Origin of the sequence: Aminobacterium sp. EBM-42, from assembly GCF_001896635.1 — a bacterium.
GTDB lineage: Bacteria > Synergistota > Synergistia > Synergistales > Aminobacteriaceae > Aminobacterium > Aminobacterium colombiense.
This window is the reverse complement of record NZ_MPPC01000023.1, coordinates 1-57,671: the sequence shown is the minus strand read 5'-3', so window position 1 is coordinate 57,671 and position 57,671 is coordinate 1. Positions and strand designations below refer to the sequence as shown.

The window sequence follows — 57,671 nt, the reverse complement described above, 5'->3', positions numbered from 1 at the left end:
TATAGGAAATATGACACAATAATAGCATAGACAACAGCGACCGCTCCGGCTTCTGTGGCTGTAAAAATACCGCCGAGAATGCCTCCCAAGATAATAACGGGGAGAATTAATGCCCAAACTGTTTTTCTGAAAATCCCTAAAAACTCTCCAAAACCTACCCGATCACCCACAGGGTAATTATTTTTGCGAGCTACGAAATAAGAAACGGCTAGAAGGGCAATTCCTATAAGAATTCCTGGAATCGCGCCGCCAAGAAAAAGCTTAGCAATAGAAATCTGAGCAATAGACCCAAGAATGATCATGGGGACGCTGGGTGGAATAATTGGGCCAATAACAGAAGAAGCAGCAGTGATAGCCGCAGAGAACTCTTTGTCATACCCGCCTTTTTCCATCATGGGAATCTCTAGAGAGCCCAATGCGGCGGCGTCAGCAACCGCAGAACCACTAATTCCCGCAAAAAGCATGCTGGCAACTACATTAACATAGGCAAGCCCGCCTTTTACCCGACCAACGAGAGCGTTGGCAAAGAGCAAAATATCGTTGACAAGTCCCGCTTTGTTCATTATTTCGCCGGCCAGCATGAAAAATGGGATGGCCAAAAGTGTATAGACATCAACACCGGTAATCATACGTCGAGCGAGAACCATAGGCTCAAAAGTTCCCGTCACAAACATAAGGGCCAATGCGGAAAGGCCTATTCCAAATCCGATGGGAACGCCAAGAATAGTCAACCCCAACAAAGAACCAAGAAATGCTAACAAAACTACCATATCAGGCTTCCTCCACTTCAGAACACCAAATACGTGCTATCTGACGAGCCATTTCAAGAAGCATCATCATTGTGGCAAAGGGAACGGCCGAATACTGCCATGCCACCGAAATAACGAGAATAGATGTTTTCTGCACATATATCCTGGAGATGTAATCAATTCCTCCCTTAAGAAGGATGAACAGAAAAGTCGTAATCAGAAGGGCTATGGCTATTTTCAACCCCTTCCCTGTCGAGCCCTTGGTGCGCTCAATAAGAACATCAAAAGCCGGGTGCAGACCAATTTTTAATCCGGAAGCGATAGCCATAAAAGACATCCATACAAAAGCAAAACGGCTTACCTCATCGACCCAGGGGAAGGCCATATGGAAAAAACGGAAAATAACGTTTGTAAAAACCGAAAACACCATAACCCCGAGCATAACAATCGCTATACCGTCAGCCAAACGATACATATAACGATACAGGGCATTCATAAAACTCTTCATAATACGAACGAACTCCTCTCGCCATGTTCTTCCTTAAAATTAAAATCCCGGCAGAAAGGAGCCTGCTTTCTAAAAACAGCTCCTTTCTGCCGGAAAAGTTACCTACTGCTTATTTTTCAAACTTTTTGCCAATCTCTCTGATCTGCTCAACAAATGGGGCCGCTTCGGGGCAGCTTTTTATATAATCTGCAATGATTGGTTCTGTACTTTCAATGAAAGGTTTTAGATCAGGATAGGTGACTTCAAGACCTTTATCAATGGTTTTCTGCAACACCAGTTCATCTTCTTCTCTTGTCCGCTTGTCAATCTCCGCGATGGAAGCCATAGTTGCGTCATAAACAATGGTCTGTTCTTCTGCTGTAAGTTTGTCCCATACCTTCTGATTGATGACAAAGTACTGGAATCCAAAAATATGGTTTGTCATGGCTACATACTTCTAAACATCGTACCATCCAGAGTAATATGAAGTCATAAGGGGGTTATCCTGGCCATGAACAACACCCTGCTGCAACGCTGTAAAGACTTCGCTCATGGGCATGACAACTGTGCTGAAGCCAAATCCCTGCATTAGTTTAATGATAACTTCGCCCTGCCATACGCGCATTTTTATACCCTTACAATCTTCAAAAGAGTTAATGGGCTTCTTATTGTTTGAAATAACCCTGAAACCTCTCGGGAAAGCTCCAAGAATTTTAACGCCGAGAGGCTCAAGGCTTTTATAGATCTCTTCCCCGATAGGACCGTTAAAAACGGCGTCTGCATGTTCATAGCTATTGAACATATAGGGAAGCTGAAGCAATTTGAACAAATCTACGGTGTTTTCCCAAAGATTTCCTGTAAGAGCCATTTCAATGGTTCCCAACTGCACTCCCTCTACGAACTCCTGCTCGGCACCAAGCTGGTTATTTGGGAATATCTGTACCTTTAAGGAACCATTGCTTTTAGACTCGACATTCGCTTTAAAAATATCATTAAGCACAACGTTGGCGGGGTGATCCGCTGGAAAATAATTAGCGATCTTCAATGTCGTAGCCGCAAAAGCCATGGATGAAAAAGCTACAATAAAAAGAGCTGTCAAAGCTACTGTACGAACAACACGTTTCATCTTCACAACAAACAGCCTCCTCAAAAAAAGTTTTAAGTGTACCGTTCTTACTGCCCGATCAAGCCAATGCGTGATTCTACTCTTTACACAATCCCCCGGGAAGCAGCTCCTCCTTTCGTTTTTATAAAATCACTCCATGTTTAAATAAGCCGATCTCCCCTATATTTAAATGTTCGTTAGAGGTTTCCCGGCCATTGGCCACTTCAAATACAAGATCAATGAGATCGCCAAGAAGAGCGTCCCGCTCCTCACCTTCTAAAAGACGCCCCCCATTAAAATCCATCCAGCTTTTCTTCCTTTTATAAAGGGATGAATTGGTTGCTATTTTTATTGATGGAACTACTGAACTATAGGGAGTCCCTCGGCCGGTGGTAAAAAGGGTCAAAACAGCTCCGCTTGCCGCGAGAGAAGTTACAGAAACGGGGTCATTTCCAGGGCTGAAAACAATATTCACACCTGAACGGCCGTAGCACTCTCCGTATTGCAAAACATCCGCAACTAAACCGGAACCAGTTTTTTGCACAGCACCCAGGGATTTTTCCTCAAGAGTTGTAATACCTCCCTCTTTGTTTCCAGGAGAAGGGTTTTCATATACAGGCTGGTGGTAAGAAGTGTAGTATTCCTTGAACCAATTGATCATTTCCACAAACTTTTTGAAAACATCTTCTTCTTCAATTCGGGAGGTCAGAGTATCCTCCGCCCCGAACATTTCAGGGATTTCTGTAGCGAGCAGAGTTCCCCCCCAGAGGGTCAGATAGTCTGAAAAAAGACCAACCAGAGGGTTGGCGGTAATACTTGAAAAGGCATCGCTGCCGCCGCACTTTACCCCAACGACCAAATCAGATAAAGGACATTCCTCTCTTTCTGAACGTCCCCTCTCCGCCAACTTGTCAAGACGGGAAAAAAGAGCTTTTTCGTCATCTGATTCTTCTTGAAGCACTGTATATTCAACATTAAAATGATGGGAAAGGCATTCTTTCATATAGGATATCTGTAAATTTTCACACCCCATTCCCACTACCAGCACCCCTGCCGCATTGCCGTTAAAGGCCAGCCCCGAGAGAGCCCGTAAAGTAAATTCGAAATCGTCGCCTAACTGAGAACAGCCGTAGGGATGCGCTAATACCCGTACTCTGTCTATCCAATCCGGTGCTTCATATCGTGGGATGAGATTTCTCAAAATATCGTTAATGCAGCTTACTGTGGGAATGACCCAGAGCTCGTTACGGATGCCAACTCGACCGGTAGGGCGGCGATATCCCATAAAGCTTCTGGTTTGAAAGGGAGTTTTTACTTGAGGTGAAACGTAGTTCCATTCAGCTGGCCAATCAACTCCGAGGGCTGTTTTCAGGTTATGGGTATGAACCCAGTCACCAGCCCGTATATTGCACAATGTCACCCCTATGGGATGGCCGTATTTTATAACCTTCTCTTGAGCTGCTATATCTTTCAACGCAACCTTGTGGCCCGCGGGGATCCTTTCATTCACAGGAATAGAGAAACCTTCATCCAGTACAAGAATGTCACCTTTACTTAGTTCGTGAACTGTCACAGCAATGGTGTCCTCTGTCCTCAATTTTACTCTCTGAAAAGACCACATCTTCATTGCCTCCTTACCATTTTCCGCAATACGGACTAATTGGCCGTAATGCGAAACGCTACGTCTATTAAGCCATGGTTGGAGATAAAAAGCAAGACCTCCCAGAGCCATTTATAACGGTTTTGATTCTTGCTTTGTATACCAATGCACAAATTCAAGACCTGGCACGATTTTCTTAACGTTACTGTTACAAAGACGAAACATGGGCGTTACAAAGGGCCTTTATACTGTGAAATAACATCGCTGATATGTTAAATACAAGGAGGTTTTCAGGAAATGAAGAATTTTATAGCAGGAGCAATTCTCGTTGCAACTCTCGCCGTGAGCGGAACCGCATTTGCAGCAGAGCTCGTCATCAAAGGATCCACTACAGTTCTTCCCATCGCACAATCGGCCGCTGAGAAATACATGACGGCCCATCCTGAAGTAGCCATTACAGTTTCTGGCGGCGGCAGCGGCAACGGTATTAAGGCCATTATCGACGGAACCACCGATATTGCTGATTCTTCAAGGTTCATAAAAAATGAAGAAGTGAAGGCTGCCGTAGAAAAAGGAACCTACCCTGTTCCTTTCGGTATCGCCATGGATGCCCTGATCCCTGTGGTTCACCCTTCTAACCCTGTCCAGGACCTTTCTATTGAACAGCTGAAAAAGATCTACATGGGTGAAATAAAGAACTGGAAAGATGTGGGCGGTTCAAACAAGCCCATTGCTATAGTGAGCCGTGACACAAGTTCCGGAACCTACGAAACCTGGGAAAGCAAAATTCTTCAGGGTGAGCGGGTAGACAAACGGGCGCTTATTGTTGCCTCTAACGGAGCCATGGTGCAAACGGTGGCAAAAAATGAGAACGCTGTAGGTTATATAGGTCTTGGCTACCTCAATGACTCTGTAAAGGCCCTTAAAGTTGAAGGAATCTCTGGAAACAAAGAAAATGCGCTTAATGGGACATTCCCTGTATCCCGCTACCTTTACATGTTTACAAAGGAATGGCCCTCTGGGGATATCCTCAACTTTATCAACTTCGTTCTGAGTGACGAAGGGCAGAAATTAGTTGGAGAAGCAGGCTTCGTGCCTATTCGATAAATATAGATAGACCCGACCCTCCTCCTATATGGCACTGTCAGCTATAGTAGCACCTCAGGAATTCGCCCGTCCCCCCGGTGGGCGAATTCCTGCCTGGCATAGAAAGAACTAAGGAAAGGGAATAGTGATATCCATGAAAAAAGAACAAGCACCTGGCATAATCATTATGTCCATATCATCTATGGGCATTTTTATCATATTGTTTATTCTTTTTTTCTTGATTAAGGAAGGACTTCCAGTTCTGAAAGAAGCCTCTCTTTTATCAATAGTGACAGGCTCTGACTGGTATCCCACAGAAACACCTCCAGCCCTGGGCATGCTGCCTCTTATAGTGGGATCGGTAGCCGTTACAATTCTTTCGTCCTTGCTCGCCCTTCCCATAAGTCTTTTTATAGCTATTTTTATTTCTGAAATCGCCTCTGAGAAAATGCGTAACATTTTAAAGCCCATTCTGGAGCTGCTTGGATTTCTCCCGTCCATTATTCTTGGTTTTCTTGGCATGGTTCTTATCGCCCCGTGGCTTCAGGCCAATTTCACCATTCTTTCTGGCCTGAATCTGCTGAACGCGTCTATACTCTTAGGTTTTCTCATCATTCCCATTGTGGGGTCCCTTGCAGAAGAAGCCCTTTCAGCCGTTCCGTTGGAACTTCGCAACGCTTCCTATGCTCTGGGCGCTACGCGGTGGGAAACTATCAGCAAAGTTGTTTTCCCGGCAGCCCTTCCCGGCATTCTCTCCGCCTGCCTTCTTGGGATAATGAGAGGGATGGGAGAAACCATGGTGGTACTTATGGCGGCAGGGGGAGCTGCCATTATTCCAGCTTCTCTTTTCGATCCGGTACGCCCACTCACATCAACCATCGCGGCCGAAATGGGAGAAACCCCCGTGGGCTCCCCCCACTACCACGCTCTCTTTTTTGCGGGGCTTATTCTTCTCATTATTACCCTGGCCATCAATCTTCTATCGAGCTGGATCGAGAGCAAAAGGAGAGTGAGACCCTCATGACAAGACGAAGAATTGTTGATCGCCTTATGACCTTTATGCTCTGGGGAGCCGCGGCTCTCTTGGTCTTTCTGCTGCTGGCCATAATCCTCTATATTTTTATCAACGGCTATGAGGTCCTTTCATGGAGCTTCTTGACAGAACCGCCACGGGATAATATGACCCGAGGTGGAATCAGCACCCCCCTCATGGGAACCTTGCAGCTCGTTGTAGTTTCTATGCTTTTCTCCCTTCCCGTAGGCATCGCCACGGGCCTCTACCTCGCCGAATACTCCCGGAAAGGACGGTTTACCGCCCTTCTTCGCCTGGCTATCCGCTCCCTTGCCGGTGTTCCTTCGGTGGTCTTTGGCCTTTTTGGCCTATCCCTTTTTGTCATCCTGTTAAAGTTTGGCTCATCGCTGCTCTCAGCGGGACTGACATTGGGGTGTCTGGCATTGCCCCTTATCGTAACGGCATCAGAACAAGCATTTCTTGCGGTTCCCCAGGATTATCGCGCCGCCTCCTACGCCCTTGGCGCATCAAAGTGGCAAACCATCTGGAAGGTCGTTTTTCCTGCCGCCTCCTCTACCATCATTACCGGTGGAATTCTAAGCATCGGACGGGTTGCTGGGGAAACCGCTCCCATAATCTTTACAGGCGCCGCCTACTTTACCCCCGGAGTGGCAAAAAGTGTTTTTGATGAAGTCATGGCCCTGCCATACCATATTATGGTTCTTGCTACTGAAGGTACCAATATTACTCTCACAAGGCCCATACAATATGGAACCGTTCTGGTGCTTTTAGCTTTTGTACTCGGCATCAGCGCCATTGGTGTGATTATGCGAACCCGCCTGAAACAGAGCGGGCGATAAATTGCGAGCAAGGAGTCGGTAACAATGGAAAAATCCCAGCTTATCGTTTCAAATCTAAACCTTTTCTATGGCAAAAATCAGGTGCTGCACAATATCAATATGGATATTTTCAGGAAGACCGTAACAGCTCTTATCGGCCCCTCAGGATGCGGGAAAAGCAGTTTTATCCGCTGCCTCAACCGGATGAACGACTTTATACCAAACGTCAAAGTTGAGGGGGATATTTTCCTCGAGGGAAAAAACATCTACTCTGGCGCAACGGATGTCATCGCGTTACGCCGGCAAGTGGGCATGGTCTTTCAGAAACCTAACCCGTTCCCCATGGCCATTTACGATAATGTAGCCTATGGCCCTCGCCTTCAGGGCATCAAGTCTAGAGAAAAACTTGATGAAATAGTGGAACGAAGTCTCATTGGAGCCGCTCTCTGGTCGGAAGTAAAGGATAATTTGAAATCATCGGGACTTGGCCTTTCTGGAGGACAACAGCAGCGTTTATGCATTGCCAGGGCAATTGCGACAGAACCGGAAGTTTTGCTCATGGATGAGCCTACAAGCGCTCTTGACCCCATGGCAACAGCCCGTATTGAAGAACTTGTGAGAACCCTCAAAGAAAGATACACTGTAATTATCGTCACCCACAACATGCAACAGGCTGCCCGCATTTCAGACTATACAGCCTTTTTTCTTATGGGGGAACTTATAGAATATGGTAAAACACCAAAGCTCTTCACATCTCCTGGCGATAAACGGACAGAGGATTATATTACGGGTCGATTCGGTTAAACTTAAGAGGATCCCTTTGGGAAGGAAGTGACTGTTTATGAATCAGATTAACGCTCGAAGACAAATAGAAACAGAATTGACAGAACTTATCCGAATGGCCATACGACTTGGTAAAATGTCCGAAGAATCCCTTACCAGGGCAGTTTGGGCCCTTAAAAATCAAAACGCCGATGTGGCCCGGGAAATCATTAAAAGAGATGACGCCATAGATGATCTGGCTTCAGAGATCGATATGGCTTGCATGCAGTTTACCGCCCGTTTTCAGCCATTGGGAGAAGACTTGCGCACCGTTTCCTCCCTCATGCATATAGCCGTAGACCTCGAGCGATTAGGGGACTACGCCAGCAATATTTCAAAAGCTGCCATAGAAGTCGCCGATAAAGAACTTATGAAGCCTCTTATAGATATTCCACGCATGGTAGATATCCTTTCTGAAATGCTTGAAAAATCCCTAGAGGCTCTTGAAAGTAAAAATGATGCCTTGGCTTACAGAGTCTTTCCCCTTGATGACATTGTGGATGACCTTGAAAAACAGATTATGCGAGAACTTCTGCTTCTTATGATGGAACGTCCGCAAAGAATAGAACAGGCTACTCTCCTCCTCAACGTAGCGAGAACCCTGGAACGGGCTGGGGACCATATTACAAACGTGGCAGAACGGGCAATCTACATTATCACCGGCAAAACTATAAAGGCTTCGGCTTATAGACGACCGAAGGAGCATTGAAGTGAGCGGCGATCGAATTCTTATTGTAGATGATGAAAAGGGAATACAGGATATTGTTTCGCAGGCGCTGAAAAGACGGGGATACGAAACAATATGCGCCAGCGATGGAGACTCTGCTCTTGATCTTGCCTTCGTCGCCCATCCAGATCTTATTATCCTCGACCTTATGCTCCCCCGTATGGATGGCTGGGAAGTCTGCCGCCGTCTAAAAAGCAACAAAGAGACAGCCCTGATCCCCATTATTATGCTCACCGCCCGCCGGGATGAGATGGATGTAGTAGAGGGGCTGGAACTTGGCGCGGATGATTATATGAAAAAACCTTTTTCCCTGGCAGAACTTGTAGCCCGCGTGGGCGTATTGCTGCGCCGAACCAGAATGACTGAAGAAATAAGGCAGATCACTAACGGCGATCTTGTTATGGACATCGAAAGCCAATGGGTCATGCTGCGAGGCAACAGCCTCGATCTCAGCCCCACTGAATTTCGTCTTCTTGAACTTCTCGCCCACCGTTTCGGACGAACTGTAAGCAGAGACGAGCTGCTGGGAAAAATCTGGAACCTCTATGGAGGGGACACTCGCACTGTGGATGTGCATATTTCACGGCTTCGAAAAAAACTGGACGACAATAAACACCCGGCGCTCCTCATTCAAACGCTCAGGGGCAGAGGGTACAGGGTCACATGGGAGGATAAACCATGAAAACACTGAAAGGGAAGGTCACAGCCGTATTAACGTTTGTTACCGTCATCGCCTTTGCTGTCAGCTGGTTCCTCGTATCGGGAATAATGAAACATCACCTTGTTGACAGCGCTTTCGACCAGCTTAAAAACAATACAGCCGCACTCTCAGAAGTGATCCGGAATGAGGGATATAGCTCTTTTCAAAAGAACTTTAGCCAATGGCAGGAGATATTTGAAAGCCGAATTACCATTATAAATGCCAAAGGAAGGGTTATCCTTGATAGTGCCACTGACGCAGAAACCCTCGACAATCATCTGAACCGTCCAGAAGTCAGGCAGGCTGCGAAGGATGGGGTTGGAACCACCTCAAGATACAGCCAGACCCTTGGAGCCCAGCTTGTCTATGTTGTTCGAAAAGTAGAAGGCGGGGAGGAAGATCTGTTCATTCGCATGGCCCAACCCCTCAACGCTCTTCAAAAAGCCCTTTCCGATGTGCGCTATCGTTTTCTTTCATACATCATTATGGCGGCTTTTCTTATCCTGGGCTTTGAACTATGGATTGTACGCCGGTTCTTTGCACCTCTCGAAAAGATCGTGACGGCAGCTCAGGCTATATCGGAAGGCAATGAAGCCCGATTCCCCCTTATGGGCGACATGGAATTGCAAAGACTTTCCGACTCCCTTCAATACATGTCCTCTCGCCTGAAAGGGACCCTTGAAGAGTTGAAAATAGAAAGAACGACCCTTTCAACAATCCTATCCTCACTGCCGGTAGGAGTGATCCTTCTCGACAAGGACAACAGGTTCCGGTTCGTGAATGACGAGGCACGAAACCTGCTTGGAATGAAGGTGCCAGTGGAAGAGGGACAACCTATAGAACGGTTTCTAACCTGCGGCGAGATCTACCCTTTGCTTAAAGAAGCAAAGGGGGGAGTGGAACAGGCAATAAAAGTAGAAATGCCGGAGCTCGGCAAGGGGGGGCGCCACCTCAGTCTTTATGGTCGACAGACAGAAAGCGGCCCACTGCTTGTGATTACCGATCTTACAGAAGAATTTCGTCAGGAACAGGCGCGGCGTGACTTTATCGCTGATGCCGGACATGAATTCCAGACACCGCTAACAACAATTCGCCTCACGGCGGAATACCTGCAGGACGAATTGCGGGGCAATGAAGACATGGCAGGACACTTACAATCTATCATCCAGCAACAGGAAAGAATGACGCAGCTTGTAGATGATCTGCTTCTTCTCTCCCGTCTCGAAAGCCAGCCGCCCCAGGAAGCGGAAGAAGAACTGGATCTGGCCTTTCTTGTGGACACCATAACAGGTGAAAGCCTCCACCACCCCCTAGCCGAGGCTATTGACATAGAAAAGGTGTTGCCAGAAGAAGCTTTAATGATAGGCCAGAGCAGAGACCTTGCACGGGCTATACGAAATATCATTGATAACTCTATAAAATACGTTCACGAAAAATTTGGGGGAAGTGGCGGAGGCAAGGTAAGAATCGAACTTTTCAGCAGAGATTCTTGGTGGGTCATTCAAGTGCAAGACAACGGGGTAGGCATTTCAGAAGAAGCCGCCGCTACTATTTTTGACCGTTTCAGCCGCGGCGACAGCCATCGCGCACGGGGACAATGGGGATCAGGCGGTTACGGATTGGGCCTCGCCATAGCAAGAAGAATATTTATGGCCCATGGCGGCGACATCACCCTCATTGCCGCCAATGGAGGCCAAACAATCTTTGAAATCACCCTGCCGATGGAAAACTCGAAAGTGTAACCTGTAAACTTTTTGAAGCCGCGCAATAAAACAAGGGGCGGGTTCTTATTAAACCTGCCCCTGTTTGTATTTACATATCACTACCCTGCCATAACCAGAAGCCTTTTAGCTATTCCACGCAGTAATATAGCATACAGAGGAACCTGTATGAGTTGTGTCTGCAGTTGGGCTGGAACTGTTGTTACGAGGGGTATTCCAAACAACATCTGCAAAAAATAGGGAACGAGAAGCACAGATGTTACCAATTGGCTTATCCCGATAACAACCATAACTTGCCAAAGGGGATGCTGATCTTTTGATTTAAAAACCTTCAGCAGAAGGGCTGGAAGGATCCCCGTTAAAGCGGCTGTTAGTGTGAAATGGGGCATATACGCTCCCATGGGATTGATCCAGAAACCCACCACATCTCCTAGGGCACCCACTACCCCGCCGGCCTTGGCGCCAAAATAGTATCCGGCAAAGATAACCGGCAGCGCTCCAAATCCGATACGAAGAGTTTCGATACCCGCTATTGGAATTCTGATGCTGGCCATACGGGTCAAAACAATGTTCAACGCTATGAGAAGAGAAAAATAGACCAGTTCCTGAACTGAAAAGTGATTCCTTTGCATAAAAAAACCTCCTCTAATATGGGCAGTTCTGCCACATCAAAGGAGATCTATAGTCTTACTGTAAACCATCTTTCGACGTAACAGCGAACGCGGGGCTTTACCGCAAGTCTTTACAGACTTTTCGTCTCAAAGCAACGTCCCATCTCTGAGCACTTTACGTAAAGCTCCTACTCTGCCTAATTCAATTTCCCGCACATTATATCATTTATTCCATGAATATCAATTATTTGAATACAGCAGTCTGAGACACCCTTCCGCAAGGGCTCCCAAACTCGAAACCATGCCCAACTCAGGCAAATCAGAAGCATCGTAAGCCAGGGGTAATTCCGTACAGGCAGCTACAATGGGAACTTCCCGTTCCTTCCAGAGCTTCTCCACAACACCCTGAAGAAGCAACCCAGCCTCTCTCAACCTGTTGGCCTTAACAAGAATAATGGTTTCCTGTACTTTGCCCTGATCTTCCTCTGTAGGCAAAAAAAAGGGATACCCTTTCTTTTCGGCATATCGCTCATACATCCCACTCCGCTTCGTTCCACTTGTGGCAAGAAGCCACGCCCCCTCACGGCTTCTCTCTGCAGCCAGTTCCACTGTGGCCTCGATAATATGCACAAAGGGCACAGGCAACTCCTCTCGAAAAGAGTCGATAAAATAGTGGGCTGTATTACAGGGAACAGCTAAAATATCCGCTCCCCATCGCGCAAGGGTCAGCAATCCTTCTTTCAGCGCTGGAGCCGGGCTTTTCCCCCGCCCAAGAATCGCACTGCTGCGGTCAGGAATTTGAGGGTTGGAAAGAACGTACAATTTAGGATGTTCCTGATCACGTGCAGCCGGAGCCTTCACCGCAAGCAACCTCATAAATTCAGCAGTGGCTGCCGGCCCCATACCGCCAAGAATTCCAAGTATTTTAGAAGGTTCTTTTGTTGCCAAGCTCATCTTGTCACATCCTCATCTTAGAATAAATTGCCGTGGTAAAAAATCCTCATGCCGCCAAATACGTAATTTAGCTGAAAAAAAGCCCCGTAAAAGTGACGGGGTCACCATGGCGCCACTCATGTAATATATACTTAACTTATGCCATAAAAGATATCTCACGATAGTAAAGATGTCGCAATGGCACTCAAGAAAAATATCTCCCTTTTTTTGCGGAGGCCTTCCCCCAAGGCCTCTTATTTTTTTGCTGTTTCACTGCTCACAATATCTATAATAACGACTTCAGGAGCGGCCAAAAAACGCATGGGGGGGCCCCACGTCCCTGCCCCGGAGGTAACATAAAGCATTGCCCCGTTTTTTAGTCTATGAAGGCCTGTTCCCATAGGATACACAGCCCGAGTCACAAAAGTAAAGGGCCACATTTGCCCGCCATGGACATGTCCCGATAATTGCAAATCAAAAAAATCAATGGAGTCTTCCATCACTACGGGCCGGTGCTTTAAAAACAAACGAAACCGGTGAGGGGACAAAGAAGAAAGAAGATTCTGCTCTGATGAGGAAAAGGACTCTGCCATTTTTATATCATCATCCACGCCAGCAAGTAGAAGGGGGGCGAGATCTAGAACCTCATTTCTGATCATCTGAAAACCGCATTCCTCAATAAATGATGCGGCCTGATTGAGCCCCGCGTATACTTCATGGTTCCCGGTTACGGCAAATTTGCCCAAGGGTGCAGAAAGGCTTTGCAACAGATCGATCTCCTTCTGCCGTCCATCCATCTGTCCATCCACCAAATCCCCAGTGGAAACCACAAGGTGGGGACTAGAGGCTTCAATGGCTTCAACGATCTTTTTCAGCCGATCTTCACGAACTATAAGCCCCAAGTGTACATCTGAAATCTGGGCAACGCGCACATATGGCCACTCCGGGGGCAACTTGGCAGTTTCCACCTTGATGTAGTTCACCTTAATATCCCAGGCTTGAGAGTACCCCAAAAGACAACATAGAAAAGCCAGAAAAAGAGCTATTGACGAACAACACCTCAGCCCTAAATCACTCAACGCAACCCTTCGGCACCAAAAAAGAATGCGAAAAACAAAAAAAAGCAACAAAAGGCAAAAGGCAAAAAAGACAAAACCCATCCACACATAAGCAATCCACGCCGCGATATGGCGAAGTTCGCTGTGTCCCAGCCCATCCCATCGACGGAGCAAAAGGGGAGAAGCCACCATGAGAGCTCCCCATATATTGCATACCCACACTGCTATCCCTCGCAAGGCCAGAACTCGAACAAGGGAAGTCAATACCATCCACGTCATTCCGCCATAAATAGCTATATATAGAGTAATAACAAGTACAAAACGCCCCATACCCAACCTCCCTTAATGGTGCCAGGTCTTGAAAATGTGCATTTGTATGCATCTGCACATTTTCAAGACCTGGCACTGCCCTTTCATTCTATCAGAATATTTAAAATCTATTTTATTGACACAGTTGTGAATCTAATATAATATCCTTTCTATAATAAATCTTGTTTACTAATGTAAAACTTCTTTTTGCACACCAGAACAAGGAGGGGATTTATTGGAACAAGCTAAAAAAAACCCACCAGTACTCTCCGTAATAAAAGCCTTGAAAATTCTGGAACTCCTTAATGAAAAGGGCACACTTACTATATCGGAGATCAGTGCCTCCTTAAAGATAAATAAAAGCACTGTTTCCAGGCTTCTATCTACTCTTTCCGAGGGGGGATATACAAAAAGGATTTCTCGCAATACCGGCTACGTTAACACCTTGAAATTATTCGAAATGGGAAACAGAGAAGTTGAACGCCTTGGCATATGGCAAATGGCTCAACCTTATCTTAAGCATTTAGCATGTGAAACCAGGGAGACCATAAACCTGGCTATTTTATCAGGAGCCTCACTAATATATATTGATAAGATCGAAAGCCCTGATGCAGTGCGAGTAGGGCTCGGCTCCAGCAAAAGGGTTCCCGCATACTGCACTGGCCTTGGCAAAGCCATGCTCGCATTTATGGAAAAAGAAAAGGTTAAGAAAATATTGAGCACGGTGGATTTTGTGCATTTTACACCTACAACCATCACTTCACCCGAGCTCCTTTTCAAGAATTTTGAAGAGATAAGAGAACGAGGTGTTGCCTACGACGACTGCGAGTATGAAGAAGGACTAGCCTGTGTCGCTGCTCCCATAATCAACGCAAGAAACGAAGTGGTTGCATCCATGAGCATAGCGTACCCTCGCTCTCGCTATGGAAAAAACAGCTCAGAAGAGAGGGCTTTTTCTAATCTTATTCGTAATGTAACACATTCTTTTTCTCTGGATCTCAGATATATGGGGGATAATCTGATCTTTTAAGAAGGAGGCACAGTTTTTATGAAAAAAGCGTTTCTTCTCTTATGGTTCACTCTTGGGAAAATACAGCGCTACATTATGGTTATAACATCTGTTATTCTTGTAAGCCTTGTTATAGCACAGGTTTTATTACGGTATGTTTTGAAGCTTCCTATTATGGGCATTGAGGAACTGGCATGTCTCGTAGGATTCTGGATGTATATGACCGGTGCCGCAACTGGCTCGCGAGAAAGAAGCCACATCCAGGCTGATTTGCTTCATGTACTTATTAAGGATGCCCGATTCTTTGCCTGGGCAAAAACAGTTACGTCTATTATGACCACTCTTCTCACTTTTATCATGACACAATGGGCATGGAATTATGTCGTATGGTCTTTTAAAAGCTGGGAACGTTCACCTGCCCTTATGATCCCCATGATTTTTGCCCAAACGAGCCTCCTGGTAAGCTCTTTCCTCATGAGTTTCTATTCTTTTGTTATGACAGTGGATTATGCACGCTCAGCATTAGGGTATCCAAAACTTAATCTGCCCTACAACAGTAAAAACTGGCAGGGTTTTTGCAATGAAATTTCAAGGAAGGAGGAGGGCTTTTAATGCATATCATTATTGACCTTCTTATACTTGTTACAACTATCATCCTGGGTATACCCGTTCCCTTCTGCTTTATGGCTGCCGCTCTGTATATGGGACTGGTATTTTTCCCAGACTTCTCATTCCTTATGACAGTCGGGTTCCGCGGCCTTAACTCTCTTACTTTGCTGTCGATCCCTTTCTTCATTATGGCCGGGGCCCTTATGGGTTCAGCTGGTATCGCTGAGAAGCTTACAAACTTTGCCAACTCCATGCTCGGACGAATCCGGGGCGGTATGGGGGCGGCCACCATTGTAGCCTGTGCCATTTTTGGTGCCATTTCTGGAACAGCTTCATCTGCGGTAGCCTGTATAGGAACCATCATGATACCCCGTCTCGAAGAGCTGGGATATCCACGAAATTACAGCACAGCTATGGTAAGCTGCGCGGCGGTGCTTGGCCAGCTTATTCCTCCAAGCGTTCCCATGATCCTCTATGGATGGGTAACGCAGCAATCAGTAGCCGCCTGCTTCCTCTCGACAGTTGTACCAGGTGTCCTTACCATGACCCTTTTCTGCGTCATCAACTATTTTATGTGTAAAAAGTTCCCTAATTTGCAGGTGGGGAAAAAGATCTCCAAAAAAGAACGCAACCAAGAAATCTTCGTGGCAACAAAAAAAGGCTTCTGGAGCTTGCTTATGCCCTTCATCATTCTCGGCGGTATCTATGGAGGTATAACAACTCCTACCGAATCAGCTGCCGTTGCCGTTCTTTATGCAACCTTAGTAGGATTTTTCATTCATAAGGAACTCAAAATGGACATTTTAGGCGAAGCCTTTCACAATTCGGCAACAACGAGTGGGGTTATCGTCCTTATGCTCTTCTTCGTCACCATACTTGGGCGCCTATATACTATGCAGCGAGTTCCCATGATGGTCGCCGACTTCCTTCTCGGGGTGTCTGACAACAAATTCGTTATTCTGTTCATGGTCAACATTTTCCTTATCATCATTGGAATGTTGATGGACGACTTGAGCGGAACCATGCTCGTCGCTCCCCTCCTCATGCCCCTTATGCTCAAGATCGGCGTGCACCCCATACACTTTGCGGCAATTCTTGGAACGAACCTAGGACTTGGAAATGTCACCCCTCCGACAGCACCGATCCTCTATTTGGGGGGACGCATTGGCGGCGTCAACATAGACGAGTACATCAAGCCGGCTCTTATATTCATGATCTTTGGCTCTATACCAATCGTTCTTTTAACAACGTATGTCCCAGGGCTCTCACTGTTCCTTCCCAGACTTATCATGGGAATCAAATAAATAAGGGAGGTGGTTGCTTTACAGGGTAGATTAAAGGTTTCTTATCAAGGTGGGGCAAGTTGTCGTTTAAATTCTGCTTGATTCTACAACACGAAACGGAGGTGCGATATGAACGATAGAAAACGTTGGGCCTTTACACTACTTGTATTATTTGCACTCGCATTGACCCTTGGCACTTTTGTCCAGCAAGCTGAAGCAGCGAAACCCAAATACCAGTGGCGTATGGCACAAGTCCACCCGGTAGACAGTGACTTTGACATTCGCGCGAAAGAATTTGCGAGAAAAGTTTTCGAGAGAACAGATGGACAGATCAAAATTGATGTCTTCTCTGGCGGAGTTCTTGGAGACTGGACAGAAACCTTTGAAATGCTCATGCGAGGCACGATCGAGCTCAATGTGGCCCAGGCAAACTCTAACTTTGATCCCAAACTGAATTTGGCATACTACTTCCCTTACGTCGTAAAAGACATTGAAGAAGCCAAAAAGGCTTATGGTCCTGACGGATGGGCTTTTGACATCATTAAAGACCTTTGGGCAACCCATAACATCAAAGCCCTGGCCGTTCTGCCCATAGGGATGTCTGGTGTTTCTCTAAGCAAGAAACCCGACAACTATGCAGATCCAACAGTAAACAAAGGGATGAAAGTACGCGTTATGCCCATTAAACCCTGCGAAGCCACATATGAAGCGCTAGGATATATTCCTACGCCCATTCCATACGCAGAGGCATACAGTGCCATTCAGACCGGTATTGCTGATGGCCAGATGGGCGGACCCCCTTTCCAGGCCTGGCAGTTCAAAGACGTCAATAAGGTCTGGATCCAGTATAATGATTATTTTGAATCATGGTGGTTCTCCATCAACATGGATGTCTGGAACAAGCTGACTCCAGAAGAGCAGGAAATTATACAGCAGGCTGCTAATGAAGAATCCCTTATTCGTTGGGATAATGTTGCAAAGGAAGACGAAGAATATCGTCAGAAGCTGCACAACGAATATGACTGGGAAATCGTTATACTGACTCCGGAAGAATTGGAAAACTGCGCAAAAGTCGTAAGGCAAAAAGTTTGGCCGAAAATGGAAGAGCTCGTTGGCAAGGATATTATGGAACGAGTTTATGAGGGATCAGGCGTTCCTCGTCAATAAGATATAATCTGCTACAATTAAAGAGCTTTTCAGCGATCCTTTGCTGAAAAGCTCTTTAAATCATGTAAAGGGGATGAATGTTATGGCTTTGCATATTCCTAAGTGTTTAGAGCTCGTTGACCTTGATCAGCAAATGACCTCTCCCGCAGCAAAAGTTCCCTATTACCCGCTGGTTGTCGATAAAGGAAAAGGAGCTACAGTTACAGATGTGGACGGAAATCAGTATATTGACCTTCTTGCCAGCGCAGGCGCTATAAATACTGGACACTGCCACCCAAAAGTCGTTGAAGCCATAAAAAAACAGACAGAGCAGCTTATTCTTTACACGCCAGTATATATGTATCACCGCCCTCTTATCGATCTTTCCCAAAAACTTATTGAAATCACACCAGGAAATTACAGGAAGAGAGTCTTCTATGGCTTATGCGGATCCGACGCAAACGATGGTGCCATAAAAATGGCCCGTACCGCCACAAAAAGAAAGAAGATCCTTTCATTCCTCAGGGCCTATCATGGAAGCACCTACGGGGCTATTTCTCTAAGTGCCGTCAGCCTGCCCATGCGCCGGGGACTCGGCCCGCTACTTCCGGAAATACACCATATCCCCTACCCAGACACTTATAGGACCCCATTTGCGGGAATGAGTGAAGAAGACGTCACTGCCTATTCCATAGAGAGAATAAAGGAACTCTTCACAACATGCGTACCGGCAGAAGAAGTTGCAGCAATATTTTTTGAGCCTATCCAGGGAGACGCTGGACTTATAGTTCCCCCTACAGGTTACGTTAAAGCTTTACGAGAACTCTGTGACACATACGGAATACTTCTGATTTCTGAAGAAGTGCAACAAGGCTTCGGCCGTACAGGCAAATGGTTCGGCATAGAAAACTTCGACGTTATACCCGATGCCATTGTCATGGGTAAGGCCATAGCTTCCGGCATGCCTCTTGGCGGCGTGGTGGCAAAAGCAGAATTAATGGAACAGTGGGAGGCTCCTGCCCATCTCTTCACCGCCGCAGGAAATCCTGTATGTTGCGCTGCTGCCTCTGCTACAATCGATGTCATTAAAGAAGAAAATTTAAGAGAAAACGCCACAGAAATAGGTGCCTACACCCTTTCCCGCTTCAAAGAAATGCAAAAACGGTTTGAATTCATCGGAGATGTGAGAGGCATTGGCCTCTCCATAGGCGTTGATCTTGTAAAAGACAGAACCACTAAAGAAAGAAACACCGAAGCGGCAGCCAAGGTCTGCTATCAAGCATGGCAAAAGGGACTTCTTCTCTCTTTCTTCAGCGGTTCCGTATTGAGAATACAGCCTCCACTTGTCATTTCAAAACAGCAGATCGACACGGCTCTTGCCAAAATAGAAGAAGCCTTTGAAGAGTACGAAGCGGGAGCAATTCCTGACAGTGTATTGGAAACTGTGAAAGGCTGGTAGATATATCATGGCAGAAGAAATAATCAAAAAAGGAAGCTGGGTTCAAATCCACTATATCGTTCTTCAGCCGTCAGAACGGGCAGATAATGTTCCTGAAGATACAAAACAGGTTCCCCTGGAGCTCTGGGTAAAAGGGTATTTGGACCATGACGCTTCTATCGGAAGTTCCGTCACAATAACAACCGTGACCGACAGAAAAGTACAGGGAACTCTGGTGGCTCAGAATCCTCCCTACATACACACCTTTGGTCGTCAGATTCCTGAACTCCTATCTGTTGGCAAAGAGTTTCATGCCCTTATTTCCAAGGCAGGTGAACAAGCATGAACCCCGTATTTGACGCTGTAGCCAACCGAAAAAACGAAATTCTAAAAAAAGCGTTAGGCATTGATTACTCGGAGTTTGAACTGCCTGGCATCGCTTTCGACTACGAAGGAATGATGGGCAAGACAGGGTACACCCTTGAAGAAATCCGTGCCATACAGGCCGAAACCAACATAGGAAACACTCCCATGCTTGAACTGCGGAACCTTACCGCCGCGGCCAGGGCCCTCGCTGGACCAGGAAAAGGCGCTCGCATTTTCCTTAAAGACGAAGCGACAAATCCTTCTGGAAGCTTTAAAGCGAGAAGGGCTGCCATGTCATGCTATTATGCCCAGCAAAAGGGATACGCCGGTGTCATCGCCGCTTCAAGCGGAAACTACGGGGCGGCTGTAGCTTCTCAGGCAAACATGAGAAATCTGAAAGCTATCATCGTTCAAGAACTCTTCGATAGCAGACATGTGGGGCAACCTGAAATTCTGGAAAAAGGCCGCATCAGCGAAGCCTTTGGGGCAGAAGTGGTTCAGTTGACGGTAGGACCGGAGCTCTTTATCGAGTTTTTGAGACTCTTGGACGAAACAGGGTACTGCAGCGCCTCCCTCTATTCCCCCTTCGCCATTGCCGGAATAGAAACACTGGGAGATGAAATAGCAACTCAGATCAGGCAAAAATGCGGCAGAGATCCTGACGCTGTCGTTATAACAAACGCAGGAGGCGGAAACCTGACCGGTACTGCAAGAGGCCTTATCAAAGCCGGCTGTTCCAATACCCAGATCGTAGCAGCCAGCGTGGATATCACAGGGCTTCATATGGCCAGCGACAAAGCCTTCAACCGAAAATCCTTTACCACGGGGCATACGGGATTTGGAATGCCCTTCTCAACGTGGCCCGACAGAACAGACGTCCCCCGCAACGCAGCAAGGAGCTTGCGGTATACGGATCGTTACGTCCTCGTAAGCCAGGGGGAAGTCTTCTATATGACCGAAGCCCTTGCCCAGCTTGAAGGGCTGGAACGAGGGCCTGCGGGCAATACCTCCCTCACAGCGGCCTTTGCTCTTGCCCAGGAAATGGATAGGGACCAGGTTGTCGTTATTCAGGAAACGGAGTACACAGGGGCGGGGAAACACGTTACAGCGCAACTCTCTTTTGCCCGGGAACAGCTGGGTATCGAAGTCCGAAGAGGAAACCCAGAAGAGCAGATCCCTGGCAAAAACATTATCATCCCGGAAAATCCAGGCCAGGTGAAAGCTCGGGACATAAGCCTTGATGACCTGAGACGGTCCTATTGCAAAAACGTTCTCAAAATGAATAACATCACTAAAGAACAGCTTACCAACAATGATATAAAATTCATGGCAGAGGACACAAAAACTACAGAGGACTACATCCGCAGCATCCTGTAACAAATTGGTGCCAGGTCTTGAAATTGTGCATGTGTGAAAAGAAACACAACAAAAGAGGAGGGATTGTTTTCCCTCCTCTTTTTTCTGATCAAATTGTATTCGCTACGTACAATTGCACAATTTCAAGACCTGGCACCTTTTATTGAGCCTTCAAACTTTCAAGTGTGGCACGAAGAGTTTCGTGCTTTACTCGGGTTACATCGAACTTAAGAGCAGAAAAAACTATCTGAACGCAAAAACCAACCCCAAAGGCCGCCAGCACGGTTCCAAAACCTACTGGCCCGCCTAAAAGACAGCCTATTAGCACTGCTGTTCCTTCTACAATGCCCCTGGAAACACCTACAGCCAAACCAGTTTTCCTTTCAACAGCCACCATAAGGCTATCTCTCGGTCCTGCTCCAAAACCAGAGCCGATATAAAAATAAGAAGCAAAAGCAATGGTAAAAAGACCTGCTATCATCATAGCGACACCTGATATAAAACTGCCCATTTCTGGTAATATGTTCAACTCCAGAATTCGATCAATAAAAAATCCCACTAACAACATATTGAGCAACGTTCCCAGCCCTATCTTTTCTCCCATAAGAAAAACAAGGATACAAATGACCAGCCCCATCAGAATAGATACATTGCCTATAGACATACCCACGGTCTTTGCTATCCCCTGATGAAAAACATCCCATGGGGCGAACCCAAGATTTGCTTTCATGGTAATAACGACTCCCAGAGCAAATAAGAATAGGCCAAATAATAAGTTTGTTATCCTTTTTAAGAAGTTATTCATCTTGGAAACTCCCTTTATTCAAGAAAATATAAACCACAAGCTTGAATGATAGCGTACTTTTGTATATAAAGATAGTTGTTTCCAAAAATTTGCGGAGCAACTATTGAAAATACACAGTTCATAGAAACGGCCACAGTCAATACATGCAGTCAAGACCTGGCACCATTACCAAGCTGCGATAGAACCATCCGCACGAGGTTCCGTAGCCCCGACTAACGTTCCATCCGATGTTCTCAAGATCATTTGCCCACGGCCAAATTCGTTTGAGTCTAGTGCGGCCCCCATATGATGGCCCATACGTGCCAGTGCCTGGGCTTCGGCTATAGGAAAGCCTGGTTCCACAGAAACATTCATATCTCCCACCCACTGCCACCGCGGAGCATCGATCGCTTCCTGAGGGTTCATTGCAAAGTCCACCATATTCATAATCACCTGCACATGCCCCTGAGGCTGCATATATCCTCCCATTACTCCGAATGGCCCCACTGGCTCGCCATCTTTCGTTATAAAGCCAGGAATAATCGTATGGTAAGGACGTTTCCCAGGCGCTAGAACGTTAGGGTGATTAGGGTCAAGAGAGAATCCTTTTGCCCTATTATTCAAAGCTATGCCGGTTTTTGGTATTACGATAGCTGAACCAAACCCTGCGTAATTGCTCTGTATAAAAGACACCATATTCCCCTCACTGTCAGCAGCACTCAGATAAACTGTGCCGCTTGCCTCTGGTTCCCCCGCTTTAGGCAAGCAGGCTCTTTCTTTGATGCATGCCCGCCGGACATCACCATAATTATCAGAAAGCATTTCAGCCACGGGCACTTGGCTAAAGCGCTGGTCCGCCACATATCGATGGGCATCGGCAAATGCCAGCTTGATCGCTTCTATCTGTGCATGGAAGGTTTCGGCATTGCGAAAGGTGAAATTGAATCCCTTTAACATGTTGAGAGCCATAAGTACAATAATCCCCTGCCCATTTGGAGGAATCTCCCATATATCGTACCCTTTGTAATTTACGCTTATGGGGTCCACCCACTCAGGATTGTGCTGTTCAAAATCTTCCTGACTGTAAAACCCACCCGTTCTGTTGGAAAAAGCTATGATCTTTTCTGCTATCTCTCCGGCATAAAAAGACTCTGCATTCGTTTTCGCTATAAGCTCAAGTGTATAGGCCTGATCAAGACATCGCCACAATTCTCCAGCTCTGGGGGAACGGCCTTCCGGACAAAAGGTATTAAACCAGACTTCGAATTCCCGACCCTTCAAAATACGGCTGTACTTTTCAAAGGCCAAGCGCCAGTTATGAGCCACAGTCACCCCCACTGCATGGCCGTCACGAGCATAAGAAATGGCTGGCGCAAGGGTTTCTGTAAGAGGCAGATTTCCCATTGTTTCGGCCAGGACAGCCCACGTTTTAGGAGCCGCGGGAACCGTTGCCGATGGCCACCCCTGTTCAGGAACCTTCTCCCATCCTCTGCCCCGAAATTTGTCAAGATCGAAAGACAGAGGAGCCCGTCCACTGCCATTAATCCCATGCAGTTTCCCATCTTTCCATATAATGGCGAAATTATCGCTGCCAAGACCATTGCTTGTGGGTTCCACTACAGTCAAAGCTGCCGCTGCAGCAATTGCGGCATCTATGGCATTCCCACCTTTTTTTAATATTTCAAGTCCCGCCTGAGCCGCTAAAGGATGAGACGTAGCCACCATTCCCTTAGAACCATAGACAACATTTCTTCGTGAAGGGTATTGATAACGATAGGGGTCGAAATTCATAGAGCATCACCTCTATTTCATTATGGTGTCAGGTCTTAAATTGTGCAATAGCAGGGCTACGTCGCTGATGAATACATCATTAAGGGAAACTACTTAAACTCTAATGATACCTTGCATTTTCCCCAAAAAACTCTTGACCCTACTTTTAAGAGGCTCTAAATTGTAAGAATAAATCCATCCGGCAATCACAGCGGTAATAGGGGCAATCAAAACCAAGCCAATACTTCCCGCCACAGTTCTCAATATTTCTGCCGCAACCATTCTATAATTTATAATCCGTACGAAATCTGTATCTTGACTTGCAAACAACATAAGCAGCGTTAGATATCCACCAGAGTAAGCCAGTAATAAAGTAGTTGTCATAGTTCCGATAACAGCACGCCCCACATTAAATCCTGACTGAATGAGTTCTCGGCACATTATTTCAGGTTTCTTGCTCTTTACTTCCGCCATGGCAGAAGCAATATCCATACCTATATCCATAGCTGCTCCAGAAGCACCTATTACAATAGCAGCAAAGAAAATCTGTTTCATATTCAGTCCAATATTTCCGCTAAATAAAAGTGTGGAAGAATAAGGGAGAGTTGTTCCGAGCAACCCAAGTTTGTCGCCAAAAAAAGCTGTAATTCCAATAGTGACAAATAATCCTGCCACTGTTCCCAAGAAAGCAGACAAACCCTTTCGCGTAAACCCTGCAACAGAAAAAATAACAATGGCCGACAGCACAAACAAAATGCCACTCGACAAAAGCAGCGGATTTTCTCCAGCCAAAAGCCCCGGAATAAGATTTTTCCATATAACCCATAAACTAGCTATAAAAGAAAAAATTGCCCTTAACCCTGTATTCCCAGCATAAATAATGAGCAAAAGAACAAAAAAACCAAAAAGAATAAACTCCCAGCTCTGCCTGTAGAGATCAACAGCTTTTGCGTCAACAACTTTTCCATGGTCTTCCCTTAACGCAGCAACTACTGTATCTCCCGGGGCGTAAAAGGCATCTATATCCAAGTTTCCCAGCAAATTGTTATACCCAACAACCTCTTGTCCCTTAAACTTTCCATCAACAACCTTCAAAAGCAATTCCTGGCTCCCTATTCTTGCTATTCCAGACTGCATTACATCGCTGTTATCTGTACTTAGAACCACTGCCCGAACAAAGTTGCTATTTCTGTTGTTTTCATATGCCCAAAACCCCACAAGAGCAAGAAATAAAATGCCCCAAAGTAATGAAGCTTTTATTTTCTTCATTATCTATACACTCCATTCTACTATTAATGAAAACATAGCCGGGGACAAGCCTCGGCTATGTTTTCAAAACCCAATATTTTAATAATTAATGACTTTAGACAAACTGGTTGGATGGGTAAATGCCACTTCAGTAGGTTTGAACTCCAAAATGGAGAATAAGGTTCTTGCTACTTCTGTATTATCTTTAAATCCGCCAAGAGCCTCAGCGCCAACTCCAATGGCTGAAAGGGGCACCGTTGTCCCAGAGTGGGCATAAGTGGTCCAGAACATATTTGCCCGCTCAGACATAATGTGAGTTACTGTAATAGCCGCGGGGTCGTACCCTGCATACGTTGCAATTGCATCTTTCTGAGAGCCGTCTATGAGATCCATTGCCTGTTCAATTTTTATTTTCTCATCAAGGGATAAGTTATCTAAACCAAGGTTGGTAGCAATAAAATCAAAGAACTTCTTCCTGTCTTTATCATATTTCCCCACACCCTCATTTAACACATCCGCCGTCGTGACCTTTGCCTTAAAAAGCTGATCCATTTTCAAAAAATAATTATCACCAAACCCAAGCCCAAAACCGCCTGTTTCATGATCTGCTACAACAACTATCAACGTTTCATCGGGATATTTTTGGTAAAAAGAGTACGCTTCGTCTAGTGCCTTATCGAATGCTAACGTGTCGTGGATAGACCCCGCCGGATCATGGGCGTGACAGGCATGGTCTATTCTGCCGCCCTCTACCATTAGAAAGAAACCTTCTTTATATTTTTCTAACACTTCAATTCCTTTCGCCGTTAGTTCCGCCAAACTTGGAGTGTGATCATTCTCTCTATCAAGCTCATAGGGAAGATGGCTGTACGTGAAGGCCGCAAAGACTTTTTTCTGCCCACTTGGCTTATAGTTTCTAAATTTTTGAGTATCTTTTTCTGTCAGGAAAACATGATACCCTTGGCCTTTAAACTTTTCCGCAATGTTAAGGTCATCTTTTCTCTTTGATTTCCCGCCATCCCAGTTCTGGGGAACAAAATGGCGATATCCTCCGCCAGCAAAAAAATCCACTCCGCTATCAAGATAGTCAAGGGCTATTTCATTTTCAGCATCACGATTTGAGTTATGGGAAGCAAAAACAGCAGGAGTCGCATGAGTTATTCGCGTTGTTGTTACAAGACCTGTTCCCATCCCCTTCTCTTCCGCTGCCTCCACCAAACTTTTTACATTCGTGCCATCTGGAAGCTGAGCAATAATGCCATTATTCGTCTTATATCCCGCCGCTAATGCTGTCCCGGCCGCTGCAGAATCTGTTACCAAGGAATCTGCGGAATAGGTGGTGTTGATACCTGCCACTGGGAACTGATTCATCCTAAGTTTTATATCTTTTACTCCGGTTTCAGCCCTCAAATAATATTCTGCCGCCTGGCGCTGTGCTGCGCCCATTCCATCACCAATAAAATAAAAAACATAGCGCGGAGCGTGGGCACTTGCACTATTCACTCCCCCAATTAGCCCTAAAAACAAAGCCAAAGCAATAACTGCCAGTTTACGAGAAAAAAACTTACGCAACATAATACCCCCTCAATGTAGATATTCTTTGCTTAATACCTTACAGGAAAGGAGTTTACGTATTGTTACAACTTTGTAAACAAAGTGTAAAAAATCCGGGCCTACAAAAAGGGGCAAGAGAAAAACCCCCTGCCCCTCTTCCGCTTATATTCGGTTTTAAATCTATTTCCTCTCACCGTCACTGCATACATTTAATACAACTTGCACAAATTCAAGACCTGGCACCATTAATGGTTCATGGAGAGCACCAAGTTGACCATTTGAAGGAAATTATCATTCATCTCTTTTGTTACATCTTCTCCCTTTTTAACTTTTTCCCTCATGGTATAAATAAATTTTCTCCATTCATCATTGACCCCGGCCTCGTAGAACTCACTATATTTAAAGCTCCCTCTCTGAGTCTCGTAAACCGTTCCATCAACAAGAGCTTTAGGTGTAGCGCTTGCCCCCATCAGGAAAGGAATAGAATAACCATATGCTGGCAATGTTACAAAAATAGTTGTCAAAGTTTCTGGGTTTTCAGGGTCAATCAAAATTGTGGCGCTGGACTGTGCGCGGGCAAAATTCCACAAGGCAGAGTGTTTTGAAACCTTGGGAGAATTAACTAGTTCTATTGTTATCTCACCATGGTGAGATACAAGAGCATCTTCCGGAGAGCCATAATCATTTCTCCTGGAAACGGTGAAATATATACCCTCATATTCATCCCCGGCATTTAAAAGGGGCGGGTTTTCTCTTTCTTCGATAATCTTATAGCAATTATCCGCTATTTGAAGAATCTTCCCTTTTGCATCGACAAACAAATAATTTGTTCCTAACTTTCCGCTGGCAATGTATCCCTTTTCAGCAAAAGAATGGAGAACTTCTTTTGCTTCGTCGACATTTTTACAGTGTTCAGCAATATAACGGGGGACATAATGATTCATAAACCCATCATATTTAGGTGGATCAACGTAGGGCAGCTCTCCCTCGTAAGGCCCAACATAACATTCCTTATGCTGCCATTGGGCTGGAACATCTGCGCCTCCTGCGAGGCCTTTCTCGTTGACAAAAAAGGATACGCCTGTGTCTGCTGTGCCCATTTCTCCGAAAAACTTATAGGGTTTTTTATCACCCGAGGGCACCTCTGTTATCTTTTTAAGATAGGCAGATTGAAGATCCACCGCGGTTTCCCTCGTTTTATGGAAGATGATCTGCCCATCCTTTGTTGCTGGAGGAGCAACTGCAAACGAGGTACATCCCACACCTTCGTAAAGAAGGGCTAAATCACGATATCTTCCAAAAGTGAAAGCGATGTAAAGTTCCCGGTCTATTCCAACCGTATCAGCAATAGCGTTAAGCTCGTCGATCCAATAAGAACAATTAATTTTTTTGGAAAGGTCTATTGAAAGCTTTGCGAATCTCCTTAACGCATCTTCTTTACCCTCAGCTCGTGATATAAATGTATTGTATGCCTTTAAAATAGAATCGCGGTTGACTTCTCCCCACATTGTCCCCACTTCAACTGCTGATCCTTGCAAAAACATAACTTCTTCTGAAGGGGCTGCAGCAAAAGCAGAAGTACTTAAAAGAACCGTTATAGCCATTATTAACACTATTAAACGTTTCATTTTAATGCCTCCTTTTAATAAAAAAGAAGGAGGTGTTTCTCTCCTTCTTTTTTTCAATCATGGAGCGACCCCACTATATTCTTACCTCAACCTATGGTATACATTTAACACAACTTGCACAAATTCAAGACCTGGCACCATTTTTTATTCGATGAATTTGGGGAGATACTGTTTTTCCAGGTCGCGGAACTGTTCGAAACCTACAAGGTCTTTAAACTCTGAGAATGCCGCAACGAGGTCTGTTCTGCCCTCAGCGAGCTTGCCTCCCTGTATCTCATTGAGGTAATTGACCATGCCTTTCACAGCCGCAAAGAGAGGGCCAACAGGAATGCTTATTCTTCCCACGCCTAGTTCTTTAAGCTTTTCGATGGGAACGAGAGGTGTTTTCCCCCCAACAACGGCATCCATGAGATTGATGCTCACTGGCGCTTTGATCTCTTTCACAGCCTGTTCTATCTGGTCTATTGACCGTGGAGCCTCTACGAAGATCAGGTCTGCTCCAGCCTCGGCATATGCGTTTCCTCGTTTTATAGCCTCTTCTATTCCGTGAACCGCAATGGCGTCGGTGCGGGCATTGATGACAAAATCAGGATCAATTTCATCCTTCACAGCCTTGCATGCCTTGATTTTCATGACCATTTCCTCTATAGGAATGATCTGCTTCCCCTCGAGATGGCCGCACCGTTTAGGGAACACCTGGTCTTCGATATTCATTCCAGCGGCGCCTGCCTTGATGAATTCCCTCGTGACATGCATGGCATTAATGCTATTTCCATATCCAGTATCAGCATCGGCCATGACGGGAATTCCAACAGAGTCTATTATATTTTTTGTAAAGTGGACGACATCACTGAATCCGATGAAGGCCATATCCGGCAATCCCAAATAGGTAGCCGACAACCCAAACCCGCTGACCTGAAGGGCTTCAAAACCCGCTCTTTCAATAAGCTTGGCAGAAATCGCATCGTGAGCTCCCGGGCACACTAGGGCCCGCCGTTCAAGGATCATATTTTTAAGCTTCGTTGTTTTTTTCAACACGTACCCCTCCATTGAGACTAGAACGTTCTTGTTTTAAGATATATTTGTTCCATACAAAGGCTATAACCACGCCGACCATACCCGCAGCGGAAAGCTTAACATCAGGAAAAAGCAACAATATGCCGCTCACAAAAAAGAGAACTCTGCTCAGTATAGCCATTACACCTTTGCCGAAGCCAAAAAAACCGTACGCAATAGCAATAGCCCCGACAAAGCCTGTTAACCCATGGCTCAGAATAGCACCTGCAGAACCTCTCCCCACCAGAGAGGGATTGAGAGCGAAGAAATAGGGCAGAATAAAGGCCACAGCCCCGAGCTTCACCGCATTCAGGCCAGTTTTAACCCAGTTCCCCTTCGAAATGCTTGCCGCCGCCACTGCTGCCGTGCAGGTAGGAGGTGTAACCCCTCCAAGAATGGCCCAATAGATAAAGAAAAGATGGGCAGCAACCTGGTCAATTCCTATTTTCATCAAAGGCGGCACAAGGATGGAAACAGAAAGAACGTACGTAGGGACAACAGGAAGAGAGGTTCCCAAAAGGAAGGGAACTATAGTGGCCACAAGAAGAGCGATAAAAATATTGGAACCGCCATATTTCAAGATCAGTCCGCTTATTTTAGGGGCGATCCCCGTGATCCCTATGAGGTTTACAAGCACACTCACCGAGATAAGGATAGGGGCAATTCGCGCCACATCTGCCCCGGCTTCGCTTAAGGCGTCAAGAACCTTACGGGGAGTTTCTTTGATTTTTTTCTTCAGCAAATCACTTAAAACCAACACGACAATGGAAGAAACACTGGCATAAAAACCCGCCTTCAGCAAAGGCTGCCCCGTTCCAATGAGATAAAGAAGAACAACAGTGGGAATAACAAGGCCCGCCATCCGTTCAAAGGTTAATATATCCTTCCATTTTGGAATTTCATCTTCTGGAACTGCAGAAAGCCCTCTTCGTTTTGTCTGAAAATGGACGCCGCTAAACACACCTGTGTAAAACAATATACAAGGCAGCAAGGCATATCCGATGATGTTCATATAGGAAATATTTAAGAATTCCGCCATCATGAAAGCAGTGATACTCATGATGGGGGGCGTAATTCCGCCCCCGGTCGAGGCAATGGCTTCCACAGCTCCGGCAAATTCTGGTTTATACCCAAGACGTTTCATGAGAGGTATGGTGTAGCTTCCCGTCACCATCACATTGGCTACAGAACTTCCAGAGATGCTGCCAAAAAGAGCGCTTGAAATAACAGCTGCTTTGGCAGGGCCTCCAACAAAACGGCCTGTCAGAGCCAGGGCCAGATCTATAAAGGTCTTGCCCCCGCCCGTAGCAGACAGAAGAGACCCAAATATGATGAACATGGCAATAAAGGTTGCCGACATTCCTGTCACACTGCCAAACAATCCAAGGGGAGAATAATACACGGAATTCATAATAAAATTAAAAGATAAACCCCGAATTTTCCAGAGCCCCCCTAAATAGGGCGCCACATAGATATAGACAAAAAGCATTGCGACGAGTATGGGTATGGCCGCTCCAACGGTGCGACGAGCCGCCTCTAATACAATGATCAGAAGAGCAGTTCCCAGAAGCAAATCCAGCGATGTGGCTCCTCCAGGCTTCATGTAAATATCAAGGGCCTTTACCACAACATTAAAACAGGCGAGAACAATGACAGCAATCAGAAAAACATCCCATATGAAAGAACGCTCATGTTCTTGACCTTCCCTTTGACGAAATGGGAAACAGAGCAAAGCTATAGATACGCCCAGGGTCACATGAAGAGCTCGCACCTGAATGTCGAGCAAATTCTGAAAAAACATGGGTACAATCAGCTGGGTTAGAGAAAAGACGATACCGCTCCAGAATAAAAAGTGATTCATATGTTTATTTAAAAAATTTCGCACATTCACCCTTTCTTCCCCCCTCTATTAACTCATGCGCTGCCGACGAGGGTGCGGGAAACAGCGAGGCGTTTAAACCTTCTGTTTCCCGCTCTCATAAAGTCTATTTCTTGTATTCTGGTGGAAGGAAAAACTCTGGAACCTCTATGCCCTTTTCTTTGGCGTAACGAATAAGACCTGGGTGGGCAGGAACAAAGGCATCTTCTGTTGCGAATTTAAAGTAGTCTGCAACAGGATCCCATCCCTTGACGGCCCCGTAGGCCGCTGCAACTTCTTCAAACCCTTCCACATAGGCTTTAACGATGTTATAAGCCACTTCTTCTGACATTCTGGTGCTGGCTACCGCTCCAGCGATAGGGCACTCTTCCCAAATTGGGCCCACATCTGGAAGCTGGGATATAGAGCCTTTTTGAGTTTCAAGGAAGCTCATGCTAGGTATCTTTTCCCGTATTTTCTCAATGTCATCCTTGGAATAGCCAATAACCGTAAGGGGCGTTGTAATATTCACTTCTATGAGGGACGCATCCATAGAAGTTAACCCGCTTGACTTCTGAAGACCAACAATACGGCCTTCCTTAAGGGCATTGACGGCATCCCCATAGGCCATGGGCATAAGGTTGATATTGGCCCCTGTAATGTCGTTGTACTCCATAACGTAAGAAGCTGAAGCAGAGCCGGGAATGCCCGGGCAGAACCGTTTTCCAGCAAGATCTTTAAAGGTGGTAACTTTGGCATCTTCCCTAACATAGAGACGGTCGGCAAATACGTTTCTCAAAAATAGCCAGCGAACATCTTGGTAGGGTTTTTCCCCTTCAAAAGCCCCTGTTCCCTCATAGAGCTGAAGGGTAGACGGCAAGTCGATGCACATAGCAAAGTCAAAAACACCATCGCGAACTTTCTTCAGGTTATCAATACCGGCTCCACTTTCAACAACAGTCACATTAAGCCCAACATTCGCTTTGTTGACCACGTTGGCGGCGGCTACGCACCATGCATAGACACCGGAAGAAGAGGACGTACTGCCCATATTCAAACTCGTTTGGCCATAGCCTGCTCCTGCAACGACGAAAGAGAAGAGCACTAGCAGACACCCAAGAAGCAACATCTTTCTACTTTTCTGCATTGTGTTTCCCCCTTTTTTCCCTTTTAAAAAACATCTCTGTTCCGTGGAAAACCACGGAAAAGCCTCAAGCACCCAAGCTTTTTCAGCCTTCCTGCACTGTGCTTCGTCTTTTGCCTTCCTTATAAGCGTCCCTCCTTCTTCTTCATGGTAGCATAATCATCAATAGCGGCCGTGCCATCAGCGACGGCCCGATATGTCAAAAGACTTATGCTGTTTTAAGTAAGGGGTTAACCCCCCCGCGGAAAGAATTCGGATCATTACATCAGGAAGCGGTTCCATAGGTATTATCTGGTTTGTAGTGAGATTGAAGATTCTTTGAGTAGAGAGATCAATGCGCAATTGATCGAGGTCATGGATATCGTCGGTATTACATACTATAACAGGAACCCCAAGATTTATGGCGTTTCTAAAGAATATGCGTGCAAAGGATTTCGCTAAAACAGCCCCTACTCCGGCATATTTCAATGCTACAGGCGCCTGCTCTCTTGAGGAACCGCACCCGAAATTTCGACCGGCCACAACAAAATCCCCAGGCTGTATCTTCTTGCTGAACCCGGGTGAAATGTCTTCGAAAAGGTGTTCCACCCAAACGGTATGATCAAGGGTTTTGGTGTATTTACCGGCGATGATGTAGTCGGTATTTATATTGTCGCCAAAGATATGGGCCCGTCCCTGAATCATCGTACATCCCCCATTTCAAGAAACTCTCGGGGATCAGTAATGCATCCCTTTAAGGCCGAAGCAGCACAGGTTACAGGTGAAGCCAGATAGACAGAGGCTTTATTGTTCCCCATCCGCCCCTTGAAGTTCCTATTGGCCGTAGAAAGCACCGTTTCGCCATCTCCAGGCACTCCTAAATGGGTTCCGGGACAGGGACCGCAGCCTGGAGGGATAAGAGTAGCTCCCGATTTAAGGAATGTTTCCACAAGACCTTCTTTAACCGCCTCGAGAAAGATTTGCCGCGATGCCGGCCCTATGATCAGGCGACAGTTGGGGTTCACCCTTCCCTTTCGCAAAATAGCCGCAGCTGCCCGTAAATCTTCAAGTCTTCCATTGGTGCATGTTCCGATAAATACCTGCTGAACCGCTCTCCCCGCCACATCCTCCACTGGATGAACGTTGTCAACGGCGTGGGGACAGGCGACTTGCGGCCCAATGGCATTAACGTCTATTTCCATCACATTGTGGTAAACAGCGTCTGCATCGTCAAAAACAGGGGTGTAGCTTTTATGGGTTCTGCCAGTCAGATAGGCGGACGTTTTTTCGTCACACTCCATAATTCCGGCTTTCGCCCCGCACTCAATGGCCATATTGCACATGGTCATACGATCACAGATCTCCATATCGGCAATAGTTTTTCCTGTAAAGCTGATGGCCAGGTAATCGGCCCCATCAAATCCCAGTCTGCCAATGGTGTAGAGCATTACGTCTTTCGCGGTCACTCCTTTGCCCATGGCTCCACTGTAAACTATCTTCAGCGTCTCCGGCACCTTCAGCCAAAGCTGTCCTGTGAGCATCACTCCGCTCATGTCAGTGGAACCAATTCCAAAAGAGAGAGCGTTCATGGCTCCATAGGTACAGGTGTGTGAATCGCATCCCAGCACGATCTCTGAGGGAACCACGAGTCCCTTTTCCACAAGAAGCTGGTGGCAAACCCCTTCCCCAACCTCGAAAAGACGCACATTCTGTTCCTTGGCGAAGTCCCGCATGAGGGAGTGAAGGCGGCTCGCCTGCTCATTAGGGCAGGGAACGGCGTGATCAAGCACAAACACCAGACGGGAAGCATCCCAAATGTGAGGTTCCCCATATTCGCGGAAAGCCTGAATCGCCAGGGAAGCCGTGCTGTCGTGGGCCATGGCAAGATCTACATTGACCACAGCAATATCTCCGGCCCGCACATCCTGACCACAGTGAGATGATATTATTTTTTCAACAATGGTCTTCCCCCGCCCCATACTTACGCCTCTTTTCTAAGAAGATTTGTCAGAACTTTCACGTTATCAAGATCTTCAAGATGCATCACAGCGTCAACAATCTTCTTCCGCCGGTCTGCGCAATCAAAGACCTTCCCCGCCAGAGAATCGAATTTCCAAAGAAGCTCTTCTTCTGTAAAGGGATTCAGCGGGTGTCCCTTGGGATATTCTGTTCTCAGATTGAAGACACGGCCGTCGTTGAGTTCGATCTGGACCTTCACTGTATAACGAAGGTTTCTTGGCAGATTCTCAATTTCTTCGTCGGGATATACCTCGACTTTTTTGGCGTACTCGAGAATCCTCTGATCGCGGATCTTTTCTTCGTTAAACTGATCCACAAAGGCGTTTCCTTCAAGCATGGTCACGGCGCATACGTAGGGGTGGCTCAGCTGGGCCGCTACAACACTGGTAATGGCGTCAGCGTTCACCGAATATTTATGTGTAATGGAAGTGGTTCCAACCCTGATCTTTTTCACGTCGTCGGGATTGATCTCAGGGTGCTCCTGTTTGAATCTCCGCAGCGTATCGATGGTGGAATGTTTGCTTCGGCAAGTGGAGTAGAACTTCAGGCCTATGCCAAGGAGTTCCCACCGCTCTCCCAGTTCTCCAGCTGTGCGCTCTACGTTATAGATATCGTCTGTAAAGCAGTTGTAGAACCCGCCGAATTTATTCTCAAAAACATCCTCGATGCCGGTAAAGCCTTCTTTAGCCAGCAGACATCCAATAATGGCCCCTTCAGAAGACTTGGAGGGAACTATTCGCTTGGCCATGGAAGCGAACTGTACAGCCTGCAATCCGCTCGACCAGTTTCCGGTAATGCCCATGGCGTGGATCATCTGATCTTTGCTCAGCCCCAGCATCTTCCCCACCCCTGCGGCAGAACCGAAGGGGCAGCACGTACCCGTATTGTTAAAGCCCTGATGGGCCAGCTCCATACCAATGGGAGCCGCTACCCGGCAGGCCACTTCAAAGGCCAGAACCGCGGCGGTGAGAAAATCTTTTCCCGAAACAGTGCCAAGGGTTTCGGCAAAGGCTGTAATGCAGCCAAGAACACCTGTGGAGACGTGGATGATGCCGTCGGTGTGGGTATCATCAAGCTCAAAGGAATTGATGGCAGAACCGTTGAGCATCATGGCCGATGTAACCGATGTCTTAACATTCGTACCCCAAACAGAGGCTTCCTGCCTGTCAGACATTTTCAAAAGTACGTCTTTATAGATCTTCATCCATGGAGTGGTGGAACCAAAGAGACCGCATCCATAGGAATCCAGCAGAATGTTCTTCAAATGGGTTGTGACCTCAACGGGGATATCTTCATATTTGAGCTGTGCGATAAATTGAGAAAGACCTTCATTAATTCTGTCTGCCATCTTGCTTCTCCTCCTTATAATTCACCTGATCTTATTTCAGATGCTGCACGTGATCGTACTGCCATTACCATAGAAGCATGTCGGTCAGTTCTTGAACCGGATTCGTTAAAGTGCCTTCATCCATTATCCAGTCCATAACTTTTTTCTGCCGCCCAGCCGTCAGAACGGTCTGAGTCACATCCCTGAACTTATCCATCAAATCTTCATCAGACATGGGGTTAAGGGGATCTCCCTTGGCATAATCCACCCTTGACGCAAAAATCTGCCCGTCGGTATCGGTTATTTCTACAATGGTGGTTCGTATTTCAGGATAGGTCTTCTGAATCTCGGGATCTGCCTCTATTTCTATAAGAGAAGCTATCTTTTTAACCCTCTCGTCTTTAATACTCTCTTCCGTGTATTCCTGGAGACCGGCTCTTCCCCGCACGATCATGGAACCCATGCCGTACTGAAGGCTCAGTCTGGCGTGAAGCACTGTCTGGTAGTCGGGAATATCTGAACCCTGTTTGGCATTTTTGTGGGTCAGCACCCGAATGGATTGAATGTCATCCATCGTCATGGGGTGCCCCCTTAAAATATTTTCCACAGCCTCAACAGCGTAATGAACATACCGGCATGAACAGTAAGGTTTGAAGTATATTTTCTGGAATTCCCACTTCTCGCCAAGGTCTTTTTCAAGAATGGAAGGATTGAAGGTATCTGAAAAACAGTGGGCGAAGCCCAGACGGCCTTCAAGAATTTCTTCTGGCCCCGTAAAGCCATTTTGAGCGAGAAGGGCGGCAAACATGCCGTTTCGCGCCGCATTGCCCGGGTGAAGGTGTTTCACAAAAGAGCCGTCGATTTCGTACTGGTTAATACCTGCGGCCAGACTGCCAACAATGCCAATGGCCGAAACAAGCTCGTCCGCATTCAGCCCCAGCAGGCTGGCACTCACCACTGTGGTGCCAAAGGTTCCCACCGTTCCCGTGGGGTGAAAGCCCTTAAGATAGTGGGAGGGGTTAACCGAGGTGCCAATTCGAAGAGAAACTTCATACCCCAACGCAATGGCAAGAAGTACATCCTCCACAGTGGCTCCCCGCTCTTCCGCAAGAGCCAATGCAGCTGGAATCATAGAAGCCCCGGGATGGTAGGTCGCATACTTTGACCCGTCATCGAGCTCCAGGGCATGGGCCGCTACTCCATTGGCAAGAGCGGCATGAGCGCTATCAGTCTTAAGGAGTGTTCCGATCACCGATGCCTTGCCGGCAGGGGCGCATTTTTTGACAAAACCCTGAATGGCCTGAGCCGAATCTGCCATGGCTGAGCCAGCAATGATCACACCCACAGTATCGAGAAGACACCGTCGTGCCTGATGAACAATAGCTTCAGGCAGGCTTGAAAAGGATGTATCAGCGGCAAATTCCGCCAGCTTCCTCGAAAAGGTTTTGTCACTCATCCCAGGGAACCTCCAGAGAGAAGAGTGGGGCATACTGCTGGCACCCGTACACGTCTGTTTCTGAAGGGCCTCCGCTGGCTATCGACCGCCGAATATTGGCCTTAATACCCATCCCGGGATCGAAGAACATAAAATCAAGCACTTTTTCTGTTGGCACATCGTAGGCCCGGGCAATGGCTTCTTGAGTAACGACACCGCTTTGTTTCACTTTTTCATAGATTGAACGGTCACTGAAGATAATCTCGAGGGTAATCATAAAGCTCCCCGCATTCTTGCTGCGAACCGTTCTGGCTAAATCACATATATTTTTTGTTTTCATGAGTGGAACCTCCCGAAATGGTCAACTATTTCCCCATAGGCAACTGAGTCTATGGGTCTTTCCACACACAGATCCCACAAGCCCGCTAAAAATTCTGCCGGGTAATACACATTCACCATGCCCTGAAGTTTCTCTAAAAGATCCTGATCGTTCACTGGATTTTCAGGCTCTCCCTTGGCTACGGGAATATGCTTTTCAAAAGAACGTCCGTCCTTGAGCTCAATTCTCATCCAGGCTCCCCGCTCCTCTGGATAGATGCGGTTCATGGCTTCATCTTCTTCGAGGTTCATTTTCAGGGCGGTTTGGCGAAGTTTCTCGTTCTTCAGAGTTTTTTCGTCATAATCCCGCAGAGTCACATGGCCCCGCTCAAGGGCAATAGACACGGAGAATGGAAGACTAAACATGGCTTCTTCAAAGGTAGCGGGGGTAAAGATCCGTCCCACTTCCGCAATCCCCAGGGCATAGGTCTTTACGTGGATGGATTCAATATCGTCAAGGGTGAGGCCAAGAGCCTGTTTCCCCTCTTTGGCCAGGTCGATGGCAGCGTGGCAGTGGCGGCAGGTAGGATAAAGCTTGGTATAGGTGTACATAATCTCCCACCGATCTCCCAGCTCTCCCATGAGGGCTTCTTCAGAAAATTCGTTGCGGCACATGGCCTTTAACCAACCGTGCTCTCCCTCGAAAAGAGACCTGGGCCCTTTCGCTCCCCGATCAACGAGGTCTGCTGCCAATACTCCCGCCATGGCGGCCTTGCCCGGCTGAAGTGGCTTGATTCCCGGATGGTCGTGAAGCATCTCCTGAAGTCCGGCGCTTTGCAGCCCTCCAAGTGCAACAGCGTAGGCAAAAGATTCAGGGCCGAAATTCTTAAGGCTGGCGCAGGCAGCGGCAGCGCCAAGGGATCCGCATGTACCTGTAGAATGAAATCCCCACTTCAGATGGGAAGGGTTAATGGCTCTCGCCGCCCGAAGCATTACATCGTACCCCACCACAATGGCCCGAAGAAGGCTGGTAAAGTCAGATCCTTCCCGTTCTGCCATCACAAGGGCAGCCGGAATAATAGCCACTGCAGGGTGGCATGTTCCCCACCGATGGCCGTCATCAAGCTCTATGGAATGCCCCAGAGCTCCCAGGGCCAACGCTCCATTAATAGCAGGAACCTTGCTTCCATGACAAAGGATGGTGGATTCCGGAGCCCCGCCAAGGGAAATGAGGTACTCTGCGCAGAGGGCAGGAAACTCTCCTGTTTTGTGTCCGGCCGCTACTTCCGAAAGAAAATCCACTAGAACGCGGCGAGCTTTATCAAGAACTGCTTCCGGTATGGGGGAAGCCCCCCTATCGCCATAGAATCGGCTTAATTTTGAAAGATAGGTGGCATTTACATCAAGTGTTTGAGTCATTACTAACCCCCTACCGTCTCAAAATGATATTTAAAGATTTTGCTGTCCAGTGGATCTTTGAGGGTCAGCAGATGATCGATGGTCCACCGATAACACTTGTTCTGAGGATAAAGGGGTTCGTCGGTAAGAAGGGCCACAGAGCCGCCCGATGAGTTCATCTGGCCAGGGTAGCTCATATAGAAGAAACGGAACTTGGCGCACTTTGCCACAGTGGTGGCAAGATCCAGATCTTGAGAAACCACTTCTATAAAAACTCCCAGCTCATGGGCCTGGGTTTTTATAACGGGCTCATACTCTCTCATAACGGCGTTTCGGCCATATACGTGGAAATAGAGATCATAGTCTTTGTCCCGGGAAGGCCCAATAATGTGAGACACTTTCTTTCTCGTGTCTTCAAGAATCATGTCGATATTATCGATGGCCCTGGGGTCGCGGATTCCAACAAAGTGATAGACACGGTGCCCCGCTTCGCCGGCCCCTTCCAGTTTCACCTTATAGCTTCCGTCGGGAGAAGAAACAAACTTGCTTCCCGATACTTTGGCGATACGGTCGGTAACAGACTCATAAACGCTCTCATGCATATCGAGAATTCCGCCGGGCAACCCCTGAACGAAGGGATTCGTTCGCTCGTACATAGAGTGGGCCGCAAGGCTGTGTGGCGTTGCCTGCTGTTTCGGATGCATGGGCTCGATTGTAAAATGGTCTGGATGGACAGTGGCAATAATCGACTCTTTCACCATCTGGGGCCAACAGACAAGGGAGGCGCATTCCGCCGCTTTCCCCATATGAAGGCTGATCCCTCTGTCAAAACCCTTAAAGATGGGATAGGCTGCCAAAACGGCATCGTCACAGGCCCGGCCGGCCATAATCACATCCGCTCCCTGCTCAAGGGCATAAACAAACTGCTCAATACCCATACTGGCAGTTACATTCGTCGTCTGATCAATTACTTCTTTCGTAAGGGGAAAATCTGCTTCAAGAGGTTCAGTGTCTCCGTTTTCTACACGTTTTAACAGTTCATTTTTGTCCACTTGAGAATAGATAAGGGCCATTTTGAAGGGGGCGAGGCGATGTTCTTTTGCTATATCGCGAATAAGGTCGGCGTACAAATCCACAGTTCTGTCTGTTCCAGTGGTACTGCATGATCCAACAATCATGGGAACATTCTTTTTTCTTGACTCCACAAGCATTACTTCAAGGTCGTGTCTTTCCCATTCAATTGGGTTGTGGGGCTTGTTGGCTCCTAAAAAGGTGGGGCCGGCATCGGCTGTTCCCGCATCGGCTGCGAAACAGTCGATATGATGCTTCACACCTTCGTAAAAGGATTCTTCTTCGATAATGTTATCGCCCAAGTTGCCGGTAGACACGAGAAGCGAACATTTTTCCACAACATTCCCTCCTCTATTTTCGGAAATTGACTTCCGTTTGGCTATAGGTTAATATACTCAGACTCTTTTGTCAACTTCAAATAGTGCGGGTTTAATAGCTATCAAAAGGCTAAAATAGGGGTGTTTGGCGCAAACACGGCGCAAAAAAGAAAATTTTTAATTTATTTCATCGGATAGCAACTTCCGAAAATAGAGAGGGCTTTAAAATGCAAAATTTTACGTATAATAGTAGCAAAACCAGCAAAGGAGTTTCACTCATGTTTGCCAATGAAAAATATGCGGCCACAGTTATAGAGATTCTACGCATCCTCTACTTCTCTGACGGCATTCAGTCATCAAGCCATATACGCAGCCAGCTCGGAGAGCGAGGATTCGACCTCGACTCCAGAACGGTACGGTATCATCTTTCAAACATGGAATCTGAGAACCTTGTGAAGAGAAAGGGAAACAGAGGGGCTTACCTTACCGAAAAAGGAATCAGCGAAGCAAAAATGCTCTTCGTTTTCGACCGCGTTGGCACTCCATCCTTCGAAACTGAAAAACTTTCTTCTTTTTACTCTTTCAATGGGGAAAAAAAGAAGGGCTTCATCGTCGCCAACTGCCTCCTTCTAGAAAAGAACAAGCTATCAATCGCCTTGCAAGAACTTAAAAAGGCTGCTTTTACAAACGTATGGGTATCGTCTCTCCTCGGCATTTCAAAAGAACCGGAAAAGCTGTGGAAGTGCGACCTTCCTGACAAGTATGTAGGTCTTGTCTGCGTATCATCCAGGAATTACGATGTGGCTCTTCAGAAGAAAGGAATCTATGTAGAAACCTCGGCAACAGGTCTTTACAGCCTCAAAAACTTCACTCCCCGGGGATTTACAGAGATCATATCTCATACAGGAACAACCCTCAGCCCTGGAGAAATCCTCATTCGAGGGCGATACACATCTGTCTGCCGTCTGGCAGAAACCGGGGAGGGGCTTGTTACCGCTGCCATCAAGACCTTTCCATCATTCTTATACAAAGAACTTCAAGAAGCCCTGGCGCACCTTGATCCATCTATCTTTTCAGGTCTCATTTTCCATGGCGGGCTCATTCCCCCCTCATATCGCATCAGCTCAAAAGACCGCAACAAAGGCTACATGGTCATATACGGCGGCGCCAACCTCTTCTCTCCCCTTATTGAAAAAGGAATCGCCACCAACCTTTCCATCGCCAGCAGCCTTTACGACGTAGAACAAATGACCGACATCAACAGCCTGTAGTGGTGCCAGGTCTTGAAAATGTGAAATTGTATTAAAAGTATGCACGAATGCCCCCACAAGAGAGTCTTGAAACCTCTTTTGAGGGCATTCGCTATTTTTCTGCCTGCCAACATGTGAAACTAAAAACTAATGCACATTTTCAAGACCTGGCACCACTTTTTTGTAAAACCGGTACACAACTTTCTGGTTCAGCTGGGCAGGCCCCATGCGATCTTCTTCCCATTTTTTCAGGTCATCCCAGCTCCACAGATCAGTATGGGGGCTCACTAGCGACTCAAGCTCCAAATACCACGGCTCTTCTACCATCTTCACAACCAGGCCGGGTGACTGTGTATCTCCCCAGCAAGATAAACGGTGCTCATAAAAATTCCGAACCTGGCCGTTCTGCCAATAGGTTCGTATTCGTTCAGCCTCAACTTCACCAACAAGAACGTAGTCTGTGGCCTGCAAAGCGCCATCTTCGCCAGGCTTCATCAGAACGCCTTTAAAAAGAGGCTCCCGTGTTGGGTCGACCCTCCGAACACGGCCTATCGTTCCAGACAGAAGGGGAATCTGAACAGCGTGACCCCGCGGGGCACGGGTGTAATCGAAAGCCAGCTCTCCCATTTTTTTCGTCTTATCTCCCTGGGCAAAGCGCACCACAATCCCCGTGTAAGCCGGCTGATCCTCTAATTCCTCATACAAGAAGCCTATAGACCAGTTCTTAAAGGTGCGGCCCACAAAAAGGTTAAATCCCTGGGCCGTTTCCCCCATCACTTCTTCTCGTATGGGTAAGTCACCGAACCTTGCTTCATAATGCCACAAACCAGAATCGTTGCGATAGAAAATATACCGTTCTGCCCAATTCGAAGAGCGGTCTACACCAAAACCCCAGTCTATCCACGCAGCATGAACGCCCAAGCCGCACTTGTGGGCATAATCAGCAGTAAGAATCAGGCCGGAATAGCCTGTTTCATCTCCGCCCTTGAGGTCACCGATTCCCGGCACCTGATCAAAGGTGGCGATAGCATCCGGATAGGGGAAACGTAAATAGCGGCTTCTTCCAAGCTTGGCACTCAAACTCAGTGTTCCGTTTGCATCTACATAAAAACCATATTTCTCAATAAAAGCTTCGTCAAAACGGGGGGCCCACTCCCCTAAACCGTTCATTTCTTTATTAGAGCGGATAATACTATGCCATCGCAGGCCAGCCCCTAAATCCACATCTGTCAAAAGCTGCAAGTTTCTGAAATCCAAATGGTCTGTCCAGAAATGAGCCCCTGCACTGAGTCCCCAAAAGCCATTGCCTTTCCCAATGCTTGGAAAGCACCACCCCTTCTCGTATATCTCTTTTTGTCTGCACAAAGCCTTTTCCCCAAAAGGAAAAATCATAAGCAGAAGAATGAGGATAAAGAAAAAGCATTTCTTCATTGTATATTCGCCCTTGCTACCTTGACGACCTGGAAGGCACTAAGCCTTTGAGCACCCTTTGCAGCCAATGCACTCCTAAAGCTTCTTTAAATTCCTTTAGCTTTTTTTTCTGTTCAGGGTCTTTTTCAGCCCTGCTCCACGCCTCCGCCAGGAAGGCACAAAAAATAGAAACGAACAGCCCTAACATGGCAGCCAGCACCACCATCATTATTCGCTTTGGCTTGATACGCTGCTCTGGAGTCACCGCTTTATCAAGCACCTGAATAGTCACAGGCGTATAGGCTTCGTCGAGACGAGACGTCTCGTACATCTTGAGCAGGGTATTATACAGAACCTCCTGAAACTTCCAGTCACGGAACTTCTCAAGGTACTCAAATCGAGCCGCCGGCATACCTCCAACAGGATTGAGGGGATCACCAGAGTCTGTTACCAACTCTAAACGGGCTATCTCTTCTTTTAATCCATTTATCTCTTTTTCAAGCTTTACCACTTTAGGGTTCTGATGTGTCGCATAGGATAAAAGGGATCGCAGCTGTATTTCTCTTGCAGCAATCTGAGCTCGCATATTCACCCTGTTCTGAATATTGGCCGTTAGCTGGGCGTCTCCCATATATACACCTGTTTTTTCCTGAAACTCCCGCAAACTTTTTTCAGCCTGGGCCAAAGCTTCACGGGCATAATCCAGTTCATTCTCATAATATCCTCTCCGCTGAGCCGCTTCTGTGGAAAAAAAATGGTCTGCCATATGCTGCAGTTCTTCCACATAGGCATTGGCTATATCCGCCACTTTATACTGATCAGTGTAAGATACCGTTACAAGAATGGTTCCATTCTTTTCTTCAGTTACAGACATTTCTCCTATGTTTTCAGCAACAAAATCATGACGTCTCATTTCTTTCCCTGCCCCAACCATATCCCTCCAGCCATTTGAAACAAAACGATCAAGCACCTGGTCTTGTAAAGAGCGGCTCTTCAGCATGCTCACATAAACGTTGCCGCCAGTGGGGCCCAAAGACAGCAAATCACCCATTAACCCAGCCTTTTCTTCCATCAGACTGGCAAAAGACGGCCTCTGAACAGGATTCAAAATTCTCGTCGATGCCTGGTATACCTTTGTCATAAGCAAACTGGCTATAATTGCCACGACCACAAAAAGGGTCGTTATTCCCATTATTATTTTTTTCTGCCGGGCGAGTACAAGCAGCAGATCAAGCAGGGAAATCTCGTCGTCTTCAAAGTAATGAATTTCTTCTCCATTCTTCATTTCAGCCATAATCCTATCCTCTTCATTATTTTGTAATGTTATGTATGCTCGCTGCTGTTACCGCTACTTTATAGAGCATATCCACATAATCCCGGGTCTGACGCATTCCCCGGTAGCTGGCCATCTTCTGCGGCACCACAATAGCGTCTCCCGGCTCAATGAGGTTCCAGTCATCCCCTTTGTTGAACTCCTTCACCCAGGGTGTAACCTCCCGAGCTGAAGGCTTCACACGCATGGCCGTACCATCCGCTTTAAGAACATAGATCCTGGCTGGGCTCGCCTCGCTGGTATAACCCCCTGCCATCAGTACATAATCCTTAAAAGAAAGTCTTTTATCATAAATAAAGGCCGAAGGGTTGAGAACAGATCCTATTACCTGAACAGTAGACGGGTTCGCCGGAACGTAGAGGGCATCCCCTTCTTCCAGTACAAGATCATAGGCTGTTCCCTTCAACACCCCTGGCTCTGCGACCAACGTGGCAATACGGCCAGTGGCCTGGATTTCTTTCATCTTTTGCAGCAGATGCCGTTTCTGCTCTGCCTCAGACTGAAGAATTTTTGCCTCTTCTGATGTGAGAGCCGATGACATTTCGTTGGTATTCACGGCTAGAAGCTCTCGTTCCATCCGCTTTGCCATTTCATCAACCTGCCGTTGCTGGGCGGCTTTCACGCTCGCTCTTGTAAAAATTGCACCACGTGGGTAAGCCCTGTCGGTAAAACCCCCTGCCCGTGTTAAAAGGGAAGAAAGAGTTTCTTCCTCCTGAATGGGATAAACACCTGGGTATTTAACCTCCCCATAGATTTCTACTCTTTTATAAAGTTTCCAATTAGGGATGGCCCTTACTGAAATAAAGTCATTCATCTGCACAATTATGTTTTCTGAGGGGTCTCCCGCCAGAACCCTTTTAGCATTCACACGCAACTGATGTGTCTTCGGCCCCTGAGGAGTCGCCATCATTAAGCATGGTAGATCCTATGGAGTTTTTTGAAAGGCGCTTTAAATCCCCTTCAAAAATCGTTCTGTATTCCTGATCCACAACCCTCATCATTTGTACACGGCCTTTATACCCTGTAGCAGTCATACCGCCGGCCATAGCGATAAGGCCTTCCACATTCAGAGGATTTTTAAGTTCGTAGATAGCCGGCCGCCTCACATTTCCCACAATGGCCGCCTGAGGCCCTACCACAGGAATAAACACCACATCTTCCGGCATCATCCTGATATCTTTTGTTTTATCGCCCTTCATGAGCAGATCGTACATATCAAAGGTTGCAACAATCTTGTCGTTCCGTTTTACTGTTATGTTACGCATTGAGCCGTTGCTGTCGGGCCCTCCAGCCTGGAGAAGCACGTTTACAAGGGTCGCAAGTGAAGAGACTGTATAGGCTCCGGGCCTTTTCGCATTTCCCACCACATACACCTTGATGCTTTTCAGCGCGCCGAGGGTCACATTCATTTCGTAATTGGAGTAGTACTTTGAAAACTCCTGATGAAGAGCATAGCGAAGCTCTTCGAAGGTCATTCCCGCCACTCCTATTACGCCAACTCTGGGAATAGTAATGGCTCCCTGGCGATCCACTGTTTCAACCCAGCTTCCTTCCACCATGCCCCAGACATTGATTCTAATCTCATCACCAGGCCCAATCACATAATCCGGACGAACAGGAACAGTATCTCCCGGAGCAAAAGTAGATGGAGGATTTCTAAAAAAACCGGCTCCATATCGCTGAATGCGAGTCAGGCGCTCTTCTGGCAAACTTCCTGTAATAAAACGCTGGAACTCATCTATATTGGAAGCAGGGTCTCCTGTGTCTATTGTTTCTTCTGTGTAATGTGCTGAATCATTCCCAGTCTCATGGGAAGAGGAAGGGGAGATGGAGTTCTCGGGCTGCGAAGGAAAGATGTCAGGAATATCAGGAGCGCTGCCACCTGGAAGAACAATGGGCGCGTGTATTTGTCCCCCTTCCTGAACATCCGGGACGTTTGGCAGGGCAATGCCGCCACTTCCACCCACTCCATCTAAAACCGCCGTCTGGGCCATGGCAAAGGGCGCAAAGAAAAAGATAAAAACAAAGCAACACAATAGAATTCCCCACTTGCGCACAACAAAAACCTCCTCGAAAGATACACTAAAAATGTCCCGCATCTTTTTAATTTTATTATACGAAACTATTTTGAAATCTGCAAAACAACAACAATAAGGAAAAGTCTGTTAAACACACGGACTGGGCCAATGAACGTCTACATAAAGCAACAATCAACTATTCCATCATGTACAAAAAATGAACAGAAAGCCCCGGCTTGTTTCAATTAACGAAACATGTTGTTCGTTTTATATTACAGTGTGAGCAATTAATTTGCTAGTGCAATTTAAACTTTTATAAACAAAATAGGTTTTGCCAGCCAATTACGCTGAAACCTCAATTTTAAAATCCGCATTTGTTTTTTGAGGAATGACAATGCATAATAAGATGCAAACCTTGAAAAGAAGAAAGGAGACACTGCAATACGTGCTCTTTCTGAAAGGACTAACACTTCATGAATGTCTATAAAAACTACTTTCACCAAATACAAAAAATTTTCACCCCACTCTCAAACGTCTTTGGCCCAAGGCAAGATCCTCACGGCGCTTATGCCGCCGTCATCCCGGCATGGATAACAGCCCTTCTAAAGCAACAGCCGGCTTTTATATATGGAGACAGCGACAACACTCGAGACTTCTGCTATATTGATAATGTTGTTCAGGTCAATTTGCTTGTAGCCACAACAGAAAACACACAAGTTTTTGGTAAATACTTTAACAATGCAGGCAGAAACCGCCTCTCGCTGAACGAACCGTACAATGGCTTTCTAAATTAGGTGACACTCATGACTAAAAGCAAACAGATGCTTCTTATAAAATTAGGTATCGACATTTTGCTCGGCGCACTCGCGGCCTACTGCGCTTTCGCTCTTCGCATTGGCTTGCCTCTTGGCAAATACGCCCCCCGTGCCTTTACCTACACATATATAAGTGTTTTTATCAAAGTGGCCCTCAATTATTACTTCAACCTCCACCGCCAGTCATGGCGCACAGTAGGCACCAGGGATGCCCTTGCCCTCGCTAAATCTACTGTTATTTTCGCCTTAATCGCCTCTTCCATCGCCTTTATGCTGGGACACAACTACAATATCCCTCGCAGCATTCCCCTTATCGACGCTCTTGTCTACGCCGTCTTTTTGGGATCAAGCCGATTCGCCAGCAGAATAATCTTTGAAGAAATTGTTGGCCGCAAAACAGGCATAAACAAAAAAAGAACCCTGATCGTAGGGGCTGGCGATGCTGGAACCATGATCGCCCGTGAAATATTACGCCATCCTGAGTCTGGGCTGGTTCCTGTTGGATTTCTCGACGATGACCCTTCGAAAAAAGAAACCCGCTTTTTAGGCCTCGATGTATTTGGCCCCATTGGCGACCTGAGACAAGTGGTTCGAGGACACAGTATTGAAGAAGTTATCATAGCCATGCCTTCTGCCCCTGGAACCACCGTAAGGCGCATTGTTGAACTTGCGAAGAAAGCCAAAGTACAATACCGCATTATTCCCGGCATCTATGAAGTAATCAGCGGAAAAGTTTCAATATCACTGCTTCGCCCTGTAGACGTGGAAGACCTGCTTCGCCGCGAACCAGTGAGGCTTGATATCGACTCAATAGCCGGCTACCTCTCTAGCAAAGTAGTTCTTGTAACGGGGGCCGGCGGATCCATCGGCTCTGAGATATGCAGGCAAATATGTCATTTTTCACCTAAACTTCTAATCCTCCTCGGTCGAGGAGAAAACAGCCTCTTTAACATTGAAAGGGAGATGAAAGCAAATTATTCTCATATTCCCTATGTTACGATGGTAGCAGACGTGCGAAACACCCATAAAATCGAGCATATTTTTGAACAATACAGGCCTGAAGTTGTGTTCCACGCGGCGGCTCATAAACATGTGCCCATGATGGAAACCAACCCTGACGAAGCCATTTTAAACAACATTGGAGGCACACAAAACCTTGTAAAAAATGCCTTGCGCTTTAACACCAGTTACTTCGTCAACATATCCACAGACAAGGCGGTAAACCCCACATCTATTATGGGAGCCTCTAAGCGGGTGGCCGAAATGGTGGTGCGAAAAGCGGCAAAAGAAGCCAGGGAAGGGCAGCATTTCATGTCTGTTCGCTTTGGAAACGTGCTTGGGTCACGAGGCAGCGTCGTACCCATTTTCAGAGACCAAATTAGAAAAGGTGGCCCTGTAACGGTCACTCACCCAGATATGACACGGTACTTTATGACCATACCCGAAGCAGCCCAGCTTGTTCTGCAGGCCGGGGGCATGCAGAAGAACGGGCAGGTCTTTGTGCTTGACATGGGAGACCCCGTAAAAATTGTTGACCTCGCCAAAGACCTTATACGCCTCTCAGGTTTTGAACCAGGCGAAGATATAGATATTGTTTATACCGGCGTTCGCCCAGGAGAAAAGCTCTTTGAAGAATTACTAACAGCGGAAGAAGGCACCACAGCAACACACCATAAGAAGATATTCGAAGCCAAAAGCAACGATTTGCCAGCGGACCTGGATGCAAAACTTGCCGGCCTTTTTGAAACCGCAGCCAGCGGCAACAATGAAGACATATGCAAAAGGCTATTTGAAGTTGTACCCCAATTCAAGTCTAAAGAAATAGAAGGTGCTGTTCATGAACAAATATGAGAATAAGAACAGGATTTATCTCTCATCCCCTCATATGAGCGAAGAAGGGTATGAGATGCAGTATATACAAGAAGCCTTTGACACCAACTGGATTGCTCCTCTTGGGAAAAACGTAAACGAATTCGAAAAAGACTTCGCTTCAAGGGTCGGCGCAAAACATGCTGCGGCACTGACTTCTGGAACAGGTGCCATTCATATGGCCCTTAAAGCAGCGGGGGTCGGCAAAGGAGATATTGTCTTCTGCCAAAGCCTTACTTTCTCTGCCACAGCCAACCCCATTATTTATCAGAACGCCATACCGGTTTTTATAGATAGCGACTATGAAACATGGAATATGAACCCTAAATTACTGGAAGAAGCCTTTGAAAAGTACCCTCAAGTTAAGGCCGTTCTGGTTGTACATCTTTATGGGCTATCGACAGATATGGATAAGATCATGGATATTTGCAATAAACACAACGTCACCGTTATTGAAGACGCAGCAGAGTCGCTGGGCACCTATTACAAAGGAAAACATACCGGCACCTTCGGCGAGTATGGAATATTCAGCTTTAACGGCAACAAAATCATCACCACATCAGGCGGCGGAATGCTCGTTTCTGATAACGAAGAGAGAATTGAAAAGGTACGCTTCTGGGCAACTCAGGCCAGAGATAAGGCGAGGCACTACCAGCATAGCGAACTAGGCTTTAATTACCGCATGAGCAATGTAGTTGCCGGCATTGGCCGAGGCCAGCTAAAAGTTCTTGATCAGAGGCTTGCCAAAAAGAAATACATCTTCGAGTTTTATAAGAGAGAGCTGGGCAATTTAGACGGAGTACAGTTCATGCCCATAAATAAGTGGAACGAACCAAATTGCTGGCTATCATGCCTGACCTCAAAAAGAAAGGTAAGCCCTATTGATATAATGGAAGCTCTTGAAAAAGAAAACATTGAATCAAGACCGGTATGGAAACCAATGCACATGCAGCCCTTCTTTGCAGAATATGATTACATAGGAACAGACGTATCTGAGAAGTTGTTTCAGAATGGCATTTGCCTTCCCTCTGACACTAAAATGACAGATGAGGATTTGGGAAGGATTGTAGAGATTATTAAAAAGCTATGGAGAGGATAATGGAAACACCTAAGAGTGGAATTTACAGAAGGTTTTTCAAAAGACCTATGGACTTCTTTTTATCATTGACAGCTTTGATAATACTGAGTCCGGTTCTCGTAATAATCGGACTACTGGTCAGAATAAAACTTGGCAGCCCTGTAATTTTTAAACAGGAAAGGCCAGGCCTCAACGAAAAGATCTTTACTATGTACAAGTTTAGAACCATGACTGATGAAAAAGATGAGAACGGGAAGTTGTTGCCTAATAAGAAGAGACTAACGAAGTTCGGAAAACTCTTGAGAGCTACGTCTCTAGACGAGCTTCCTGAGTTATTTAACGTTCTAAAAGGCGATATGTCTTTAATTGGGCCGAGACCTCTTTTGACAGAATATCTGCCTCTCTACAACGAACATCAAAAACATCGGCACGATGTGAGACCCGGCATATCTGGACTAGCGCAAATAAACGGAAGAAATGCAATAACTTGGGAAGAAAAATTTGATTACGATGTCGAGTACGTTAAGAACATATCTTTAAAATTAGATTGCACAATAATATTTCAAACTTTTCTGAAAGTTATAAAAAGAGAAGGTATAAACAGCAGCGAATTTGTGACAATGAAAAAATTTAAAGGAACTGAAAACTAAAGAATAAAATACAAAAATTAGGGCTGAAGGAGTACTAATCCTATGCAAGTAAAAGAAATTTACATAGTAGGCGCAGGAACTTATGGGGAAGCTATGTGCGAACTTGCAGAAATATTAGGTTACACAATCAAAGGGTTTTATGACGAAGATGAGAGCAAACTAAACACTTTTAAAATGGGAGTAAAAGTCGTAGGCAAGTTTTCCAACCTTAATACCAAAGAAATTAAGGGGAAGAAATTCGTTGTAGCTATTGGAAACAACACAATAAGGCATCACATTATGTCTAAAGTGAATCAATTCGGCGGTACCACCCCGACATTAATACATCCATCAGCAACTGTGAGCCCAAGCGCAGAAATAGGGAAAGGTGTTTATATTCAAGCAAACGCATATATTTGGACAAAGGTAAAGATTGATGATTATTGCATCATTAGCCCAAATGTTGTAATCGCCCATCATACTTGTGTTGGGAAAGCATGCTTAATATCAACTCTGACAGGAGTAGGGGCATCTATAAAAATTGAAGACAATGTTTTTATAGGAATGGGTAGTACTATTGTTACAGGAGTAAATGTTATTGGCAAAAACTCAATAATTGGAGCAGGGACCGTTGTACTAAAAGACACTGACAAAAACAGTGTGTATGTTGGCATCCCTGCACAGAAAATTAGAGATAACAACTAAATTAATTGATCTGAAACAATCTAAATTTTACAATGCGAGTGCTGTATAACTAGGGAGATAAAATGAATATTTTATTTTTATCAATAGGAAAACTAGATAATATAGAGGACAAAGGTATCTATACCGACTTGCTAAGACAGTTCAGGGATAACAGACATGATGTTTATGTAAGTTAGCCCAAGAGAGAAGATATTTTTGCCAACGGAATATATTACTGAAGAAGGCGTAAATTTTCTCAGAGTCAAGATTGCAATCCAGGCTTTGAGGCTAAAATAGATATCCAGCATGTAGATACAATTTCTGTTTCTGCATTTGCTTCCACATAAAATGTTTAGTATCAAATGATTTATAATTACAATCCGTCTTTTTATACTTACCAAATGCCAAAAAGAAAGGTGAAATTTAATGAAAATCTGGTGGATAAATCAACATGCACGTCCTCCTATCTCTGCTGGAGGCATGAGACATTTTAACTTAGCAAAAGAGCTTTGCGCTTTAGAAAACGACGTAATGATTATAAATGGGTCAGTGGATCATATTAAATACAATGTCCTCCCTGAAGAAAGACATGACAAAAATCCTATCTTTCATACATATGAGGGTGTGTCATTCCTATCCATCAATTTACCTTCCTATAGTGGAAACGCATCGTTAGGGCGAATAAGAAATATGTACTCGTTTTATCTTAAAACAACGAAAGTCCTATCTCCCAACAAGACTAAATACGAACACCCAGACATTATCATAGGCTCGACAGTTCACCCGTGGGCAGCTTATGCCGGCTATAAGCTATCGCAAATGTACAAAGTACCATTTATATATGAGGTTAGGGACCTATGGCCTTTGACCTTGATAGAACTCGGTAGAATTAAAAAATGGAATCCACTGGTGTTATATTTCGATAGAATAGACAAACTTCTCTCTAAAGAAGCCACCCTTGTTATAACAACAGCTCCTCTTATGAAAAAATATTACATTGATCGGTGGGGGCTTCCAGAAAGTAAATTTTTATGGGTCACGAATGGGACTAACATAGATATTAATTCAACTAATGATTCAGGAGAAACAATTCTGCCTGAAAATAAAAAAGAGGCCCGCCCACCCTTCCGCATTGTTTATACGGGAGCATTAGGGCAAGCAAATGGGCTAGATGAAATCTTACGGGTCATTCAAGCAAGTAAAGAAAAACTTAAAAACTTTGAATTCCATTTTTGGGGAAATGGCCCCCTTAAAGAATCATTATCCAGTTATATTGAGCAGAATGGATTACCCTGTTTTATACACAATCCAGTACCCAAGGCGCAAATATGGTCCGTTCTTAACCAAGCAGACGCATTGTTATTTAATCTAGTTTCTTCCTCTGTAACATTATTTCAATATGGAATTAGCCCAAATAAGTTGGCGGACTATCATGCCGCTGGCAAACCCATAATTTCAATCGGACAATATGCACAAAACCCTGTTATTGAATCTGGGGCAGGTTTTGCTGTTTCATCAGCACGAGAATTGCCTGTAGCCTTACTAAAATTTCAAGAATTGAGTCCCGAAAAAAAGATTAAAATGGGAGAAAAAGGTCAGAAGTATGCGGAGGAGCATTATAATTGGGGAAAGTTAGCAAAAAAACTTGCTATAGAACTCAAAAAACTAGTATAGTATTGACTTTTAAACACAAAATTAGGAGCATAAAATTAATGGAAAATACAATTATTTCCCTCGTTGGGGCCCGTCCCCAATTTATAAAAGAAGCAGTTATCGCGTCTGAAGTTCATAAAACCAATGCCTGGAATCATATACTAGTACATTCCGGTCAACATTATGATGTAAATATGTCTGATCTCTTTTTTGAGGAACTTCAAATCCCAACCCCTAAATATTTTTTAGAGGTTGGGTCTTCCAGTCATGGAAAGCAAACAGCGGCAGTGCTCGAAAAGTTTGAAGACATTCTTCTTCAAGAAAAACCCGATCTCGTTCTTGTATATGGAGATACAAATACCACTGTTGCTGGAGCGTTAGCAGCTGCGAAACTTAAAATTCCTGTAGCTCATGTTGAAGCTGGCATCCGCCAACATCCTAAAGACATGCCCGAAGAAATAAACAGGGTTGTTACAGATCATTTGTCATCCCTTCTCTTTTGCTGCTCTGAACTTTCTCGGCAAAATCTTAAACAAGAGAATATAACAAAAGACGTCTTTATCTCTGGAGATGTAATGTACGACCTTTTTCTTCGGATGAAACCACGTTTCCTAAAAGATAAAATGTTACAAAATCTCACTCTTCATGAAGGTGAGTATATACTTGTTACACTTCATCGAGACTTTAATGTGGATAATAAAGAATCCCTTCTTCCTATTCTCGAAGGGCTAAATGATTATGCAAAAATGACAGGGCTATCTATTGTCTTTCCCATGCACCCCAGAACTCGAAAGCGCATAGAGGAATTTGACCTTGCTACTTATCTTGATTCTATGAACATCGTAGAGCCAGTGGGTTATTTAGAACTCATGGGCCTTCTTGAAGGATGTTTAAAAGTTGTTACAGATAGCGGCGGCCTCCAAAAAGAAGCGTATTTTGCACAAAAGCAAGCAGCCGTTGTTATGCCCGATACAGGCTGGAGAGAAATTATAGAATCAGGCTGGAACCAGCTAGTGTCAGCAAATAAGGCAAGAGAACTTTTACCCCAAATACTGCAAAGCAACTCGCCTCAATATCCTCAAAATCTTTACGGCACTGGGGAAGCGGCTCAATCAATAGTAAAAAGCATTATGGCATATTTAAAAAGCTGAGGACTTCATTAAAAAATGAAAAAGCGAATTTGTCATATTACTACGGTACATTCAGCAAATGACACTCGAATTTACATAAAGGAATGTCAATCCTTAAGCCAAGCGGGCTATGAAGTTTTTCTCGTAGCCCCAAAAACATCTATGGCTTCTCTCAATGATTCTGTACATATAGAATTCTTACCTAAAGAGGAAAATCGCTTTTTTCGCCTAATACGGGGACAGTGGCGTGCTTTCAAAAAAGCTCTCAAGATAAAAGCCTCTCTTTACCATTTTCACGACCCTGAACTTATACTTATGGGTGTAGCTCTTAAACTCTTTGGTAAAAAGGTAGTATACGACGTACACGAAGACCTTCCTCGCCAAATATTGACCAAACACTGGTTGCCATGTTGGAGTCGAAAAGTTATTGCTTTTATAGCAGAGTCCGTCGAATGGATGGGCACAAGGTTTTTTGATGGTATAGTAACCGTAACACCGCTTATACAAAAACGCTTTCCTTCTCACAAAACCATATTGGTCCAGAACTTCCCTATTCTGGGAGAGCTCGCCCAATCAGGCTCTATAAACTACTCTGATCGTTCTCTTTCTTTTGCATATATTGGGGGAGTAACAGCTATTCGTGGAATTAGAGAAATGGTAAAAGCACTAGAATACATAGAGATTCCTCAAGTAAAACTCACCCTTGGTGGGAATTTCAGCCCTGAAAGTCTACTGCGGGAAGTTAAATCCTACGGGGGATGGAAAAAGGTTCAATATGAAGGTTTCGTGAATAGAAACGAGATCGCTGAGTTATTAGGGGAAGCAAAAGCAGGGCTTGTTTTATTTCATCCTGCGCCTAATCATATTTCAGCACAACCCAACAAGCTCTTTGAATACATGTCTGCTGGAATTCCTGTTATCGCCTCAAACTTCCCTTTGTGGCGTCAAATCGTCGAGGGTGCTGAATGCGGATTGCTTGTAAATCCCCTATGCCCAGAAGAGATTGCAGAAGCAATGAAATGGATTTTAGAGCATCCAGAGGAGGCAGAAAAAATGGGGCAAAATGGCTTAAAAGCCGTACAAAACACCTATAACTGGGAAAAAGAAAACGAAAAGCTTTTAGCCTTATATAGCAAACTGCTCGAAAAAGGAGCGTAAAACTATGGAAGAAGAAAAACGTCGTTTTATCTCGCCACAAACTCAAATTGGGCAAAACGTATCCTTCGGCTACAACGTAATCATAGAACAGGATGTTGTTATCGGCAGTAATGTTGAAATAGGCCACAACGTCATTATACGTTCAGGGGTTCGTGTAGGGGATTTCTGCAAAATACTGGATAACGTCGTATTGGGCAAAAAGCCAGCAAAGGCTTCTCTTTCTGCAACAACAGGGGGAGAACGGCAACTGCCTCCCCTTGAACTGGGTAAAGCCGTTACCGTGGGAGCAGGCTGTATTCTTTACAGAGGTGCCATTCTTCACGATCAGGTGTTTATTGGCGATATGGCTTCAATCAGGGAAGATGTAAAAATTGGGGAGCTGACAATTATCGGCCGGGGAGTAACCGTCGAAAATAAAGTATCCATTGGCAGAAAGTGCAAGATTGAAACAGAAGCCTATATAACGGCCATGTCGACAATAGAAGATTACTGTTTCATCGCTCCTGAAGCAACCTTTACGAATGATAACTTTCTAGGGCGAACAGAAGAGAGGAAGAAGCACTTTGGGGGTCCCCTTCTTCGCCGAGGTGCACGAATAGGAGCCAATGCTACATTGCTCCCGGGCATAGAGATTGGAGAAGATGCCCTTGTGGCAGCAGGAGCCCTTGTTACCCGTAACGTGCCTCCAAGAGTAATAGTTGCTGGAACACCAGCTAAATACTTTAGAGATGTTCCAGAAGAACAATTGATTGAAAATCAGGTCTTTTTTGATAAATAGACGAGGAACTCTTTTTAAATAGAGGTGTAAAACATGTCATTACTTCAAAAAATACAAACGAAAACTGCCACTGTGGGGGTTATTGGCCTAGGGTACGTTGGCCTTCCCTTAGCTGTGGAAAAAGCAAAGGCTGGATTTTATGTCACTGGTTTTGATATCCAGCCTCAAAAGGTTTCTCTTGTCAATCGAGGGGAAAACTACATTGGAGACATTATTCCGCAAGAACTCAAAGATCTTGTGGCATCAGGTCATTTGAAGGCCACCAGTGATTTTGAAGATATTGGCAAATGCGATGTTATTGCCATTTGCGTTCCTACCCCTTTAGATGTTTTCAAGCAGCCGGATCTCTCTTTTGTGGTAAGTTCCGCTCAATCAGTAGCAGACCATCTGCATAAGGAAATGCTTGTTGTTCTCGAATCCACCACTTATCCAGGCACCACAGAAGAAGTGCTTTTGCCTCTTTTTGAAGAAAAGGGATTGAAGGTGGGCAAAGATTTTTATCTCGCCTTTTCCCCAGAACGGGTGGATCCGGGCAACCATCTGTACAAAACAAAAAACACTCCCAAAGTTGTTGGCGGATGCACCGACGCTTGCACACAACACGCAAAAGCTTTATATGAAGCAGTGCTCAATGCCCCTGTATTTGCAGTTTCATCACCAAAGGAAGCAGAAATGACGAAAATACTTGAAAATACTTTCCGTATCGTTAACTGTGCTCTGGCCAACGAAATGGCCCTTGTATGCAATAGAATGGGCATAAACGTATGGGAAGTTATTAATGCGGCAGCAACTAAACCCTTTGGCTTTGTGCCCTTCTACCCTGGCCCCGGAGTCGGCGGACACTGCATTCCCATAGACCCATTCTACCTTACCTATAAGGCCAGAGCCTACGATTACCATACACGGCTCATAGAGATGGCCGGAGAAATTAACGACCTCATGCCAGAGCATGTGGTGGAACGGCTTATGAACCTTCTGAACGATCAGGCGAAACCTCTTAAAAACAGCGCAATACTTCTCTGTGGAATAGCCTATAAGGGAGACATCGACGACCTTCGAGAATCCCCTGCCCTAAAGATCTGGCAGCTTCTAGAGCAAAAGGGAGCCGTCGTCACCTATACAGACCCTTATTGCCCTGAAGTTTTATTAAATGGGGAAAAAGTTCTTTCTTCTCCCCTTACGCAAGAACTTGTACAAAAGGCAGATGCCGTGGTCATTACAACGGCCCATAAAGAGAACGTTGATTACAAGCTTATTGCTGACAACGCAAAGCTGATTTTCGATACAAAAAACATTTTAAGTCAAAGCCTTAATATCAGGCCAGAAACTTTAGAAAACTTACATATCTTATAAAGGAGCTATGCCATATGTATAAATTTGCCCTGCTCGGCTGCGGCCGAATCAGTAAAAACCACATAGAATCTTTAGCTGAACTGAAGAAAGAAGGTAAAGCAGAGTTTGTTGCCTGTTGCGACATTATTCCAGAACGAGCCGATTCTGCTGCATCCCAAATTGGCTGCAAGGCTTACTACAACTATCAAAGCATGCTTAATGAAGCAAACTTTGATGCAGTTTCTATATGCACTCCATCGGGCCTTCACCCAGACCACGTTATTATGGCAGCTCAGGCTGGTAAACATTCCATCAGTGAAAAACCAGCAGGCACATCCCTTGAATCAGTCAATGCCGCTATAGACGCGTGCGATAAAGCACAGGTTCACTATCTTGTAGTAAAACAAAACCGTTTTAACAAAACAGTCCAGCTTCTGCGAAAAGCCCTTGAGGCCGGGCGATTTGGAAAGCTCTATATGATCACATCTAATGTGTTTTGGACCCGCCCTCAAGAATACTATGACCAAGCTAAATGGCGAGGGACATGGGAATTCGATGGTGGGTGCCTTTCAAATCAAGCCGCTCATTATGTAGATATGGTTCAATGGATGGGAGGAGCTGTAGAAGACGTTAGTGCCTTCAGCTCTACACTTGCACGGCGT

51 protein-coding genes, 1 pseudogene and 1 riboswitch (1 of these 53 running past the window's edge) are annotated in these 57,671 nt (G+C 45.8%); of the genes and pseudogenes, 26 read left to right on the top strand and 26 right to left on the bottom strand.

Annotated features, from left to right (window positions below; all coding sequences use genetic code 11):
• From BUC50_RS06165 to BUC50_RS06150, 4 genes and pseudogenes are all read right to left on the bottom strand, one after another.
• A protein-coding gene (locus tag BUC50_RS06165) for a TRAP transporter large permease (RefSeq protein ID WP_286677247.1) crosses the window boundary here: on the bottom strand, positions 1-770 show its 5' portion. It extends 505 nt beyond the left edge of the window; the window shows 770 of its 1,275 coding nt (coding positions 1-770); it begins with the start codon at positions 768-770; its stop codon lies off the left edge, out of view.
• Between the two features lies 1 nt (position 771).
• A complete protein-coding gene (locus BUC50_RS06160) occupies positions 772-1,257 on the bottom strand; it encodes a TRAP transporter small permease (RefSeq protein WP_286677246.1) in 486 nt (161 codons plus the stop codon).
• A 109-nt stretch (positions 1,258-1,366) separates the two neighbouring features.
• A pseudogene (locus tag BUC50_RS06155) lies at positions 1,367-2,302 on the bottom strand (TRAP transporter substrate-binding protein).
• A gap of 181 nt (positions 2,303-2,483) precedes the next feature.
• On the bottom strand, positions 2,484-3,962 hold the full coding sequence (locus tag BUC50_RS06150; RefSeq protein ID WP_286677245.1) for a UxaA family hydrolase: 1,479 nt from the start codon (positions 3,960-3,962) through the stop codon (positions 2,484-2,486).
• A gap of 276 nt (positions 3,963-4,238) precedes the next feature.
• On the opposite strand from BUC50_RS06150, the gene BUC50_RS06145 reads away from it, so the two are divergent.
• From BUC50_RS06145 to BUC50_RS06115, 7 genes are all read left to right on the top strand, one after another.
• Positions 4,239-5,048: a phosphate ABC transporter substrate-binding protein gene (locus BUC50_RS06145; RefSeq protein WP_286677244.1), complete on the top strand. Its 810-nt coding sequence runs from the start codon at positions 4,239-4,241 to the stop codon at positions 5,046-5,048.
• Between the two features lie 133 nt (positions 5,049-5,181).
• Entirely contained in the window at positions 5,182-6,051 is an 870-nt protein-coding gene (pstC, locus tag BUC50_RS06140) for a phosphate ABC transporter permease subunit PstC (RefSeq protein ID WP_213700471.1), read from the top strand.
• The gene (pstA, locus tag BUC50_RS06135) at positions 6,048-6,899 is read left to right on the top strand and encodes a phosphate ABC transporter permease PstA (protein ID WP_213700467.1); all 852 of its coding nucleotides are present in this window, start codon (positions 6,048-6,050) and stop codon (positions 6,897-6,899) included. Before pstC ends, pstA begins: the two co-directional genes overlap by 4 nt.
• A 24-nt stretch (positions 6,900-6,923) precedes the next feature.
• Positions 6,924-7,682, top strand: coding sequence for a phosphate ABC transporter ATP-binding protein PstB (gene pstB, locus BUC50_RS06130; RefSeq protein WP_213700468.1), 759 nt, complete (start codon positions 6,924-6,926; stop codon positions 7,680-7,682).
• Positions 7,683-7,719: 37 nt separating this feature from the next.
• Positions 7,720-8,409: a phosphate signaling complex protein PhoU gene (phoU, locus tag BUC50_RS06125; RefSeq protein WP_213700469.1), complete on the top strand. Its 690-nt coding sequence runs from the start codon at positions 7,720-7,722 to the stop codon at positions 8,407-8,409.
• A 1-nt stretch (position 8,410) separates the two neighbouring features.
• A complete protein-coding gene (locus BUC50_RS06120; protein WP_213700470.1) occupies positions 8,411-9,109 on the top strand; it encodes a response regulator transcription factor in 699 nt (232 codons plus the stop codon).
• Entirely contained in the window at positions 9,106-10,869 is a 1,764-nt protein-coding gene (locus tag BUC50_RS06115; protein ID WP_286677243.1) for a sensor histidine kinase, read from the top strand. Before BUC50_RS06120 ends, BUC50_RS06115 begins: the two co-directional genes overlap by 4 nt.
• A gap of 80 nt (positions 10,870-10,949) precedes the next feature.
• On the opposite strand, the gene BUC50_RS06110 is transcribed toward BUC50_RS06115, so the two are convergent.
• The 3 genes from BUC50_RS06110 to BUC50_RS06100 all read right to left on the bottom strand — a co-directional run bounded on the left by BUC50_RS06110 (position 10,950) and on the right by BUC50_RS06100 (position 13,780).
• A complete protein-coding gene (locus BUC50_RS06110; RefSeq protein WP_013049063.1) occupies positions 10,950-11,480 on the bottom strand; it encodes a folate family ECF transporter S component in 531 nt (176 codons plus the stop codon).
• 79 nt (positions 11,481-11,559) lie between these two features.
• Positions 11,560-11,657, bottom strand: a riboswitch (THF riboswitch).
• 42 nt (positions 11,658-11,699) lie between these two features.
• Positions 11,700-12,413: a cysteate racemase gene (cuyB, locus tag BUC50_RS06105; RefSeq protein ID WP_013049064.1), complete on the bottom strand. Its 714-nt coding sequence runs from the start codon at positions 12,411-12,413 to the stop codon at positions 11,700-11,702.
• A gap of 233 nt (positions 12,414-12,646) precedes the next feature.
• A complete protein-coding gene (locus BUC50_RS06100) occupies positions 12,647-13,780 on the bottom strand; it encodes a metallophosphoesterase (RefSeq protein ID WP_273015574.1) in 1,134 nt (377 codons plus the stop codon).
• Positions 13,781-13,994: 214 nt separating this feature from the next.
• On the opposite strand from BUC50_RS06100, the gene BUC50_RS06095 reads away from it, so the two are divergent.
• The 7 genes from BUC50_RS06095 (at position 13,995) to ortB (ending at position 20,987) form a co-directional block, all read left to right on the top strand.
• Positions 13,995-14,789: an IclR family transcriptional regulator gene (locus BUC50_RS06095; RefSeq protein ID WP_013049066.1), complete on the top strand. Its 795-nt coding sequence runs from the start codon at positions 13,995-13,997 to the stop codon at positions 14,787-14,789.
• A gap of 18 nt (positions 14,790-14,807) precedes the next feature.
• Positions 14,808-15,380 carry a TRAP transporter small permease gene (locus BUC50_RS06090; RefSeq protein ID WP_213700002.1) on the top strand — a complete coding sequence of 191 codons (573 nt, stop codon included), beginning with the start codon at positions 14,808-14,810 and terminating at the stop codon, positions 15,378-15,380.
• Entirely contained in the window at positions 15,380-16,681 is a 1,302-nt protein-coding gene (locus BUC50_RS06085) for a TRAP transporter large permease (RefSeq protein ID WP_286677242.1), read from the top strand. The genes BUC50_RS06090 and BUC50_RS06085 overlap by 1 nt, the downstream gene beginning before the upstream one ends.
• Positions 16,682-16,789: 108 nt before the next feature.
• Positions 16,790-17,827 carry a TRAP transporter substrate-binding protein DctP gene (gene dctP / locus BUC50_RS06080; protein WP_013049069.1) on the top strand — a complete coding sequence of 346 codons (1,038 nt, stop codon included), beginning with the start codon at positions 16,790-16,792 and terminating at the stop codon, positions 17,825-17,827.
• A gap of 82 nt (positions 17,828-17,909) precedes the next feature.
• On the top strand, positions 17,910-19,265 hold the full coding sequence (locus tag BUC50_RS06075) for an aspartate aminotransferase family protein (protein ID WP_013049070.1): 1,356 nt from the start codon (positions 17,910-17,912) through the stop codon (positions 19,263-19,265).
• Positions 19,266-19,272: 7 nt separating this feature from the next.
• Positions 19,273-19,590 carry a 2-amino-4-oxopentanoate thiolase subunit OrtA gene (gene ortA / locus BUC50_RS06070; RefSeq protein WP_013049071.1) on the top strand — a complete coding sequence of 106 codons (318 nt, stop codon included), beginning with the start codon at positions 19,273-19,275 and terminating at the stop codon, positions 19,588-19,590.
• Positions 19,587-20,987: a 2-amino-4-oxopentanoate thiolase subunit OrtB gene (ortB, locus tag BUC50_RS06065; RefSeq protein ID WP_013049072.1), complete on the top strand. Its 1,401-nt coding sequence runs from the start codon at positions 19,587-19,589 to the stop codon at positions 20,985-20,987. Before ortA ends, ortB begins: the two co-directional genes overlap by 4 nt.
• Positions 20,988-21,126: 139 nt before the next feature.
• On the opposite strand, the gene BUC50_RS06060 is transcribed toward ortB, so the two are convergent.
• From BUC50_RS06060 to BUC50_RS05990, 15 genes are all read right to left on the bottom strand, one after another.
• Complete coding sequence (locus tag BUC50_RS06060) at positions 21,127-21,771, bottom strand: YczE/YyaS/YitT family protein (RefSeq protein WP_013049073.1); 645 nt, start codon at positions 21,769-21,771, stop codon at positions 21,127-21,129.
• 165 nt (positions 21,772-21,936) lie between these two features.
• Positions 21,937-23,541 carry a gamma-glutamyltransferase family protein gene (locus BUC50_RS06055; RefSeq protein ID WP_286677241.1) on the bottom strand — a complete coding sequence of 535 codons (1,605 nt, stop codon included), beginning with the start codon at positions 23,539-23,541 and terminating at the stop codon, positions 21,937-21,939.
• A 93-nt stretch (positions 23,542-23,634) separates the two neighbouring features.
• Complete coding sequence (locus BUC50_RS06050) at positions 23,635-24,789, bottom strand: YibE/F family protein (RefSeq protein ID WP_013049075.1); 1,155 nt, start codon at positions 24,787-24,789, stop codon at positions 23,635-23,637.
• A 78-nt stretch (positions 24,790-24,867) separates the two neighbouring features.
• On the bottom strand, positions 24,868-26,343 hold the full coding sequence (locus BUC50_RS06045) for an alkaline phosphatase (protein WP_286677240.1): 1,476 nt from the start codon (positions 26,341-26,343) through the stop codon (positions 24,868-24,870).
• Between the two features lie 224 nt (positions 26,344-26,567).
• Positions 26,568-27,950 (bottom strand): carcinine hydrolase/isopenicillin-N N-acyltransferase family protein, encoded by a 1,383-nt coding sequence (locus BUC50_RS06040; protein ID WP_013049077.1) that lies wholly within the window; start codon positions 27,948-27,950, stop codon positions 26,568-26,570.
• A gap of 144 nt (positions 27,951-28,094) precedes the next feature.
• A complete protein-coding gene (locus tag BUC50_RS06035; protein WP_013049078.1) occupies positions 28,095-28,988 on the bottom strand; it encodes an isocitrate lyase/PEP mutase family protein in 894 nt (297 codons plus the stop codon).
• Positions 28,963-30,867, bottom strand: coding sequence for a TRAP transporter permease (locus BUC50_RS06030; RefSeq protein ID WP_148211419.1), 1,905 nt, complete (start codon positions 30,865-30,867; stop codon positions 28,963-28,965). Before BUC50_RS06030 ends, BUC50_RS06035 begins: the two co-directional genes overlap by 26 nt.
• 124 nt (positions 30,868-30,991) lie before the next feature.
• Positions 30,992-32,011 carry a TAXI family TRAP transporter solute-binding subunit gene (locus tag BUC50_RS06025; RefSeq protein ID WP_013049080.1) on the bottom strand — a complete coding sequence of 340 codons (1,020 nt, stop codon included), beginning with the start codon at positions 32,009-32,011 and terminating at the stop codon, positions 30,992-30,994.
• A gap of 177 nt (positions 32,012-32,188) precedes the next feature.
• Positions 32,189-32,692, bottom strand: coding sequence for a 3-isopropylmalate dehydratase small subunit (locus BUC50_RS06020; protein ID WP_013049081.1), 504 nt, complete (start codon positions 32,690-32,692; stop codon positions 32,189-32,191).
• The gene (locus BUC50_RS06015) at positions 32,689-33,966 is read right to left on the bottom strand and encodes a 3-isopropylmalate dehydratase large subunit (RefSeq protein ID WP_013049082.1); all 1,278 of its coding nucleotides are present in this window, start codon (positions 33,964-33,966) and stop codon (positions 32,689-32,691) included. Before BUC50_RS06015 ends, BUC50_RS06020 begins: the two co-directional genes overlap by 4 nt.
• A 2-nt stretch (positions 33,967-33,968) precedes the next feature.
• Positions 33,969-35,354 carry an MmgE/PrpD family protein gene (locus BUC50_RS06010; RefSeq protein ID WP_286677239.1) on the bottom strand — a complete coding sequence of 462 codons (1,386 nt, stop codon included), beginning with the start codon at positions 35,352-35,354 and terminating at the stop codon, positions 33,969-33,971.
• Between the two features lie 64 nt (positions 35,355-35,418).
• On the bottom strand, positions 35,419-36,789 hold the full coding sequence (locus BUC50_RS06005; RefSeq protein WP_273015200.1) for an MmgE/PrpD family protein: 1,371 nt from the start codon (positions 36,787-36,789) through the stop codon (positions 35,419-35,421).
• The gene (locus BUC50_RS06000) at positions 36,782-37,108 is read right to left on the bottom strand and encodes a DUF4387 domain-containing protein (RefSeq protein WP_013049085.1); all 327 of its coding nucleotides are present in this window, start codon (positions 37,106-37,108) and stop codon (positions 36,782-36,784) included. The genes BUC50_RS06005 and BUC50_RS06000 overlap by 8 nt, the downstream gene beginning before the upstream one ends.
• Positions 37,105-38,505: an MmgE/PrpD family protein gene (locus tag BUC50_RS05995; RefSeq protein ID WP_013049086.1), complete on the bottom strand. Its 1,401-nt coding sequence runs from the start codon at positions 38,503-38,505 to the stop codon at positions 37,105-37,107. The genes BUC50_RS06000 and BUC50_RS05995 overlap by 4 nt, the downstream gene beginning before the upstream one ends.
• 2 nt (positions 38,506-38,507) lie before the next feature.
• Positions 38,508-39,893, bottom strand: coding sequence for an acyclic terpene utilization AtuA family protein (locus tag BUC50_RS05990; protein WP_013049087.1), 1,386 nt, complete (start codon positions 39,891-39,893; stop codon positions 38,508-38,510).
• A 257-nt stretch (positions 39,894-40,150) separates the two neighbouring features.
• Between BUC50_RS05990 and BUC50_RS05985 the strand changes: the two genes are divergently transcribed.
• The gene (locus BUC50_RS05985; RefSeq protein WP_273015198.1) at positions 40,151-41,143 is read left to right on the top strand and encodes a DUF128 domain-containing protein; all 993 of its coding nucleotides are present in this window, start codon (positions 40,151-40,153) and stop codon (positions 41,141-41,143) included.
• A 126-nt stretch (positions 41,144-41,269) separates the two neighbouring features.
• Here the strand turns inward: BUC50_RS05985 and BUC50_RS05980 are convergent, their stop codons facing one another.
• The 4 genes from BUC50_RS05980 to BUC50_RS05965 are packed head-to-tail and all read right to left on the bottom strand — an operon-like array spanning position 41,270 to position 45,922.
• Positions 41,270-42,553, bottom strand: coding sequence for a hypothetical protein (locus tag BUC50_RS05980; protein WP_286677238.1), 1,284 nt, complete (start codon positions 42,551-42,553; stop codon positions 41,270-41,272).
• A gap of 16 nt (positions 42,554-42,569) precedes the next feature.
• Complete coding sequence (locus tag BUC50_RS05975) at positions 42,570-43,826, bottom strand: GumC family protein (protein WP_286677237.1); 1,257 nt, start codon at positions 43,824-43,826, stop codon at positions 42,570-42,572.
• Positions 43,827-43,842: 16 nt separating this feature from the next.
• Positions 43,843-44,733, bottom strand: a complete 891-nt coding sequence (locus BUC50_RS05970; RefSeq protein ID WP_286677236.1) for an SLBB domain-containing protein — start codon at positions 44,731-44,733, stop codon at positions 43,843-43,845.
• A complete protein-coding gene (locus tag BUC50_RS05965) occupies positions 44,723-45,922 on the bottom strand; it encodes a polysaccharide biosynthesis/export family protein (RefSeq protein WP_286677235.1) in 1,200 nt (399 codons plus the stop codon). The genes BUC50_RS05970 and BUC50_RS05965 overlap by 11 nt, the downstream gene beginning before the upstream one ends.
• A gap of 434 nt (positions 45,923-46,356) precedes the next feature.
• Here BUC50_RS05965 and BUC50_RS05960 point away from each other — a divergent pair, with 434 nt between their 5' ends.
• From BUC50_RS05960 to BUC50_RS05910, 11 genes are all read left to right on the top strand, one after another.
• On the top strand, positions 46,357-46,677 hold the full coding sequence (locus BUC50_RS05960; RefSeq protein WP_041459386.1) for an NAD-dependent epimerase/dehydratase family protein: 321 nt from the start codon (positions 46,357-46,359) through the stop codon (positions 46,675-46,677).
• A gap of 9 nt (positions 46,678-46,686) precedes the next feature.
• Entirely contained in the window at positions 46,687-48,549 is a 1,863-nt protein-coding gene (locus BUC50_RS05955; protein WP_286677234.1) for a polysaccharide biosynthesis protein, read from the top strand.
• Positions 48,536-49,666, top strand: coding sequence for a DegT/DnrJ/EryC1/StrS family aminotransferase (locus BUC50_RS05950; protein WP_013049093.1), 1,131 nt, complete (start codon positions 48,536-48,538; stop codon positions 49,664-49,666). The genes BUC50_RS05955 and BUC50_RS05950 overlap by 14 nt, the downstream gene beginning before the upstream one ends.
• Entirely contained in the window at positions 49,654-50,295 is a 642-nt protein-coding gene (locus tag BUC50_RS05945) for a sugar transferase (protein WP_286677233.1), read from the top strand. Before BUC50_RS05950 ends, BUC50_RS05945 begins: the two co-directional genes overlap by 13 nt.
• Before the next feature lie 42 nt (positions 50,296-50,337).
• A complete protein-coding gene (locus BUC50_RS05940; protein ID WP_286677232.1) occupies positions 50,338-50,979 on the top strand; it encodes a NeuD/PglB/VioB family sugar acetyltransferase in 642 nt (213 codons plus the stop codon).
• Positions 50,980-51,384: 405 nt separating this feature from the next.
• A complete protein-coding gene (locus tag BUC50_RS05935; protein WP_286677231.1) occupies positions 51,385-52,632 on the top strand; it encodes a glycosyltransferase family 4 protein in 1,248 nt (415 codons plus the stop codon).
• Between the two features lie 38 nt (positions 52,633-52,670).
• A complete protein-coding gene (gene wecB / locus BUC50_RS05930; RefSeq protein WP_286677230.1) occupies positions 52,671-53,762 on the top strand; it encodes a non-hydrolyzing UDP-N-acetylglucosamine 2-epimerase in 1,092 nt (363 codons plus the stop codon).
• Positions 53,763-53,777: 15 nt separating this feature from the next.
• On the top strand, positions 53,778-54,899 hold the full coding sequence (locus BUC50_RS05925; RefSeq protein WP_286677229.1) for a glycosyltransferase family 4 protein: 1,122 nt from the start codon (positions 53,778-53,780) through the stop codon (positions 54,897-54,899).
• Positions 54,900-54,903: 4 nt separating this feature from the next.
• The gene (locus BUC50_RS05920; protein ID WP_286677228.1) at positions 54,904-55,677 is read left to right on the top strand and encodes an N-acetyltransferase; all 774 of its coding nucleotides are present in this window, start codon (positions 54,904-54,906) and stop codon (positions 55,675-55,677) included.
• Positions 55,678-55,710: 33 nt separating this feature from the next.
• Positions 55,711-57,030 (top strand): nucleotide sugar dehydrogenase, encoded by a 1,320-nt coding sequence (locus tag BUC50_RS05915; protein ID WP_213700867.1) that lies wholly within the window; start codon positions 55,711-55,713, stop codon positions 57,028-57,030.
• Between the two features lie 14 nt (positions 57,031-57,044).
• The coding region (locus tag BUC50_RS05910; protein ID WP_286677227.1) for a Gfo/Idh/MocA family protein at positions 57,045-57,671 on the top strand (627 nt) is incomplete at its 3' end.

What these genes read in the sequence shown, in the direction of transcription:
- BUC50_RS06050 (WP_013049075.1), bottom strand. Translation starts at nt 24,789, where the DNA reads ATGAAGAAAATAAAAGCTTCATTACTTTGGGGCATTTTATTTCTTGCT.
- ortB (WP_013049072.1), top strand. Translation starts at nt 19,587, where the DNA reads ATGAACCCCGTATTTGACGCTGTAGCCAACCGAAAAAACGAAATTCTA.
- BUC50_RS05945 (WP_286677233.1), top strand. Translation starts at nt 49,654, where the DNA reads ATGGAGAGGATAATGGAAACACCTAAGAGTGGAATTTACAGAAGGTTT.
- BUC50_RS06020 (WP_013049081.1), bottom strand. Translation starts at nt 32,692, where the DNA reads ATGATTCAGGGACGGGCCCATATCTTTGGCGACAATATAAATACCGAC.
- BUC50_RS06145 (WP_286677244.1), top strand. Translation starts at nt 4,239, where the DNA reads ATGAAGAATTTTATAGCAGGAGCAATTCTCGTTGCAACTCTCGCCGTG.
- phoU (WP_213700469.1), top strand. Translation starts at nt 7,720, where the DNA reads ATGAATCAGATTAACGCTCGAAGACAAATAGAAACAGAATTGACAGAA.
- BUC50_RS06090 (WP_213700002.1), top strand. Translation starts at nt 14,808, where the DNA reads ATGAAAAAAGCGTTTCTTCTCTTATGGTTCACTCTTGGGAAAATACAG.
- BUC50_RS06115 (WP_286677243.1), top strand. Translation starts at nt 9,106, where the DNA reads ATGAAAACACTGAAAGGGAAGGTCACAGCCGTATTAACGTTTGTTACC.
- BUC50_RS05995 (WP_013049086.1), bottom strand. Translation starts at nt 38,505, where the DNA reads ATGACTCAAACACTTGATGTAAATGCCACCTATCTTTCAAAATTAAGC.
- BUC50_RS06030 (WP_148211419.1), bottom strand. Translation starts at nt 30,867, where the DNA reads ATGAATCACTTTTTATTCTGGAGCGGTATCGTCTTTTCTCTAACCCAG.
- BUC50_RS05980 (WP_286677238.1), bottom strand. Translation starts at nt 42,553, where the DNA reads ATGAAGAAATGCTTTTTCTTTATCCTCATTCTTCTGCTTATGATTTTT.
- BUC50_RS06075 (WP_013049070.1), top strand. Translation starts at nt 17,910, where the DNA reads ATGGCTTTGCATATTCCTAAGTGTTTAGAGCTCGTTGACCTTGATCAG.
- BUC50_RS05955 (WP_286677234.1), top strand. Translation starts at nt 46,687, where the DNA reads ATGACTAAAAGCAAACAGATGCTTCTTATAAAATTAGGTATCGACATT.
- BUC50_RS06045 (WP_286677240.1), bottom strand. Translation starts at nt 26,343, where the DNA reads ATGTTGCGTAAGTTTTTTTCTCGTAAACTGGCAGTTATTGCTTTGGCT.
- pstA (WP_213700467.1), top strand. Translation starts at nt 6,048, where the DNA reads ATGACAAGACGAAGAATTGTTGATCGCCTTATGACCTTTATGCTCTGG.
- BUC50_RS06150 (WP_286677245.1), bottom strand. Translation starts at nt 3,962, where the DNA reads ATGTGGTCTTTTCAGAGAGTAAAATTGAGGACAGAGGACACCATTGCT.
- BUC50_RS05940 (WP_286677232.1), top strand. Translation starts at nt 50,338, where the DNA reads ATGCAAGTAAAAGAAATTTACATAGTAGGCGCAGGAACTTATGGGGAA.
- ortA (WP_013049071.1), top strand. Translation starts at nt 19,273, where the DNA reads ATGGCAGAAGAAATAATCAAAAAAGGAAGCTGGGTTCAAATCCACTAT.
- BUC50_RS06055 (WP_286677241.1), bottom strand. Translation starts at nt 23,541, where the DNA reads ATGAATTTCGACCCCTATCGTTATCAATACCCTTCACGAAGAAATGTT.
- pstB (WP_213700468.1), top strand. Translation starts at nt 6,924, where the DNA reads ATGGAAAAATCCCAGCTTATCGTTTCAAATCTAAACCTTTTCTATGGC.
- BUC50_RS06000 (WP_013049085.1), bottom strand. Translation starts at nt 37,108, where the DNA reads ATGAAAACAAAAAATATATGTGATTTAGCCAGAACGGTTCGCAGCAAG.
- BUC50_RS05960 (WP_041459386.1), top strand. Translation starts at nt 46,357, where the DNA reads ATGAATGTCTATAAAAACTACTTTCACCAAATACAAAAAATTTTCACC.
- BUC50_RS06010 (WP_286677239.1), bottom strand. Translation starts at nt 35,354, where the DNA reads ATGGCAGACAGAATTAATGAAGGTCTTTCTCAATTTATCGCACAGCTC.
- BUC50_RS06005 (WP_273015200.1), bottom strand. Translation starts at nt 36,789, where the DNA reads ATGAGTGACAAAACCTTTTCGAGGAAGCTGGCGGAATTTGCCGCTGAT.
- BUC50_RS05915 (WP_213700867.1), top strand. Translation starts at nt 55,711, where the DNA reads ATGTCATTACTTCAAAAAATACAAACGAAAACTGCCACTGTGGGGGTT.
- wecB (WP_286677230.1), top strand. Translation starts at nt 52,671, where the DNA reads ATGGAAAATACAATTATTTCCCTCGTTGGGGCCCGTCCCCAATTTATA.
- BUC50_RS06085 (WP_286677242.1), top strand. Translation starts at nt 15,380, where the DNA reads ATGCATATCATTATTGACCTTCTTATACTTGTTACAACTATCATCCTG.
- dctP (WP_013049069.1), top strand. Translation starts at nt 16,790, where the DNA reads ATGAACGATAGAAAACGTTGGGCCTTTACACTACTTGTATTATTTGCA.
- pstC (WP_213700471.1), top strand. Translation starts at nt 5,182, where the DNA reads ATGAAAAAAGAACAAGCACCTGGCATAATCATTATGTCCATATCATCT.
- BUC50_RS05920 (WP_286677228.1), top strand. Translation starts at nt 54,904, where the DNA reads ATGGAAGAAGAAAAACGTCGTTTTATCTCGCCACAAACTCAAATTGGG.
- BUC50_RS06110 (WP_013049063.1), bottom strand. Translation starts at nt 11,480, where the DNA reads ATGCAAAGGAATCACTTTTCAGTTCAGGAACTGGTCTATTTTTCTCTT.
- BUC50_RS05985 (WP_273015198.1), top strand. Translation starts at nt 40,151, where the DNA reads ATGTTTGCCAATGAAAAATATGCGGCCACAGTTATAGAGATTCTACGC.
- BUC50_RS06060 (WP_013049073.1), bottom strand. Translation starts at nt 21,771, where the DNA reads ATGAATAACTTCTTAAAAAGGATAACAAACTTATTATTTGGCCTATTC.
- cuyB (WP_013049064.1), bottom strand. Translation starts at nt 12,413, where the DNA reads ATGAGCTTGGCAACAAAAGAACCTTCTAAAATACTTGGAATTCTTGGC.
- BUC50_RS05950 (WP_013049093.1), top strand. Translation starts at nt 48,536, where the DNA reads ATGAACAAATATGAGAATAAGAACAGGATTTATCTCTCATCCCCTCAT.
- BUC50_RS05935 (WP_286677231.1), top strand. Translation starts at nt 51,385, where the DNA reads ATGAAAATCTGGTGGATAAATCAACATGCACGTCCTCCTATCTCTGCT.
- BUC50_RS06015 (WP_013049082.1), bottom strand. Translation starts at nt 33,966, where the DNA reads ATGGGGCGGGGGAAGACCATTGTTGAAAAAATAATATCATCTCACTGT.
- BUC50_RS06100 (WP_273015574.1), bottom strand. Translation starts at nt 13,780, where the DNA reads ATGGGGCGTTTTGTACTTGTTATTACTCTATATATAGCTATTTATGGC.
- BUC50_RS05975 (WP_286677237.1), bottom strand. Translation starts at nt 43,826, where the DNA reads ATGGCTGAAATGAAGAATGGAGAAGAAATTCATTACTTTGAAGACGAC.
- BUC50_RS06040 (WP_013049077.1), bottom strand. Translation starts at nt 27,950, where the DNA reads ATGAAACGTTTAATAGTGTTAATAATGGCTATAACGGTTCTTTTAAGT.
- BUC50_RS06025 (WP_013049080.1), bottom strand. Translation starts at nt 32,011, where the DNA reads ATGCAGAAAAGTAGAAAGATGTTGCTTCTTGGGTGTCTGCTAGTGCTC.
- BUC50_RS06160 (WP_286677246.1), bottom strand. Translation starts at nt 1,257, where the DNA reads ATGAAGAGTTTTATGAATGCCCTGTATCGTTATATGTATCGTTTGGCT.
- BUC50_RS05925 (WP_286677229.1), top strand. Translation starts at nt 53,778, where the DNA reads ATGAAAAAGCGAATTTGTCATATTACTACGGTACATTCAGCAAATGAC.